Origin of the sequence: Mesonia sp. HuA40 (assembly GCF_008017835.1) — a bacterium.
Taxonomy (GTDB): domain Bacteria; phylum Bacteroidota; class Bacteroidia; order Flavobacteriales; family Flavobacteriaceae; genus Mesonia.
The window spans coordinates 115,344-156,466 of the sequence record NZ_VRLT01000024.1; the positions used below are offsets into that span (position 1 = coordinate 115,344).

At 35.9% G+C, this 41,123-nt stretch carries 35 protein-coding genes and 1 pseudogene (1 of these 36 only partly in view); 12 read left to right on the forward strand and 24 right to left on the reverse strand.

Annotated features, from left to right (window positions below; translation table 11 throughout):
• Both FT993_RS03690 and rpsU read left to right on the forward strand, forming a co-directional pair.
• Positions 1-433, forward strand: the 3' portion of a protein-coding gene (locus FT993_RS03690; RefSeq protein ID WP_147861193.1) for an RNA polymerase sigma factor RpoD/SigA. The gene continues 431 nt to the left of window position 1, outside the view; only the last 433 of its 864 coding nucleotides appear in the window; its start codon lies off the left edge, out of view; it ends in the stop codon at positions 431-433.
• Positions 434-666: 233 nt separating this feature from the next.
• Positions 667-861 (forward strand): 30S ribosomal protein S21, encoded by a 195-nt coding sequence (rpsU, locus tag FT993_RS03695; RefSeq protein WP_147861194.1) that lies wholly within the window; start codon positions 667-669, stop codon positions 859-861.
• 73 nt (positions 862-934) lie between these two features.
• On the opposite strand, the gene FT993_RS03700 is transcribed toward rpsU, so the two are convergent.
• On the reverse strand, positions 935-1,729 hold the full coding sequence (locus FT993_RS03700; RefSeq protein ID WP_147861195.1) for a DUF2797 domain-containing protein: 795 nt from the start codon (positions 1,727-1,729) through the stop codon (positions 935-937).
• Positions 1,730-1,803: 74 nt separating this feature from the next.
• Here FT993_RS03700 and FT993_RS03705 point away from each other — a divergent pair, with 74 nt between their 5' ends.
• Entirely contained in the window at positions 1,804-3,324 is a 1,521-nt protein-coding gene (locus tag FT993_RS03705) for a GH3 auxin-responsive promoter family protein (protein ID WP_147861196.1), read from the forward strand.
• Positions 3,325-3,524: 200 nt separating this feature from the next.
• On the opposite strand, the gene hemL is transcribed toward FT993_RS03705, so the two are convergent.
• Genes hemL through FT993_RS03720 form a run of 3 tightly spaced genes read right to left on the reverse strand, consistent with a single transcriptional unit; the run spans position 3,525 to position 6,600 of the window.
• On the reverse strand, positions 3,525-4,808 hold the full coding sequence (hemL, locus tag FT993_RS03710) for a glutamate-1-semialdehyde 2,1-aminomutase (protein WP_147861197.1): 1,284 nt from the start codon (positions 4,806-4,808) through the stop codon (positions 3,525-3,527).
• Between the two features lie 14 nt (positions 4,809-4,822).
• Positions 4,823-5,677, reverse strand: coding sequence for a glucosaminidase domain-containing protein (locus FT993_RS03715; protein WP_147861198.1), 855 nt, complete (start codon positions 5,675-5,677; stop codon positions 4,823-4,825).
• A complete protein-coding gene (locus FT993_RS03720) occupies positions 5,674-6,600 on the reverse strand; it encodes a 1-aminocyclopropane-1-carboxylate deaminase/D-cysteine desulfhydrase (protein ID WP_147861199.1) in 927 nt (308 codons plus the stop codon). The genes FT993_RS03715 and FT993_RS03720 overlap by 4 nt, the downstream gene beginning before the upstream one ends.
• Positions 6,601-6,819: 219 nt before the next feature.
• Here FT993_RS03720 and FT993_RS12265 point away from each other — a divergent pair, with 219 nt between their 5' ends.
• The 3 genes from FT993_RS12265 to FT993_RS03730 are packed head-to-tail and all read left to right on the forward strand — an operon-like array spanning position 6,820 to position 9,525.
• Entirely contained in the window at positions 6,820-6,978 is a 159-nt protein-coding gene (locus tag FT993_RS12265) for a DUF5522 domain-containing protein (RefSeq protein ID WP_187240747.1), read from the forward strand.
• 21 nt (positions 6,979-6,999) lie between these two features.
• Complete coding sequence (locus FT993_RS03725; protein ID WP_147861200.1) at positions 7,000-8,985, forward strand: urocanate hydratase; 1,986 nt, start codon at positions 7,000-7,002, stop codon at positions 8,983-8,985.
• A gap of 12 nt (positions 8,986-8,997) precedes the next feature.
• Positions 8,998-9,525 (forward strand): DUF4136 domain-containing protein, encoded by a 528-nt coding sequence (locus FT993_RS03730; protein ID WP_147861201.1) that lies wholly within the window; start codon positions 8,998-9,000, stop codon positions 9,523-9,525.
• A 182-nt stretch (positions 9,526-9,707) separates the two neighbouring features.
• On the opposite strand, the gene FT993_RS03735 is transcribed toward FT993_RS03730, so the two are convergent.
• From FT993_RS03735 to FT993_RS03770, 8 genes are all read right to left on the reverse strand, one after another.
• Positions 9,708-10,928, reverse strand: a complete 1,221-nt coding sequence (locus FT993_RS03735; RefSeq protein WP_147861202.1) for a hypothetical protein — start codon at positions 10,926-10,928, stop codon at positions 9,708-9,710.
• A 10-nt stretch (positions 10,929-10,938) separates the two neighbouring features.
• The gene (locus tag FT993_RS03740) at positions 10,939-11,721 is read right to left on the reverse strand and encodes an ABC transporter permease (RefSeq protein ID WP_147861203.1); all 783 of its coding nucleotides are present in this window, start codon (positions 11,719-11,721) and stop codon (positions 10,939-10,941) included.
• Entirely contained in the window at positions 11,714-12,421 is a 708-nt protein-coding gene (locus FT993_RS03745) for an ABC transporter ATP-binding protein (RefSeq protein ID WP_147861204.1), read from the reverse strand. Before FT993_RS03745 ends, FT993_RS03740 begins: the two co-directional genes overlap by 8 nt.
• Positions 12,421-13,662 (reverse strand): nitrous oxide reductase family maturation protein NosD, encoded by a 1,242-nt coding sequence (locus FT993_RS03750; RefSeq protein ID WP_147861205.1) that lies wholly within the window; start codon positions 13,660-13,662, stop codon positions 12,421-12,423. Before FT993_RS03750 ends, FT993_RS03745 begins: the two co-directional genes overlap by 1 nt.
• A gap of 19 nt (positions 13,663-13,681) precedes the next feature.
• Positions 13,682-14,110, reverse strand: a complete 429-nt coding sequence (locus FT993_RS03755; protein WP_147861206.1) for a nitrous oxide reductase accessory protein NosL — start codon at positions 14,108-14,110, stop codon at positions 13,682-13,684.
• Entirely contained in the window at positions 14,107-14,715 is a 609-nt protein-coding gene (locus FT993_RS03760) for a hypothetical protein (RefSeq protein WP_147861207.1), read from the reverse strand. The genes FT993_RS03755 and FT993_RS03760 overlap by 4 nt, the downstream gene beginning before the upstream one ends.
• 83 nt (positions 14,716-14,798) lie before the next feature.
• On the reverse strand, positions 14,799-16,721 hold the full coding sequence (gene nosZ, locus FT993_RS03765) for a Sec-dependent nitrous-oxide reductase (protein ID WP_370450883.1): 1,923 nt from the start codon (positions 16,719-16,721) through the stop codon (positions 14,799-14,801).
• Positions 16,722-16,783: 62 nt separating this feature from the next.
• Complete coding sequence (locus tag FT993_RS03770) at positions 16,784-17,290, reverse strand: c-type cytochrome (protein WP_147861209.1); 507 nt, start codon at positions 17,288-17,290, stop codon at positions 16,784-16,786.
• A 120-nt stretch (positions 17,291-17,410) separates the two neighbouring features.
• Between FT993_RS03770 and FT993_RS03775 the strand changes: the two genes are divergently transcribed.
• Both FT993_RS03775 and ric read left to right on the forward strand, forming a co-directional pair.
• Positions 17,411-17,863 (forward strand): Rrf2 family transcriptional regulator, encoded by a 453-nt coding sequence (locus FT993_RS03775; RefSeq protein ID WP_255504412.1) that lies wholly within the window; start codon positions 17,411-17,413, stop codon positions 17,861-17,863.
• A gap of 45 nt (positions 17,864-17,908) precedes the next feature.
• On the forward strand, positions 17,909-18,640 hold the full coding sequence (gene ric / locus FT993_RS03780) for an iron-sulfur cluster repair di-iron protein (RefSeq protein WP_187240746.1): 732 nt from the start codon (positions 17,909-17,911) through the stop codon (positions 18,638-18,640).
• Positions 18,641-18,707: 67 nt separating this feature from the next.
• Here the strand turns inward: ric and FT993_RS03785 are convergent, their stop codons facing one another.
• From FT993_RS03785 to FT993_RS03805, 5 genes are all read right to left on the reverse strand, one after another.
• The gene (locus tag FT993_RS03785; RefSeq protein ID WP_147861210.1) at positions 18,708-19,154 is read right to left on the reverse strand and encodes a PA2169 family four-helix-bundle protein; all 447 of its coding nucleotides are present in this window, start codon (positions 19,152-19,154) and stop codon (positions 18,708-18,710) included.
• Positions 19,155-19,333: 179 nt separating this feature from the next.
• Positions 19,334-19,789 (reverse strand): hypothetical protein, encoded by a 456-nt coding sequence (locus tag FT993_RS03790; protein ID WP_147861211.1) that lies wholly within the window; start codon positions 19,787-19,789, stop codon positions 19,334-19,336.
• Between the two features lie 67 nt (positions 19,790-19,856).
• Complete coding sequence (locus tag FT993_RS03795; protein WP_147861212.1) at positions 19,857-21,959, reverse strand: thiamine pyrophosphate-dependent enzyme; 2,103 nt, start codon at positions 21,957-21,959, stop codon at positions 19,857-19,859.
• A 50-nt stretch (positions 21,960-22,009) separates the two neighbouring features.
• Entirely contained in the window at positions 22,010-22,375 is a 366-nt protein-coding gene (locus tag FT993_RS03800; RefSeq protein ID WP_147861213.1) for a four helix bundle protein, read from the reverse strand.
• Between the two features lie 36 nt (positions 22,376-22,411).
• A complete protein-coding gene (locus FT993_RS03805; protein WP_147861214.1) occupies positions 22,412-23,716 on the reverse strand; it encodes a dihydrolipoamide acetyltransferase family protein in 1,305 nt (434 codons plus the stop codon).
• A 271-nt stretch (positions 23,717-23,987) separates the two neighbouring features.
• Between FT993_RS03805 and FT993_RS03810 the strand changes: the two genes are divergently transcribed.
• Positions 23,988-26,189 carry a S46 family peptidase gene (locus tag FT993_RS03810; RefSeq protein WP_255504413.1) on the forward strand — a complete coding sequence of 734 codons (2,202 nt, stop codon included), beginning with the start codon at positions 23,988-23,990 and terminating at the stop codon, positions 26,187-26,189.
• An 85-nt stretch (positions 26,190-26,274) separates the two neighbouring features.
• Here FT993_RS03810 and FT993_RS03815 read toward each other — a convergent pair whose 3' ends face one another.
• Entirely contained in the window at positions 26,275-27,438 is a 1,164-nt protein-coding gene (locus FT993_RS03815) for a dicarboxylate/amino acid:cation symporter (RefSeq protein WP_222708298.1), read from the reverse strand.
• An 80-nt stretch (positions 27,439-27,518) separates the two neighbouring features.
• Between FT993_RS03815 and FT993_RS03820 the strand changes: the two genes are divergently transcribed.
• Positions 27,519-28,085: a GNAT family N-acetyltransferase gene (locus FT993_RS03820; RefSeq protein ID WP_147861215.1), complete on the forward strand. Its 567-nt coding sequence runs from the start codon at positions 27,519-27,521 to the stop codon at positions 28,083-28,085.
• Here the strand turns inward: FT993_RS03820 and FT993_RS03825 are convergent.
• On the reverse strand, positions 28,082-28,681 hold the full coding sequence (locus tag FT993_RS03825; RefSeq protein WP_147861216.1) for a transferase hexapeptide repeat family protein: 600 nt from the start codon (positions 28,679-28,681) through the stop codon (positions 28,082-28,084). The two genes, FT993_RS03820 and FT993_RS03825, sit on opposite strands and share 4 nt — an antisense overlap.
• 207 nt (positions 28,682-28,888) lie before the next feature.
• Positions 28,889-29,638 carry an enoyl-CoA hydratase/isomerase family protein gene (locus FT993_RS03830; RefSeq protein ID WP_147861217.1) on the reverse strand — a complete coding sequence of 250 codons (750 nt, stop codon included), beginning with the start codon at positions 29,636-29,638 and terminating at the stop codon, positions 28,889-28,891.
• Between the two features lie 191 nt (positions 29,639-29,829).
• Between FT993_RS03830 and FT993_RS03835 the strand changes: the two genes are divergently transcribed.
• Positions 29,830-31,968 (forward strand): S46 family peptidase, encoded by a 2,139-nt coding sequence (locus FT993_RS03835; RefSeq protein WP_147861218.1) that lies wholly within the window; start codon positions 29,830-29,832, stop codon positions 31,966-31,968.
• A gap of 74 nt (positions 31,969-32,042) precedes the next feature.
• On the opposite strand, the gene FT993_RS03840 is transcribed toward FT993_RS03835, so the two are convergent.
• The 4 genes from FT993_RS03840 to FT993_RS03855 form a co-directional block, all read right to left on the reverse strand.
• The gene (locus tag FT993_RS03840) at positions 32,043-32,477 is read right to left on the reverse strand and encodes a hypothetical protein (RefSeq protein ID WP_147861219.1); all 435 of its coding nucleotides are present in this window, start codon (positions 32,475-32,477) and stop codon (positions 32,043-32,045) included.
• 180 nt (positions 32,478-32,657) lie between these two features.
• The gene (locus FT993_RS03845; RefSeq protein WP_147861220.1) at positions 32,658-33,566 is read right to left on the reverse strand and encodes a type II CAAX prenyl endopeptidase Rce1 family protein; all 909 of its coding nucleotides are present in this window, start codon (positions 33,564-33,566) and stop codon (positions 32,658-32,660) included.
• A 114-nt stretch (positions 33,567-33,680) separates the two neighbouring features.
• Positions 33,681-36,218, reverse strand: coding sequence for a phenylacetic acid degradation bifunctional protein PaaZ (paaZ, locus tag FT993_RS03850; protein WP_147861221.1), 2,538 nt, complete (start codon positions 36,216-36,218; stop codon positions 33,681-33,683).
• A gap of 126 nt (positions 36,219-36,344) precedes the next feature.
• The gene (locus FT993_RS03855; protein ID WP_147861222.1) at positions 36,345-37,550 is read right to left on the reverse strand and encodes an acetyl-CoA C-acyltransferase; all 1,206 of its coding nucleotides are present in this window, start codon (positions 37,548-37,550) and stop codon (positions 36,345-36,347) included.
• 157 nt (positions 37,551-37,707) lie between these two features.
• Here FT993_RS03855 and FT993_RS03860 point away from each other — a divergent pair.
• Positions 37,708-41,123 (forward strand): annotated as a pseudogene (locus FT993_RS03860) (hypothetical protein); the annotation flags it as partial.

The following is a 41,123-nucleotide window of genomic DNA, read 5'->3' on the forward strand; positions in this document are numbered from 1 at the left end:
GTTAGAACAAAATAACCAGCGGCCTCCTACCCCCGAAGAAATAGCAAAGGAACTGGATTTAAATATCGTAATGGTAAAACAGGCCTTAGAAAATTCTGGCAAACATCTTTCTATGGATGCACCACTAAAAGATGGTGAAACCTCTAGCCTATACGACGTGGTGAACCACGAAGAATCACCTTTTCCCGATCAAAACCTAATGCAAGATTCTTTAAGTATAGAAATTGCACGGGTATTAGAAACCTTACCGCCTAGAGAAGCTGATATTTTAAAACTTTTTTTTGGATTAAACGGTCAACGCCCTATGTCGTTAGAAGAAATAGGTGAAATTTTTGATTTAACAAGAGAACGTGTTAGGCAAATTAGAGAAAAAGCAATACGAAAATTAAAAGACTCCTCTAAAAATAAAATGCTTAAAAACTATCTGGGTTAAAATTATTTCCAGCCCTAAAAAATAATTAGAATCAAACAAATTGATTTCTTTGCAAGAACCCATTCACCGCTTTATTAGGAGTACCTAACCGCCACAAATTGCGAAAATTGCAGCAAAAATTATTCATTAATTTTACGTGTTTCTATTTTTTTATCACTTTTTATTTTTATCTTTGCAGCCTGGTAATGGAAAAAGTACCATTATATTGAATAAAAAAATTTAAACTATCTTATATGCTAATTGTAAAAGTAAAAGACGGAGAAAAAATTGAGCGCGCGTTAAAGCGTTTAAAGAGAAAATATCGTGACACTAAAACCCTTCAAATATTAAGGGATAACAAGTATTATACTAAGCCATCTATTGCTAAGCGCAAGCAACTACAAAAAGCGGCTTACATCCAGCATTTGAGAGATCAAGAAGATATATAAACAGATTTATCCGTTTTTGAATATAACTAAGCGTTCTTTTATAAAAGAACGCTTTTTCTGTTGCTTATCTCTTTTAAACTTCTAAACTTACATAAAGGCCTTCATTGCTTCGTACGTTAAAGACTGTATAGTCTTCAAATATTAAATACTGGCCTTTAATCCCTACCAGTTTACCAGAGTAGTGCTGTTTCTTTTCTAAATTTAAACTTTTAAGCTTTTTTGGATACGCCAATACAGGAAACTCAATATTTGTTTCGGTGTTAGCATTCAAAAAATACGGCAGCACTTCTTGAGGTAAATATTGTTTTAACCGATCTCTTGTATCTTCTAAATTAACATCTTCGATTTCATTTTTGAGCATGGTTCGCCAATTCGTCTTGTCGGCCACATGTTCTTTTAAAGCCACTTCGGCGATTCCTGCCAGATATCGGTTGGGCACCTCTAGAATTTCTAAAGCTTCATGTGCGCCCTGGTCAATCCAACGTGTAGGTATCTGAGTTTTTCGGGTGACCCCTACTTTTACATTTGAGGAATTTGCCAAATAAACGATATGAGGCTGTAACTGCACTTTTTTCTCGTATTCCAAATCTCGATCTTCTTCACCTAAATGCGCTTTACTAAGTTCTGGTTTCATTATCCAATCTCCTGCTTGAGGTATGGCATAAAAGCAATCATAACAAAAACCTTGTCTAAATATTTTTTTGTCTTTGCCACAATTTAAGCATTCATATTTAAGAAATTGCAGGTGAATTTCATGATTTAAAAATTCATTAAGGTGAACTAAATCAACCCCCAAATTCATATAATATTGAACCTGATCTTTAAGGTCTGTTGGCATTTTTTGTAGTACCCCTTCAAATCTTAGCATAGTATTTTAGTTTAGTATGTTCATTATTTCGTATAAAACCCTATTTTTACAACACGATACAAAAGACACGTTGCATGGCCTTTCCCATTGTAAATTCTATAGCCTCATGGTTTTTAAAAAAAAGAATTCACCAGATGGAGCTTTTTTTAAAATATCCTAATGAAGTACAACACGAGCTTTTGAACCATCTTGTACAAAAGTCTAAAAATACAGTTTTAGGAGAACAATATGGGTTTAATGAAATAAAAAACTATGAAACATTTAAAGAGCGTGTTCCTATTATTACTTATGAAGAATTTGAGCCTTTAATTGAGCGAAGTAGACAAGGTGAAAACAATCTATTTTGGCCTACTCCTATAAAATGGTTTGCAAAATCTAGTGGTACTACAAACGCAAAAAGCAAGTTTATTCCTGTGAGCTCAGAATCTTTAGAAGATTGTCATTATGCAGGAAGTAAAGATTTATTGTGTTTATATCTTAATAACAATCCCAACTCTAAACTATTTACAGGAAAAAGTCTACGCTTAGGCGGAAGTAAAGAACTGTACAAAGAAAACGGCACCTCATTTGGTGATTTATCGGCGATTTTAATAGACAATATGCCCTTTTGGGCGTCATACAGTTCAACACCTAATAATGAAATTTCTTTAATGAGTGATTTTGAAGCCAAAATGTTTGCTACAGTCAAAAGCACAATAAAAGAAAATGTAACAAGTTTAGCAGGCGTTCCCTCTTGGATGCTGGTTTTACTTAATCGTGTTTTGTCTTATAAAGATGAAACCAATTTAATTAATATTTGGCCCGATCTAGAAGTTTATTTTCACGGCGGTGTAAGTTTTGAACCCTACATGCAACAATACCAAAGCATAATACCAAGAGACCAATTCAGGTATTATGAAATTTACAATGCTTCTGAAGGTTTCTTTGCGGTACAAGATCAAAATCAATCTAAAGAGTTACTATTGATGCTAGATTATGGCATCTTTTATGAGTTTATACCTATGGAGACATATGGTACAGCAAACGAGAAAATTTTTCCGCTTGACGGGGTTGAACAAAACAAGAACTATGCAGTGGTAATTACCACCAATGCTGGTTTATGGCGCTATAAAGTAGGAGATACGGTAAGATTCACTTCCCTTTCCCCCTACCGGATAAAAGTGACCGGCCGTACAAAGCATCATATTAATGTTTTTGGTGAAGAGTTAATCATAGAAAATGCAGAGACAGCATTAAAGCGCGTTTGCCAAGAATTACATTGCGAAATTGTAGATTATACCGCTGGTCCTGTATTTATGAAAGGTAAAGATCAAGGGGCCCATGAGTGGATTATTGAATTTAATAAATTACCAGATAGTTTAGCCAATTTTAAAGCTAAATTAGACTTAGAATTACAACGTCTAAACAGCGATTATGAAGCTAAGCGGAAAAATAATGTTACACTGAATCCACTTGTTTTACACGCAGCTAAACCTAAGCTTTTTTATGTTTGGAGTAAGCAGCAAAATAAATTAGGAGGACAACATAAAATACCTAGATTATCTAACAAGCGAGATTACATTGAAGAGCTTTTACGTATAAACGATAGTTTGTAAAAACAAGAAATAGCTGTTTTGATGCCATAAGCAAAATTTGATTTTCGAATTAGCTATATAAAAGAACTTTTTTTATAAAATTTAATTTTTGAATAAAAAAATCAGCTGTAATCATTACTACAGCTGATTTTTAAACTAATTTTCTCTTCGTTTTTTCAAATTATCCTTTGGCTATAGGAGATAAGATTCATAAATTACCCTTACCAGTTGGCCGTAACGCTATCCGCGGCAGCAATAGTTTTATCTAAATCTGCATAAGTTAGGGCATCGGTTATAAACCAAGTCTCAAAAGCACTTGGAGCAATATAAACCCCTTTATCCAGCATACCGTGAAAAAACTTTTTAAAGTGCTTGTTATTAGCTTTAGCAGCGGTTTCAAAATCTACTACTGCTTCTTTTGAAAAGTGAATTGAAAGCATAGAACCATATTGATTGATTGTGAAATCAATATGGTTTTGCTCTAGCACTTTAAATAAACCATCTCGTAAATATTCTGTTTTTTCATCAAGACGTTTAAATACTTCTGGATCGTTTTTTAAGCTTTGTAACATAGCTAAACCAGCAGACATAGCTAATGGATTTCCACTCAAAGTACCAGCTTGATAAACGCTACCCAAGGGAGCTAAGTGATTCATTATTTCTTGTCTTGCTGCAAATGCACCAACAGGTAAACCACCGCCAATTACCTTACCAAAGGTAACAATATCTGCAGAGATGTTTTTTCTTTCCTGCACCCCTCCAGCCGATAATCTAAAGCCGGTCATCACCTCATCAAAAATTAATAAGATATTGTTATGGTCACACAAACTGCGTAAGCCTTCTAAAAAACCCTCTTGAGGTGGAATACACCCCATATTACCAGCAACTGGTTCTAAAATAATACAGGCAATCTCATTTTTATTAGCGTTTATTAAAGCTTCAACACTACCTAAGTTATTATAAGTGGCTAAAAGCGTATCTTTTGCTGTGCCTCGGGTTACTCCAGGACTATTAGGACTACCGAATGTTACCGCACCACTACCGGCTTGTATCAAAAAAGAATCGCTATGCCCGTGATAACAACCCGCAAATTTTATAATCTTATCTTTCTTAGTAAATCCTCGTGCAAGACGTACAGCGCTCATACACGCCTCTGTTCCACTATTTACCATTCTTATTTGATCTATACCAGGTACCATTTCTACAGCCAATTTGGCAATCTCAGTTTCGATCTCAGTTGGCGTACCAAAACTAGTTCCTTTTTTGGTACGCTCAATTACTGCGTTTACCACTGGAGGATAGGCATGACCTAAGATCATAGGGCCCCAAGAATTTATATAATCTATGAGTTCATTTCCATCTTCGTCATATAAATAAGCTCCCTTGGCTTCCTTGATAAAAATAGGATCTCCTCCAACAGCATTAAAAGCACGAACGGGAGAATTTACCCCACCAGGTATATACTTTTTAGCTTCGGCAAATAGTGCACTACTACGTTTATACATGAAATTTTATTGTTTTACAGTGATTTTACATAAAGTTTTTGACCAATACTTAAGTGATTGTCTTTTAATTTATTTAAAGCCTTCAGTTCATCTACGCTCAAATCATATCGCTTTGCGATGGTATACAAAGTGTCACCTTTTTGTACAGTATAACGTATACTGGTATGATCTGCGCGAACGACTTTTCTACGATTGCCTTTGCGGCTTCCATTACCAAGAACGTGGTCGTCATATTCGTGTAATTGGTAACGCTCTATAATACTAATAAGCTTTTGCGGATATCTAGGATCTGTAGCATAACCAGCTTTTTTTAGGCCGTGCGCCCAACCTTTATAATCATCTTTATCCAATTCAAACAAAAAAGCATAGCGCTTTCTTTCTTTCAAAAACAAACTATGGTCTCTAAAACTATATTTTGGATCTTTATATTTTCTAAAACACTCTTGTAAAGCATCATCATCGTGGTATGCTTTTTCTCCTTGCCATCCGTTGCATTTTATGCCAAAATGGTTATTACTTTTTAGCGTAAGTTCTCCTTTACCTGAAGAAGACTCTAAAATACCCTGAGCCAAAGTAATACTAGCAGGAATACCATAAAGTGCCATTTCATCTTTAGCTATTTGTGCGTAATCATAAACGTAACGCTCATTATTATCTTTAAAAACCGGTTTTTGGCTTGTAGGTTTTTTGTAGTTAGGAACCTCTTTGGTTGTCTGATTTCTGCTTACACTTTGATCTATTTCTTTTTTAGAAACTACTTTTTGAGCCGAATTTTTACGTGAGTTGTTTACACTTTTTTTTTGCGTGCCGCAAGAACCTAGAATTAAAGCCACAGCAATAAGCAGCTTAATGTGAATTGATTTTGTCATTGTAATAAGCTTAATCCTTTTTGTTTTAATTTTACGTTCATTCCATAAATACCTTGCAAACCTCCGGTATGCAGCGCTAAAATACGGGTATTTTTAGAAAAATAATTGTTTTTGATTAAATCTAAAAGTCCATACATCATTTTACCAGTATACACAGGGTCTAAAGCAAGTTGATAATCTTGCTTAAAAGTATTAATAAATGTTATAAGTTCTTCATTTACCTTAGCATAACCACCAAAATGATAATTTAGTATAAGTTGCCAATTATCTTTTTTAGCAAACCGCTGTATTTCTGCTCTTAAAAAATCTCCACGCAGAGCAGGAAAACCTAATACTTGTTGACTTTCAAGCGAGGAGTTAATTACTCCGCTTATGGTTCCGCCAGTACCCACGGCAACGGCCACATAATCAAAATGTAAATCTGTGGGTGTTAAAATTTCTTCGCATCCTTGAATAGCTAATTCATTGGTACCGCCTTCAGGAATTAAATAAAATGAACCAAATTTTTGTTGTAACTTCTCTAAATAATCATTTTCATTTTTGTTACGATAATCCTGCCGCGAAATAAAATACAGTTGCATCCCTAAGTTTACCGCCTGTCTTAGAGTACTATTACTTTCAAGGGTTTTAGGTAAATTTTCATTACCCAATTCTTCTCCGCGAATTACCCCAATACTTTTAAAACCAAGTTCATTCGCAGCCGCAGCCGTGGCCAGAATATGATTTGAAAAAGCACCCCCAAAAGTGACCAACTGCGTGTGACCTTCTTTTTGCGCCCTTTTCAAATTATACTTTAATTTTCTAAACTTATTTCCAGAAACAAGTGGGTGCAGTAGGTCCTCGCGTTTTACGTAGAGTTCAACTTTTCTTTTTTCATCTTTAAAGACAAATTGATTTTTCGATCTTTCTTGGCAGTGAAACATTTTACAAAAATATAAAATTCAATTAGCCTTTATAAAGTAAAGAGATTAAAAAAATAGCCGTTATTCTTTTTATTAAATCGTCTACAAATCCGCTTTAAGCTTCAAAAGAAGTCAATAAGCATTTTACTTAATTTTACGGATTTAGTTAATGGAACAAATTAGATTTAGGCTTTGCATTATATTTCGGTTTCAATTTAAAAAAATGTATTTTTGAGCATTATGAATATTAAGAAACGAATACCTTTAACCGAAGGGGATTACTACTTAACGCCCCAAGGGTATAAATGCTTTACAGAGCAATACCACCTCAAACGCGGGTATTGTTGCAAGAGCGGCTGTAGGCATTGCCCTTACGGATTTAATAAAAACAGAGATTAAAAAAGCAAACTCAAAATAACCATGACTTTTCAAGAAGAAATACTACAAGGAATTCCGAACGATTTACCTCCTGTAAAAACATACGACCCGAGTATTAACCATGCCCCTAAAAGGAAAGAAATTTTAAGCGAAACCGAAAAAGTTTTGGCGTTACAAAATGCTTTGCGCTATTTCGATAAGAAACATCACGCTACTTTATTACCCGAGTTCAAGCAAGAGTTGCAAGACTATGGCAGAATTTACATGTATAGGTTTAGACCTAATTATGAAATATATGCTCGTGATATAAATGAGTATCCTGGTGAGTCTACACAAGCCAAGGCCATAATGCTCATGATTCAAAATAATTTAGATCACGCTGTTGCCCAACACCCGCACGAATTAATCACTTATGGCGGTAATGGCGGGGTTTTTTCAAATTGGGCACAGTATAGATTAACCATGCAGTACTTAGCCACAATGAATGATGAGCAAACCCTAGTGATGTACAGTGGGCACCCCATGGGTTTATTCCCTTCGCACAAAGAAGCTCCTAGAGTAGTGGTGACTAACGGTATGATGATACCAAACTATTCTAAACCAGATGATTGGGAGAAATTTAATGCTTTGGGCGTGACCCAATACGGGCAAATGACTGCCGGAAGCTATATGTACATAGGCCCGCAAGGTATCGTTCACGGGACCACCATCACCGTTTTAAACGGATTTAGAAAGATTAAAAAATCGCCAAAAGGAGGTTTATTTGTAACTTCAGGATTAGGTGGTATGAGTGGAGCACAACCTAAGGCAGGAGATATTGCAGGCTGCGTTAGTGTTTGCGCAGAAGTAAACCCAAAAGCTACCAGAACAAGACACGAGCAAGGTTGGGTTAAAGAGGTAATAAGCGATTTAGATGAGCTGGTAAGGCGGGTTAAAGAAGCTTTAAAAAATAAAGAAGCGGTTTCGATAGCTTACGCTGGAAATATTGTCGAGGTATGGGAAAAATTTGATGAAGAAAATGTTCATATTGATTTGGGCAGTGACCAAACATCTTTGCATAACCCTTGGGCCGGCGGTTATTACCCCGTAGGACTAAGCTATGAGGAGTCAAATGCTATGATGGCCAATGACCCAGAGCAATTTAAAAAAGAAGTTCAACGCAGTTTAATACGGCACGCAAATGCAGTAAACAAACATACCGCCAAAGGAACTTATTTTTTTGATTATGGCAATGCTTTTTTACTTGAAGCTAGCCGCGCGGGCGCCGATATAATGGCTAAAAATGGTATTGACTTTAAATATCCTAGTTATGTACAAGATATTATGGGACCTATGTGCTTCGATTACGGATTTGGGCCTTTTAGATGGGTTTGTGCTTCGGGGCAAACAAAAGATCTCGTAAAAACAGATGCTATTGCCACTCAGGTGTTAGAAAGGTTAAAGCAGGATGCACCGGAAGAGATTCAACAGCAAATGCAAGACAACATAACTTGGATTAAAGGCGCACAAGAGAACAAATTGGTGGTAGGCTCACAAGCACGTATTTTATATGCAGATGCCGAAGGACGCATGAAAATCGCTGAGGCCTTTAATGAAGCAATAGAAAGAGGCGAAATTGGTCCTGTCATCTTAGGTAGAGATCATCACGACGTTTCTGGAACAGATTCGCCTTATCGAGAAACCTCAAATATCTATGACGGAAGTAAATTTACGGCAGACATGGCCATTCATAACGTAATAGGCGATAGCTTTAGAGGAGCCACTTGGGTAAGTATACACAACGGTGGAGGCGTAGGCTGGGGCGAAGTAATAAATGGAGGCTTCGGTATGGTTCTTGATGGTTCTAAAGAAGCTGCAAATCGCTTAAAATCAATGTTGTTCTGGGATGTAAACAATGGTATTGCCAGAAGATCTTGGGCCAGAAATGAGGGGGCTATATTTGCCATTAAAAGAGCTATGGAAAATGAGCCTAACCTTAAAGTAACTTTACCCCAAATGGTTGATGAAGATTTGCTGAATAATCTTTAAATACTATTATATATGAAAGCTTTTCTAAAAATTTTGAGTTCGTTAGTAATTCTATTTGTCTTAGGGGCTTGCTCTAGTGTGCAAGTTACTACAGATTATGATCAAAAAGTGAATTTTGACCAATATCAAAGCTTTGCTTTTTACAAACCTGGTATTGACCAAGCCAAAATTTCTGATTTAGATAAAAGGCGAATTCTAAAGGCTATAGAAAAGGAACTTACAGCCAAAGGTTTACAAAAAAAGAAAAATGCAGATTTATTGATTAGTATATTTACGAAAACTAAAGAAAATGTAAATATTTATCAAAATAACCTTGGGTATGGCTGGGGATTTTCACCCTTTTATGGCGGGCACTGGCAAAATACCGTTTCACGAGAAACCGAGGGTACATTATTTATAGATTTGGTTGATCGAGAATCAATGGAGTTGGTTTGGCAAGGAATAGGTGAAGGGTCGCTCTCGAAAGATCGGGAAACCAAGATTGAGCGTATTCAAGAAATTGTACACGAGATATTAAAAAAGTATCCGCCTGAAAAGTAAAATCAGTTTAAGTAATTAATAAACATAAAAGCTATTCTTACTTTAGAATAGCTTTTATATTTATTTAATAGTTGATACCCTTTAATCAATGGTTTTACAATTGTACTGCCTGTATTGCCAATTTGAAATACCTTGGTATATATTAATGGTAAACTAGAAAAAATCCTTTCAATATTACCGTGTTAAGAAGTTGTTTTTCTGTTTCTTTTAAATGTGCTAATGAAAACCCCTCCTATTCCAATTACAATAAAGCAACTAGCTGTAAACAACCAATAGTACAGATTTGGCAGGTTTGGCATATTAAAAATTTTTACTAAAGCCTGCCAAAAAATTAAAATTTCGGTTAATAGAAAACCAAGCAAGTAGATCTCATAATTTCTAAGGCTTAGTTTTAATAAATTGCTTTCGTGTAATAAATAAAAAATTGCTGGCGTCACTACCCCTAAAAATACCCAATGCAAAAAACCGATTGCCAAATTTTTAAAGTTAATTATATAGCTTGCTATAAGAGGAAAGGCGGCTAAAAATTGCATTAGTAGTTTTATAAAATAAAATAATAAAACTGTTTTTATTAAAATTACATTCACTTTTGATTTACCTGCAAGCAACTTTAAGGGTTGTTTTCTAAAGAAATTCATCAAGAACCACAAAGCCAAAAATTGAAAAACCCCTCCTATTATAGCTGCAACATAGATAAATATATTTGGTTTCAGAAACAAGATAGATATCAAAAAGCTTAAGCAAACTCCCCAATGAAAAAAAATTATAAAGCTTTTAAAATTAGCTTGTCGCATGTAAACTTTCTTTTGTTCTAAAACGAATAAAAATCCGCCTATGAGTGCTAGAATCATCCACGCATTATATTGAAAATGCAGGTAAAAATAAATCGCTACTCGGTACCAAGGTGAATCTGCTCCCAGTATGCTCATAATAGGACCAATGGCCCAAGGTCCGATGCTCGAAATAACCATATATAGTAGGGCTAGGTGCGTACATTTATAAGCCGGACTTGCTCGCTTTTCTTTTGGAATATATTTTAGAAAAGACCAATAAAAGCCATAACTACAAAATAAAAATAGGGTCGAAAAAATTATGGATACGGCAGCATAGCCTTGAAAGGGAAAACTAAGCATCATCCCGACTATACTCACCAATGTACTACTATAAATAAAAAAAAATACACGGTTAGGTACATGGCTTTTCAAATGATTCTTGTATATTACAAGTACCAAGGCTAGATAAATCCAACCTAAAATAGCTGTGTGAGAATGTGCATGAACAATGTGTTTAAAAACCAGCGGTAAGTCTACAAAGAATAACAAACGCAAAATCAAGCCTCCAAAAATAGCCATAAGAAACAAACCTAAGGCTATGTTTACCTGGATGCCTAACTTTATTTGCATTTATAAAACTTTAAAAATCTTTCTTTTTTGCTTTTCGGGCAATATTAAGCACGGGCAGTACCACCCAAACCATTAATGTTGATAGCGCGGCAAATAAGCCCAAATTAGTTCCAAAAAACTTTTGAAAAACCGCTCCTGTGTACCCTAATAGAGCTGCAATATCTAATTTAAGCAAAATTAAAATTCTAGAAAGATCTATTGGATTAAAAGTAGTGGCTATAAGCGTGAACTTATCTAAAGGGTAAGTTTCAAATACAATTAAAGACATTAGAAATAAACCGTCGTAAATAACAGCAAGAAAGAGCCAAAGCAATATGGCATAACTAAATCCTTTAATCTTATTCTCGTTATATAATGCAATATTAAATGCTAAGGCGGTGAATATGAAAGTTAACATCGCTCCAGTTATTAACAGCAAGCTAAAGTTCCAAATTGCACTTGATTGAAATAAACCATAGAATACAAAGGGTATACCTAAACCAAGAACTAAGCTCATTACAAGAGACAAGGCCACACCTAAGTATTGGCCCAAGAAAATTGAAGAACGTTTTACAGGTTGAGCTAAAAGTAACTCTGTGAATTCCTTAGAATTGTAGTAATACATAACTCCAAAAATTGTCCCTATTAAGGGTACCAATATTATGATTACGTTCATTAAAGTGATTACCGCTTTGGATAAATCTTGATTTAGGAATAATAGCACAAACGATAAAAGCAAATAGAACAACAAGTAAACATAACTCCATCGGCTTCTTATTAAATCGAAAAAACTGTATTTTAAAATTTTAAGCATGGTTTTTCTTTAAGAGGTGAGCAATTGCGTGTTCAAAATCGGTTTGTTGGGTTTTTTCCCTTAGTTGATGAATATTGCCTTTAAAATAAATTTTCCCTTCGAGAATAAATACAATCTCGTCTGAGATTTCTTCAACAAAACTCATGATATGCGAAGTAACCAAAATAGTTTTACCCTTTTCTTTCTCTCGCTGTATAAGTTCTTTTAAATGAAGCAACGCAATAGGATCTAAACCTGTGGTAGGTTCATCTAAAATTATTAAAGGGCTATCAAACATAAAAGTTAAAACGATATTTACCTTTTGCTTGGTACCACCTGATAGATTGCTCAATTTTTTATCTAAAAAAGGCTCTAAATGAAATAATTTAATCAAGTGATCTGCTTGGGCATTACCTCCGCGCAAATCTTGTATCATTCCTAATAACTCCTTAACACCCAAATTACCAGGGAAATTAGCTATTTGAGGTAGGTAATCAATATTTTTTCTATAAAGACCATTGGCATGGGTTTTTTTACCTTGAACATAAATCTCACCTTGGTCTGGAACCACCATACCTAATATTGATTTTATTAAAGTAGTCTTTCCTGAACCATTTGGGCCTAATACGGCAAAGATTCCTTCATCGGGAATTTCTAAATCTATCCCTTTAAGCACTTTATTTTTACCGAATTTTTTATGAATATTCTTAATCTCTACCATTACTTTTTTCTCATTAAAGGGGCTTTATCTACTAAGTTATCGGGTGTAAACACCGGTGACACTTTTTCTGAAAAGTCGATTATATCAACAAATAAGCTCCTCATCAAAATAATAGTCTCGGGTGTTCTATTAACGATATAACTAAATAATTTAACTGGTCTATACGGTACATCACCAAAACCGTCTTCATCTAAATCATAGCCCGTATAAGAACTCCAATAATTATTTAAAAATAAATTATTGTTTAATTTACTATTGTAGCTAACATCAAAAGAATTGTACAAAAAATTGTTTTCCAAAAATTTATTTTCATAGCAAGCACCACGCACCTTTACTGCCCAACCGTTATTTTTAAAAGTATTTTTTAAGTAGTTTACCCGATTTGACCCCTCTATATTTATTCCTGTTGTATTTTCTTCAAAAATATTCTCAACAATTTCGGCGTCATTAATTTCTTTAAGCAGCAAACCGTAAGAAGCCGTTCCCCAGTTGTACCTAAATTGGTTCGCCCTCATCTCAATCCGCTTAGAAAACATAACTGCAACCCCAGCACCATTATTTTCAAAAACATTTTGTGCATAAGCATCGTCGTTACTAAACATAAAATGAAGACCATAACGCAAATTGTCTTTACTTATATTATCTTCTATGATGCAATGGTCTGCAAATTCAAGATAAATACCATCACGTACCTTTTGAATTAAGTTTTCTTTAACTGTGATGCGTTTAGAGTACCATAACTGTATGCCATTACCAGAATTATGTTCTGAGACAGCATCGCCTAAAATTTTATTATTACGCACAATACCATCACTGGCCTTCTCTAAATAAATACCAAAAAATATTTTTTCGAGTATTAAATCTTCAAGGATGAAATTTTTTGCTTTGCTTACGCGGATAGCAGCATAGTCTTCTGTATAACTAGCACCTACGTTAATTAATTTAATTCCGGATATTCGAACGCTATCGGCAAATACATTTATAATATCGGCCTTTTTGAGACCATCAATCACTGGGTAATCATAACCTTTGAGATAAAGAGGCTTATCTATTATAATTTTATTCTCGCGATAAGTACCCTTTTTAATGTGAATAGTATCACCGCTTCTCGCTTCTGCTACAGCCTTCTTAATGCTAGAATAAGAGCAATTTTCGCAAACCTCAATTTGAGCATAAAGCGAAGTTGCTCCTGTAAAGAAAAATACTATAAATAAAATAGATTTAAAATAACCTTGTAGCATAGCTTGAGATTCAATTAATTTAATTTTGCTGCTGGTCTAGAATTTCATCCCAAGTATAGATTGCACCTCCTTTTTCTTGTTGAACCTTTTGGGCTTGTTCTCGATTAGGAAAAGCAGTAATAAATTCGCCCATCGGGCTAGGAATATTTTCAGAAATTAAATAAACCGCAGTCTGGGCAGAGATCAACTCTGAGGGTACCAAATAGTGATTAGTGAAAAATTGTTCTGGTTTTTCTTTACTCATCTCGTGTTTAAAATCTATTAAACACTCTAAGGCATCAAACTTATATACCTTGCCTTTATCTGTAACTATTTCTGCTCCGTGAATTTGATCGACAATCGTCATTTTACAAAAATCACAACTATCTTCTCCATAAGCGATTGGTTGCTTTTCTTTACTACAACTCACCAAAGTTATAAAACTGAATATGGCGACTAATTTTTTCATTTCTTTGAGGTTTTTATTCCTATTAAATAGGCTATAAAGGTTAGTAGCATACCAATGGTTAATAAAATTCCGCCAAGAGCTGGATAAGAAACCGCAGTGAAGTTAAGTATATCACGACTACCTAGCAGGGGAGGTTTATAGCTAAACGGGTTTCCATCTGCATCTACCACTTTAATAATTGCTTTGGGATCCAGGTTTGTACCGTAATCTACCAACCAAGCATTAAAGTCGTACATGCCTAAGATACCTAAAATCGTCATCACCAAAAGCCAACCTAAGAACCATTTGTGAGATACTTTAGAGAATAAGCCTAAAAATCCGATTATTACCCCTAGAGCAGCCATGCCTCCTACTACCAAAGGAAAAGTTCTAAATTCCCACATATCTGCTGGAGAAGGTAACTTTTGCATGCCAATATAGTGATTTAGACCGTCAATATTTTGCAAATCATATTCAGTAAATCCCTGAAGACCATCAAGATGTATATACATTCCTAAACCGTCTGGATATTGGGGAGCTTCCAACTCTATCGTCCATAACGGATAAATAAATAAGCTAAACAGTAAAGCTGAGCCTATTATCATTATAACACTTGCACTTTTCATAATCACTTTTGTTAAATAAAGAAGGCAGAGACCATCGAGACTTGATAATCTCTGCCTTCAAAAAATCAATTAAACAACAATTATTATTCTACATCTTCACCTAAAGACCACTCTAACTCAATGTCAGAATCTTTTGGAGAAACACGTATATATCCTTGCATTTCTTGATGAAGAGCAGAACAGAAATCAGTACAATAGAACGGCCATACACCTACTTGTTTAGGCTCCCAAACCGAAGTTTTAGTCTGGCCTGGCATAATTAACAACTCAGAGTTGTTTTGCCCTATAATCGCAAATCCGTGTGGTACATCAAAATCTTGCTCTAAGTTAGTGATGTGGAAATAAACTTTATCGCCTACTTTAATTCCTTCGATATTATCTGGCGAGAAGTGGCTACGTATAGTTGTCATATATACGTGTACTACATTACCCTCACGAACTACTTTAGTTTCGGCTTCGCTTTTTGCTGCAAACGGGTGTGTATTCTCACTTAACTTATAAAATTTCTTTGAATTAGGCGCTACTTTATCTGCTTTAATTGCCGCAGCGTAGTGTGGCTCACCGTGAGTTGGGAAATCTAAAATCAATTCCATTTTCTCTCCAGAAATATCATATAACTGCGCAGAGTGCTCTAATTCTGGTCCAGTTGGTAAATAGCGGTCTTTAGTAATTTTGTTCATCGCAAACATATATTTACCGTCTGGCTCTCTTGAGTTACCTCCTGCAATGGTTAAGTGTCCTACAGAATAATAAGTAGGTTTTCTATCAATTACTTCCCAAGTACCTAGTTTCCATTTCACAACCTCAGAAGAGATAAAGAAAGTAGTATAGGCATTTCCTTTGTCATCAAATTCGGTATGAAGAGGACCTAATCCTGCTTGCTCTACTTGTCCTGCCAATACATCTTCAAAACTTAAAATAGGAATACCGTAAGCTTCACCTTCAAACTTTTCATTTTTAATTGCTTCTTGCATTTTCTCAAATGAGTGAACAGTTAAATTGGCCGATAATTTACCATTACCTACAATGTACTTACCATCTGGTGATACATCACAACCGTGGGGTGATTTAGGTGTAGGTAGTAAATAAACCGCTCCAGGAACTTCTGTAGGATCAATTACACGCACCTCTTTTTTCATAGTTGAAGTAGCGGTATGAGAATTATGATCATACACGTTATGCGCATAATTCGAAGGCATCATTTTTCCTCCACCATTGTTAATGTACTCTTCAATTTTTTTCCAGTTAACAGCTGCGATAAAATCTTTATCATTTTGCGAAGCATTTACCTCTAATAAAGTGCTGGCTTCTTCTGTATTATAGGTTGTAAAGAAGAACCAACCGTGAGAATCGCCTCGACCTGGGTGAGAAAGATCGTAATTAAATCCTGGCATTAGCAATTGGAATTTGATATCCATATGCCCGGTTTCTTTATCAACTTCTATAAAAGATAAGGCTCCTTTAAATTTACCTTTATATTCTTTTATACTAATGTCCTCCTGAGGTACGGGTACAGAAAATCTTGTTCCTGCCACCACATATTCGGTGTTTTCGGTTACAAAAGAAGAACTGTGGTTCCCTGCACTATTTGGCACCTCAATAATTTCTACTGTTTCAAAAGTTTCTAAATCAATTCTCGCGATTCTAGGCGTGTTGTTTTCATTTATAAAAACCCAACGTCCGTCTGTTACCCCTTCAGTTTGTGAAATATCTGGGTGGTGCGAATCTCCCCAAGGGATAAAACCATGCGAGGTATTTAACATTGGCTTTGTCTCTTCTGAGTAGCCATAACCTGAAGTTGGAAACTGGCTGAATACCGGTATTTCTTTAAACATTCTACCAGATGGCAAACCATATACGGTTAAATTTCCAGTATATCCTCCAGATATAAATGCATAATACTCGTCCTGTTCGCCAGGTGCTACGTAAACTTTTTCTGCTGCGCTACTTCTCAAAGCACCTCCAGCACTACTTTCCTTGTTGGCTTTGTCACCACAACTCATCATCGCTGCGGTAGCTAAGAGCCCAATACCTAAGTTTAGAATTTTCATGTTTATTTATTTTTGGTTTATAGTGTTCTAAAGTACTCCATGACTTGTCTCGCTTCTTCCTCGGTTAAGCCTTGATTGGCCATTGGCGACCCATTAAACTCAATCAATAAATCTTTAGCTAAAGGATCTTCTCTTACCATTCGCTCCGGCACTAAAATCATGTTCATCACCCATTCTGGAGATCTACGCTCTAAAATTCCTTTAGGCGCGGGCCCTATAAAACGCTTATCAACTTTATGGCAAGCTGTACACATTTTCTCATATACTTCTTTCCCTTTGGCTGCCATAGCTTGATCTATATCTGCAGGTAAATCAATACTGGAGATAGGACCTACCCCCTTGTTATCTAAATCTACACGTTTAGAAGCTGGAACCTTATCGGCCTTTTTCTCCTTTTTTGCTGGTTCAGCTTGATTCAAAGTAATTTTTTCCTTTTTCTCCTCTTTCTTATTGTCTCCTCCACAGCTTACTAGTATTCCTGCAAAAGCTAACATAAGAACGCTTAATTTTAAATAGTTTTTCATTGTTACTGATTTTTCGGTTATTAAATCAAAACAAAGATAAGAGAGTATAGATTTTTAAAATATGACTAATATCATTAAAAAAGACTTTCTTGTCCTGATTGTATACGCTACCTTTGTGATATGATTAATAAAAGTGGTATTTTTTCTAAATCTTGTTCGCACGCCTTAAAGGCAGCAACATTTGTAGGTAAAAAAGGACTAGAAAATAAAGCAGTTAAACTCAAAGAAATAGCAGAGGAAATTAATAGTCCTCTAGCCTTTACAGCCAAAATTTTACAGAAATTAGTAAAAGCAAACATTATTGAAAGTAACAGAGGAGCAAAAGGTGGTTTTTTTATTACCAAAGTGAATCTTAAAAAAGTAGTTTTAAAAGATATTGTTTTTGCTATTGACGGAGAAGGTTCTTATAGTGGTTGTGCTTTAGGATTTGAAAAATGTAGTGCATCAAAACCCTGCGCTCTGCATTTTCAAATTTTACCTATCCGAGAAAAATTAAAAGAAACCTTAGTAAGCACAACCTTAAAAGATTTAGCTCGAGCAGTTGATGAAAACAACACTTTTTTAAAAGAATAAAAAATTTATATTTAAATCGGACATTCTTATCTTAATTGATGCGTTATGGAGAATATATTGAATAAACAAATTGGAGAGCTAGTAGCTCAAGACTACAGAACTGCAGCTATTTTTAATGCTCACGGAATTGATTTTTGCTGTCGCGGAAACCGCATAGTGAATGATGTTTGCGATCAGAAAAAAATTAACAAACAACAGCTTGAAAATCAATTACAACAAGTTTTCACCGAAAAAACAACAGGCGAACCAGATTTTAGATCTTGGCCTCTAGACCTATTAGCCGATTATATCGAGAAAACACATCACCGCTATGTAAGTGAAAAAAGTCCTGTTTTGCAGCAGTTCTTGACCAAGTTATGTAAGGTGCATGGTGATAGGCACCCTGAGTTATTTACTATTCACGAGGCTTTTAATGACTTGGCCAAAGAATTAGCATCGCATATGAAAAAAGAAGAATTAATTCTCTTCCCGTTTATCAGAAAAATGATCAACCATAAAATAACGCATCAACCGCTTGAAAAACCCCATTTTGGCAGTGTTGAAAACCCTATTAATATGATGGAGCATGAGCATACCGAAGCCGGCGAATTATTGCAGGTTATAGAGAAAAACACGAATGGCTACACCCCACCAGCCGATGCTTGTAATACTTACCGCGTGACTTTTGCAATGCTAAAAGAATTTGAAGAGGATTTACACAAACATATACACCTCGAAAATAATATCTTGTTTCCTAAAGCAATCGCTTTAGAAAAAGAGCAAGATGTTGCTGTTTAATTTTACTTTTTTTCAACAGAAACGCTCGGGTGTGCACCCGAGCGTTTCTAGTTTATTTTAATATCTATTATGAAATAACTTCCCAATTCGAAGCACTTTGTTTGGCTTGCTCAATTTTCTGCCTTTGATTTCTCAATATATCTTTTGTAGTTCCTGGTAAGGTAGACTCCGCTAAAATTTCATCATAATCTTCTAGAGCAGCTTCTTCTCCTCGTTGTACTTCTTTCATAACGGTTTCATTCTCATTTCCTGAAAAAGCAGTTTTTACATCCATCCACGTTCGGTGTAAAGAGCCCTTTACACTTCCACCTTTGTCTGGCTCTTGATCAAAAGCTCTAATTTCTTGCTTAATCTCGTGACCAAAATTATAGCGTTGTTGCGCTTGTTCTTGTAAAAACGACTTCATCTTTGCATCTTTAACGTTATCTGCCGCTTCTTTATAACCTTTTTCGGCATCATAGGTTTTTTCTAGTAGTTGGTTTAATTTGTCTGCGACTTCTTTTCTAAATTCCATAGTTTTAAGTTTTTTAATTTCCTCTAATTTACTACACCAAAGCCATTTAAAGCGCTGTATTAACACAGGCTTATTATTCCATTAACTAAGATTAACGTTGGCCTTATAGCCCTTAAAATATTTTTAAGATTTCATCAGCTCAAACGAAGTATCTTACCAGATTATATTTTTCAATCTTTCTATAAAAGTTTAGTTTTAATAATACTATCCTGTAATGCTTTTAGATTTTTAGTATTTATAATAAGTAAATGCTTGCTCCGCTTAAATTTTATACCCAAACCTAACCCTGGCTTAATACAAAAAAATGTATTCCCCTGGTAATCCCATTTCCAGCCAATACCATACCACCAAGGTATTTTCCTAACACAAAATCCATTTACATCAACTCCTGTCAAATCAATCTTTTTACGAATTATTCCTAGGCCAAAAACGATTAAAATAGCATTTTGCTCAACACGGATGAGCATTCTATAAAACAAGGCAAGCATTAAACTGATGAGTCCTAACGCAATAAAGAGTCCCAAAGGATTTTCTCCTCTTGCACTAATACCAATTGCTCCCAAAAGACTTAGCAGCCATAAAATAAAGAGTAATAAATTTAAAAATTTAGGATATTGCTTTTCCTCGTAAACCATCGCAAAAAAATAAAAAGCCAGCTTGAAACCTTTCAGGCTGGCTTTTATTTTAAAATTACCAATTAGGTTAATAATTTAATAAAGATTGAATTTTAGATTTCACTTTCTCTGTAGAAGGAATCATAGTTTCTTCTAAAGTTGAGTTTAACGGGATCGCAGGCATATTTTCTGAACCTATCGTCATTACTGGAGCATCTAAAGATTTGAAACACTCTTCCTGAATTTTTCCCGATAAAGCTCTTGCAAAAGTATTATCGGATGGCTCTTCGGTTACCACTAAACATTTACCGCATTTCTTTACGGATTTCATTATCGTCTCCTCATCAAGCGGATGCAAGGTTCTTAAGTCTACCACTTCAATTTGATCTTGTAGACCTAATTCCGCGGAAGCGTTCGCGGCCCAATGCACGCCCATCCCATAAGTAATAATACTCAAGGTCTCTTTGTCTTCTTGCTTCCAGATTTCTTGTAAAACCCAAGCTTTTCCAAATGGCAACACATAGTCTTCACTCGGCTCTATAGAGGTTGCCCCCTTTGTTCCCGGCACTTTGCTCCAGTACAATCCTTTGTGTTCAAAAATTACTACCGGATTTGGGTCGTAATAAGCGGCTTTCATCAATCCTTTTAAATCGGCTCCGTTACTAGGATAAGCTATTTTTACACCTCTAATATTACTTACCACACTTTCTACCGAAGAAGAGTGATAAGGACCACCGCTACCGTATGCGCCAATAGGCACGCGCAACACCATAGATACTGGCCATTTCCCGTTCGATAAAAAGCAACTTCGACTTACTTCTGTAAACAGTTGGTTTAATCCTGGCCAGATATAATCGGCAAATTGTACCTCAACAATTGGTTTCAAGCCAACCGCAGACATACCTACGGTAGACCCTATTATAAAAGCCTCTTGTATTGGGGTGTTGAACACGCGGTTATCTCCAAACTTTTGCGCTAAGGTGGCAGCCTCTCTAAAAACACCACCTAATCTACCTCCAACATCTTGCCCGTATAACAAGCATTCTTTATGCTTCTTCATCAGCTCTTCAATAGCAAAAAGAGCACAATCAACCATCACCACCTTATCTGCGCCTTCTGGTGAACGTTCTCCTTTTTCTTGGGTAATTGGGGTTGGTGCAAAATCATGCGTAAACAAATCTTCTGGCTTAGGATCTTCTGCTTGTAGCGCTTCTTGGTAATGTTCTTTTACTTTTACACGTGCCAGAGCTTCTATGGCTTCGATTTCGTCTTCTGTAAAGTTATTTGCTGCTAAGTATTTTTTCATTTTCGGATACGGGTCGCGTGTTCTGGCTTCTTCCAAATCGTCGCGATAAAACTCCATACGCACCCCCGAAGTATGGTGATTTAGCAAAGGTACTTTGGCATGAATCAACATTGGCCTTCTTTCTTTACGGATGGTTTTTAGTGCATTTTGAACCGTGGTATAACTTTCTTCAAAATTGGTACCGTCAATCGAGATGGCTTCTAAACCTTTAAACCCTTTGGCATATTCAGCGGCGTTTTGGGCGCGGGTTTCGGCTTCGTTGGCCGAAATGTCCCAACCATTATCTTGAACCAAATACAAAATAGGTAGTTTTTTGAGAACGGCCATTTGAAAGGCTTCCGCGATTTCACCTTCGGTTACCGATGCATCTCCCAACGAGCAAACTACGACCGGTTTTTCTCCGTTTACCAAAGCTTCTTCTTGCCCCATTTCTTTATAGAAAGCATACCTTTCATCTTCGGTAAACAAATCGCCACCTTCACGATAATGCATCCCTAGAGCTACACCAGTTGCAGGAATGGCTTGCATTCCTGTAGCTGAACTTTGATGCGGGATCTTAGGTTTATCGGCATCTTTTAAACTGGGATGCGAATAATAAGTGCGGCCGCCAGAAAACGGATCATCCTTTTTGGCTAATACTTGAAGCATTAGATCTTTAGGCTGCATACCTATAGATAGCAAAATAGAGTCGTCTCTGTAATAGGGGAACACATAATCTTGCGGCAGCAATTGCATACCTAAAGCTATTTGTATAATTTCATGACCACGAGAGGTAGCATGTACATATTTTGAAACGGTTTTAAAATTCTCTTCATATAACGCTGTAAGTGCTTTCGCGGTAGACAGGTTGGAGAAGGCTTTTTTTAGTATATCTTTTTTAATCATTTTTTATTTTTTTAGAATCACGAAACAAGACGCTTTGAACCACGACTATTTCAGTTAATAGAATCAAGACTGTCAATAAAATTCGAGATTTTACTTTGTAATTTTTGTACTTTACTCTCTAAATTCAAATAACTTTCTTCTGAAAGAAAATTTTGACGATAACAAACTGCCAATTGGGTTTCCCATTCAAAGGCAAAACCTAAGCTATCTTCCAAATATTTTATAAAGTGCTTATCAGTTCGTTTACTGGAACCCTCAGAGATATTGGAAGCAATAGATACAGAACAACGATTCATTTGCGTTCTCTGTCCATATCTCTCATAATCTGGTAAAGTGGCCGTAAAGAGATAGTTCTCATCTATTAACTCCATCGCTTCTTTCCATATTTGTAATTTTTTAAAATTATGTCTTCGCATCCAATTTTATTTAGTCCTGTTTCAAAATGTCCTGCATCAAATCGTGCGTTTTTCATTAAAATCTTCAAAATAATCGGCTACCCGTCTTAAAAAACTTCCGCCAAGGAAACCATCTACTACACGGTGATCAAAAGAAAGCGATAAGTACATCATACTTCTAACCTCTATTTTATCTTCTTCTTCATATTCTATCACCTCTGCTCTTTTCTTGATGATTCCTGTTGCCAAAATAGCCACTTCGGGCTGATTGATAATTGGAGTACCCATTAAACTACCAAAGGTACCTACATTAGAGATTGTAAAAGTGCTACCGCTGGTTTCCTCGTGCTTTAATTTGTTATTTCTAGCTTTCTCGGCTAATGCATTTACTTCGGAAGCAATAGTAGGTAAATCTTTTTTATCGGCATTTTTAACTACAGGAACAATAAGGTTCCCACTAGGTAAAGCCGTTGCCATTCCTATATTGATTTCCTCTTTTTTAATGATGTTTTTACCGTCTACACTAACATTTATCATCGGGAAATCTTTCACCGCTTTAGCCACAGCCTCAACAAACAATGGAGTAAAGGTAAGTCTTTGCCCATATTTTTCTTGAAAAGCATTTTTGTTGGCATTGCGCCAATTTACCATCTGGGTTAAATCGGCTTCAACATAGGCCGTAACATGAGGCGAGGTATGCTTAGAATACACCATATGATCGGCAATCATTTGTCGCATGCGGTCCATTGCTATTATTTCGCCTTTTCCTTTATCAAGTTTCAAATCAGGCACCTTAAAGCCACCGACTTCAGGTACAGGCTGGGCAAACTGCGCAGGTCTTCCCTCTTCTATATATTTAAAAACGTCACTTTTGCGTAACCTGCCCTCATTACCTGTTGCCGGAATACGGGCCAACTCTTCATAGCTAATGTGATAATCTATAGCTATATTTTGAATCAGCGGTGAGATGTAAGTGTTCTGATTTTTATTTAGCGTATAACTTTGCGAAGTTGAAGTTGAGCTTGCCGACGGTTTTTTCTTAGGCGCTTTTGGTTTTGCTGGTTTGGGCGATTCTTTTTTCGCTTCCGCGGAAGCTTTTTTCGCCAATACCGCTTGATCTTTTGACACCTCAATATTTGCAATTACCTCACCCACTTTTACTACTTCATCAACTTGTGCTAAAATTTTTGTGATTACACCCGATGCAGGTGCTGGAACTTCAGAGTCTACTTTATCTGTGGCTACCTCTAAGATTATTTGATCTTGCTCAATAGTATCTCCTTCTTTAACCAACCAATTGATAATGGTACCTTCAGAAATACTTTCGCCCATTTTGGGCAGTTTAAAATCTATACTTGACATAAATGGTCTGTGTATGTTTATTTACATGGCTAACAAAAATAACATTTTAGCCTAGCAATACCAGCCAGAAAAGTAGTTTAATCAAGATTTTATACCAATTTAAATAATTCAAACCTCATAATTGGTAGAAATTAAACGAACCAAAGAGCATTACGCCTATAAAAAATGGCACTTTAAGCATTTTTGGCGTGAGAATAAATAAAGTATTTTTAGTATTTTGCAACCCAACAAATCGTGTATATATTATACCATAAATTATAATACCATTACCATGAAGAAACTTATTAGATTATTTATCTTTTTAATCGCTTTTCCTGTGTTTTCTCAACAGGGCGGAATGTGGATTCCGTCTTTATTAAAAGGAATGAATGAAAGCGAAATGCAGAACTTAGGAATGAAAATGAGCGCTGAAGACATTTACAGTGTTAACAATAGTAGTTTAAAAGATGCTGTACCTCACTTTAACGGCGGTTGTACCTCTGAAGTTATTTCGCCTAAAGGCTTATTACTCACCAATCACCACTGCGGCTACGGGCAGATTCAGTCCCATTCAAGTGTAGAAAACGATTATTTAGCCAATGGATTTTGGGCAAAGAATTTTAAAGAGGAGCTGCCTAACCCTGGAATGACCGTTACCTTTATCGTTGAAATTTCTGATGTAACCAACCAAGTACTAGATGGCACCCAAGAGGCTTCAAATGAGGAAGAAAGACAACAAATAATTGAAAAGAACAAACAAGACGTTGTAAATAATTCACCCAAAGAGGCTTGGCAAACTAACCGTGTAAGCACATTTTATGACGGTAATCAATTTATGCTTTTTAGGGTAGAAACCTTTAAAGACATCCGTTTAGTGGGTGCACCTCCTTCTTCAATAGGTAAATTTGGATCAGATACAGACAACTGGATGTGGCCTAGACATACTGGCGATTTTGCTCTTTTTAGGATTTACGCTAATAAAGACAATAAGCCTGCAGAATACAGTGAAGACAACATCCCTTACACACCGAAACATTTTTTACCGGTTAGCTTAGACGGTGTTGAAGAAAACGATTTTACTATGGTTTTTGGCTATCCTGGTACCACCGATGAATATTTACCAGCTGTAGCGGTAGAACAATTGATAGAGACCATCAATCCGGCTCGAATTGGAATTCGCGAGGTAGCGCTTAAAGAGCAGGATGCGTTTATGCGAAAAGACCAAGAAATAAAAATTAAATATGCTTCTAAATATGCTCGTATTGCCAATTATTATAAAAAATGGATTGGTGAGAGCCAAGGCTTAACAAAAACCGATGCGGTTGGTATTAAAAGAAATCTTGAAGACCAATTTACGCAGACTTTAGCAGAAAAAGGGCTAGAAGATGAATACGGACATATATTAAATGACTTTGAAAAAGCTTACGCCGATTTTAGAAACTATGATTTAGCTTACAGCCTATTTTCTGAAGCTTTTATAAGAAACGTAGAACTTTTGCGTACAGGCTTTCAACTTTATCAGCTTGAGCAGGTTTATAATTTTAGAGGAGAACAATCTTTTAACGATAGAAAAAATAACTTTTTTAAAGATACTCAATCGGCATACAAAGATTATAGTCAAAAGGTAGATGAAAAAGTTTTCGAAAAGGTGCTTGCCTTTTATGCCGAAGAAATGCCTAAAGAATTTTTACCCGATGTATACGAAAATATTGACTTAAATAAATTAACTCAGCAAATTTATTCTCAATCGGCTTTAACCGAATATGATAAACTAGCTGCACTTTTAGAAGGAGATGCAGAAGAAGTTTTGAAAAGACTGCAAGCAGACCCTGGTTATGATTTTGTGAAAAATAATGCCATTGCATTTTATAGTGAAGTATTGCCAGCTTACCGTAATATGCGTTTAGAAATAGATGCCCTACAAGCAGAGTACATGAAAGCCATTGTAGAGACCAGTCCTAAAGGAGCTAGAATTTTTCCTAATGCAAATGGTACGCTTCGTGTAACTTACGGTCAAGTGAAAGGTTACAGTCCTAAAGATGCAGTTTATTATGAACCTGTTACGCATTTAGAGGGAGTAATGGAAAAATATGTTGAGGATGATTATGAATTTGATGTACCCCAAAAATTAATCGATTTGTATGAAGCCAAAGACTATGGGCAATATGCCGAAAACGGTAAATTACCCGTAAATTTTATAGGCACCAACCACACTACTGGTGGAAATTCAGGTAGCCCCGTAATCGATGCCTATGGTAATTTGATTGGTTTAAATTTTGATCGTGTTTGGGAAGGTACAATGAGTGACATTTACTATGACCCCGCTATTTCTAGAAATATAATGGTTGATGCGCGTTATATTTTATTTATAATTGACAAGTATGCCAATGCTAAGCATCTTATAGATGAGATGCAATTGGTACACCCTAAGAAAAACCAATCACCAAAACGTAAAAAAGCTAAAAAGAAAAGAAAGTCAAAAAGACGTTCTTAATTTCTGTTTAGACAAAAAATGACCTAACAAAAATAACCCCCGAAAAATTTTCGGGGGTTATTTTTGTTTTAAGCTTAAATCAAATTTAAGATTTCTTCAGTATTTTATCAACTACCATAGCTATAGCGCCGTCTCCCGTAATGTTTGCTGCGGTACCAAAGCTATCCATAGCTATATATAGCGCAATCATAAGCGCTTGGGCCTCTGCATCAAAGCCAAGCATGGTTTGCAAAATACCTATTGCTGCCATAATTGCCCCACCAGGCACGCCTGGTGCCGCCACCATTGCAATTCCCAACATCATTATAAAACCTGCAAACATCCCAAAATTAAAACCTAAGCCTTGCATAAGCATTAATGCAATGGCGCAAGCAACAATTTTCATGGTACTCCCCGCCAAATGAATAGTTGCCCCTAAGGGAATTACGAAATTGGCAATCTTAGCCGACACTCCGTTTTTCTCTGTTTGCTTCAAAGTTATGGGAATAGTTGCTGCAGAAGATTGTGTTCCTAAAGCGGTAAAGTAAGCCGGCATCATATTTAACAGTGCCTTTATAGGGTTCTTTTGGGTGAATAAACCAGCGATTACATATTGCACCAGCATAAGCAAAATGTGTAATACAAATATCACCCCTATTATTTTCACAAAAACGTCTAAAACTGAAGCAACCTGCCCCTTGTAAGCTATAGCTGAAAAAATACTTAAAATAAATAATGGCAGTAGAGGAACAATGACTTTCTCAATAAGCATCATAATAATTTTCTGAAAATCTACAGTAATCCGCTTTAAGCTTGAATTTTCCAGTGGTGCCAATCCTAAACCTATTAGAAAGGCTAAGACCAAAGCTGTCATCACATCAAGAACTGGCGGAATTCCTATGCTAAAATATGGAATGAGCTCTACGGCATTTTCTTTAAGCGTATTTAAATTCTGTGGTTCGATAATGGTTGGAAAAACATTTGAAACTACAAAATAGGTAGAAAAACCTGAAAATAAGGTAGAACCATAGGCCAAAGCGGCTGTTGTTAAAAGTAATTTTCCGGCTCCCTTACCCAAATCCGCAATAGCGGGCATGATTAACCCTAAAATAATTAAGGGAATAGCAAAACCCAAAAACTCACTAAACAGTTGTTTAAAGGTTTCAAGACCTCGATTGACCCATTCGGGTAAAAACAAACCAATTAATAAACCTAAAATAATAGCTATTACAACTTTAAAAAGTAGACTATTGAGTATTCTTTTTATCATGGTTAACAATTTACAAACAATTTGAAGTACGCAAATATATTACCTTAGCGACTTTTAACACCCCGTCTAGAATTATAATTATGTCTCTAACAATAAAAAAGGCCACACCAAATCTTTATTCAGCTTCTTCTGGCTTGATTTTACAAGCCATGGATGAACTTATTTATTATTATTTAGGGAAAGAAGATAATGGAGAGGCTAAAAAATTTTTAAGTCGAGAATTTCAAAAAGAAGATAGCTTGTACAGCTACCGCAACACATTTTTGGCATTTTTAGGTGATAAAGTGGTTGGTGCTTTAATCGCATATGATGGTGCAAAACACAAAGACTGGCAAAAAAAATTAGTCAACACCCTCGCAATAGATTACAATTTTAACAACACGCTAACCCCTGAAACTCAAGCCGGACATTTTTATTTAGATGCCATTAGTGTAGACCCTGATTACCGCGGTCAAAAAATTGGAAGTAAACTTATTAAATATGCCGAATCTTATGCTCGAGATTATTCTTTTAAACATCTTGGACTTTTGGTTGATTTAGCAAACCCAAAGGCAAAAAGATTGTATGAGCGTCTTGGTTTTGAATTAGACCATTTATTACAATTAGGCGAGCACGAGTATTACTATTTAAAAAAGGATTTGCGCTAATTTCTTTTTTTCATTTCTTGAAGGGTTTCGTAGAAATTTTCTTGAATCGGCCTGTTTTCAGGAACTTCTCTTAAAGGCTCAACGATCTCTAAACTTTCATGACAATCTGCAGGCAGCCTCTGATACAATTTTGTGCCAGCAGTTTTCCAGGCAATCATATCATCAGAAACCGTTTTGAGTATTTTAGCAGGATTTCCTACTATTAAGCTACGTTTTGGTATTTTGGTTTCAGCTTTGACAAATGCCATTGCGCCAACAATACATTCATCTCCAATTTCTGCATCATCCATGATAACGGAATTCATTCCGATAAGGCAATTCTCACCCAAATTAGCTCCGTGGATAATGGCTCCGTGGCCCACATGGGCTCCTTTTTTTAATCGAATACTTTTACCGGGAAACATATGCACGGTACAATTTTCTTGTACATTTACGCCGTCTTCTAAAATAATTTCGCCCCAGTCGCCCCGAATGGCGGCACCCGGACCTATATAGCAATTTTTACCAATAATCACATTACCTGTTACCGCAGCTTGCGGGTGCACAAAACTGCTTTCATCTACTACCGGAGTAAATCCTTTAAATTTGTATATCATATTTAGTTGTTATTAGACTAAGTCCTTACTTTCACCTATCTTTTATTTTTTATATTTAACATATTGTCTGTATTTCTACAGAGTTACTTCCGTAAAGGTTAAATAAATCTTTTGCAAAAAGCCTTCTCTTACCGCTATATGGCAGCGAAGGCTTTCATAAAAGTTAGGTGCTTTCGCGGTGCTAAACTTTAAAACTGGTGAAAGCTATTATTTGTACTTCTCTAATTTTTGTTTTGTAAAATCTGATAAGACTAAACGACCGCTAATTTTTGCCCGTTCATTTAATAATTGATCCCAATCTTCTGTACCTCTCCAGAACATTTGTTTCATTTCTTTCACCGCTTCTGGATTATAATTACATAGGTTTTTAGCAAACGCCATAACCGCCTCATCTAATTCTTGGGTAGAATCAAACACTTGGGTAAATAATCCTTTCTGCTTGGCCCATCCGGGGGAATAAAAAGAGTTCGCATCAATGGCTATTTGAGACATGCCACTTAATCCCAATTTTCGTTCTACTGCCGGACCTACCACAAATGGCCCTATACCTATATTCAACTCGCTTAATTTTATCGCTGCATATTTAGTTGCCATGCAATAATCCATAGCTGCTGCCAGTCCAACACCACCGCCTACAGTTTTTCCTTGTACACGACCAATGATAAATTTAGGGCATTTACGCATAGCATTAATTACATTTGCAAAACCCATAAAGAATTTCTCCCCCTCGTTTTCATCGGCGATGCTAATTAATTCTGTAAAACTCGCTCCAGCACAAAAGGTACGGTCGCCGCCAGATTTAATTACAATAACTAAAACTTCGTCATTTTTCCCAGCTTGGGTTATACTACTTGCTAATTGAGATAAGATATCTCCAGGTAAACTATTATGTGCCGGATGAAAAAACTCAATAGTGGCAACTTGGTCTTGTATATTAGTCTTTACGTATGCTTCCATTTTTAAATTTTTATATTGTTTCAAAAATAAGCATTTCAAAATTCTTGACTAAATACAAATCAGAAAATGAAAAAAAAGTTCGAGAATTAAACTTTTTAATGTACCAATAGTCATACTAAGCATAAACCAGTATCTTTACCAACTTGTAAAAATAAGTTTACTAATTTTTAATTTTAATATACATTGATTTCATGAAAAAACTGATTTTATGTTTACTGCTTACCACTTTCATTCTACCTATGCGGGCTAATGAAGGGATGTGGTTTTTAATGCATATTGAGCGTTTAAACTACGTTGATATGCAAAAAATGGGACTACAATTAACCCCAGAAGAGATTTATAGCATCAACAACAATAGCTTAAAAGATGCCATTGTACAGTTTGGAGGCGGTTGTACTGCCGAAATTATTTCTGATCAAGGTTTAGTGCTTACCAATCACCACTGTGGTTACGGTAATATTGCCGAGCTTTCAACAGAAGAAAATGATTACCTCAACAACGGGTTTTGGGCTAAAACCTTTAAAGAGGAGTTAAAGCCTGCCAATCTTTCGGTAAGATTCTTTGTAAGAATGGATGACGTGACCGAGCGTATGCTAGGGCAGGTTAATGAAAATATGAGTGAAGATGAGCGCGAGGCAGCTCTTAATAAAGAAATGGCTAAAATTCAGCAAGAAAATAACGAAGGTGGTAAATACACCGTGTCGGTTAAATCTTTTTATAGTGGTAATGAATATTACTATTTTGTTTACCAAGATTACAATGATGTAAGATTAGTAGGTACTCCTCCTAAAAGCATTGGTAAATTTGGAGGCGACACCGATAACTGGGAATGGCCAAGACATACTGGCGATTTTGCTTTATTTCGCGTATACGCCGACCAAGACGGAAACCCTGCCGAGTATTCTGAGGATAACGTGCCATTAAAACCTAAATATCACTTACCTACTAGCCTAAAAGGATTTGAGGAAAATGACTTTGCTATGATTTTGGGTTACCCCGGAAGAACAAATCGTTGGAAACCGGCTGCAGGAATTGAACAAAATGTAGAGTATGCTTATCCTGCTTGGGTAGAAGCTTCAAAAACATCTATGGATGTTATGAAGAAATACATGGATAAAAAACAACAGGTAAATTTAGATTATGCCTCTGCCTATGCCGGTATTGCCAATTATTGGAAAAACAGGCAAGGAATGATCGATGCTTTAAAAAAGCACAAAACCGCCAAAAGTAAACGTAAAGCCGAGAAAAAGTTCCAGAAATGGGCCAATAAGCAAGCTACAAATAAGTATAAGGATGTGATGCCTACTATTAACGCTTACTATGAGCGTACTAATAAAGCTAGCGAACACGATAATTATTTGATGCTATTGTTAAGAACAAGAATAGCTACTTTACCTTATCGACTAGGTAGAACTATGGAATACTTTAGCTCACAAAACGAAGCGAAGCAAGCCGAATTAAAACCGAGATTAGAAGCCGAAATCGAAAATTTATATGATGGTCTTTACTTACCATTAGAAAAAGATGTTTTAGCAACTCAATTGCACCTTTACAGCCAGAAAGCTAGTGATATTGCACCAATGGCAAAAGATTTAGACGCTAAGCATAGTAGTATAGCCGATTGGAAAGCCTATGTAGATGGAATTACTAATGAGAGTATTTTTAGATCTCAAGAAGCTTTTACAGCTTTTATGAATAACCCTGATGCAGATATGTTGGCTCAAGATGAATTGTATCAATTATCAACTGCCCTATTGAACCGCTACCGCGCAAAAAGCGATGAAGAGAAGGCTTGGGAAGATAAGTACCAGAAGGCTTATCGCTTAATGATCCAAGGTATGCGTAAGCAAAACCCAGATAAAAAATACTATCCAGATGCCAATAGTACTCTGCGTTTAACTTATGGTAAGGTAATCGCTTTACCTAAAGACAAAACCAACGATGCTAAGAAAAACTACTACACCACCTTACAAGGTACCGTGGCTAAGTATCAGCCTGGTGACGAAGAATTTGATATGCCCAAAAAACTTATCGAGTTATATGAGAAAAAAGACTTTGGACAGTATGCTGATAAAGATGGATACCTTCCCGTTAATTTCCTAACCGATAATGACATTACTGGTGGAAACTCTGGTTCTCCCGTACTAAATGGTAATGGTGAATTAATTGGTCTTGCATTTGACGGTAATATCGAAGCTATGGCCGGTGATGTAATTTTTGATGATAAATTACAACGTACTATAAGTGTAGATATTCGCTATGTACTATTTTTAATAGACAAATATGCAGGAGCAACTCATTTGATAGATGAATTAACTTTAGTTAAGTAATTTAATCTTTCAATCACAAAAATAAAAAAGCCGCTATGTAAAAATAGCGGCTTTTTTCGTGCTTAATTTTTGGTTTACCATAAACCAAATTGTTCAAAATGATGATTAATATGCTTACGCTCTAGTAGTTCCCATTCAAACTTTGATGGTTCTCCAAAAACAGCATTTTTGGTGGTTGCATTTGGGTTTTCTCTAAAGAATTGCAAATAAGCCTTCCTAGCCTCAAGCAACTGCTTTTTAGCTGTATCTAAATTTTCATGCTTCAAGTCGGCTAATTTATCTTTTGGCAACAACGGGAAACCATAGTTTTTAGGCATTGGCTGATAATTCCATAGCGTTTCTCGCACTTTTTCAATATACTCTAATGGTGTTACAATTTCAAAATCTTGTATTTGTCCTGCAGCGATACGGTAACTCATTTCTAAATGCTCCAGCATATGCTGGGGAGTCATCATACCCCAAGCAGCGGGAGTATCTTCTTTTAATTTTGCCAAGATATCCCTAGGCAAACTGTTATGCGCTGGGTGAAAAACGCTATTGTAGTAGCTATTTAATCTTGTATACTTTGTTTTACGTAGGGTTGTGTCATATCTATTTTATATGTAAGAAATGATTAATAAATTATAATCAATAATATCAATACTTATAACAATAACAATCTTTACTTAACTACAAAGAACTAACTAATACTATTTTTCAATCAATAAAGAGTCTTGAATTAAAAATTTTAAAATCTGATTATTATTTAAGCCTTCTTTAAAACGAATATTAAAATCATACCTACCACTATTAGCTTTATATAAATTTAAGATAGAATCTGAATTGATAAATTTTATCTTGAGTAAACTTTCAACTTTCGCTGATTTAAGATACCAGGTACTATCATTCTTGAAATCATATTTTTCATCCTGAAAATTTGGAGCCTCATTATATTCAACATTGATATATTCATTTTCATAGTATAACAACTCTGTTTCTTCTACACTATTTAGAGGATTATCAAAATATAATGCTATGACCATCAAAAAAGTATTCCAAAATATGTGTAAAAATATAGCATAAATTAATTTGTAATTCACGACTAACCATAGAGCCAAAAGGTGTCCTCCAAATCTAGAAGCTAAAGAAATTGGGGTAAAAACATTTAAATCATAAAAGTTAACGTGTATAACAGAAAAAAGTAATGCATTTGTTATAATCATATGGATTGTATAACTATTGTTTTTTCTAGCATTATTAAGATAGGTGAAAATATAAAATAATAATAGTAAAGCTAAACTATAAACACTTCTATTGAAATACATTGTAAATCCAAATAAGCCTAGATAACTTATCCATTTATAGGTTTTATTCTTTAAAAATGCTCCATCAAATATTATTTCTTCATAAATGGGCGCAATTAGTGCCGTCCAAAAAAGTGACACTATAAACTTTTCTTTTGATCCAAAGAAAAAAGAATCATCTGTTTCTGAATTAATATATTGTTCTATTGAATCTGAAAAAAAAAAGAACAAAACAATCAATAAAAAAAATGGAACTAGTTTTAAAACTAGCCCCATGTAAAAAATAATATTAAACTTGTTTTTATTTAGCAACATAATATTAAAAATTTTTCTTCATATCATAATTATTAATTACCAATTAGAGTATATAGTTAGCTAAACACAGGGACAAATAAAAAAAACTATTATAAAAATCCTAATTGTTAAATTTCAAAATAATTTAAACTGTTCAAAATGGTGGTTTAGGTGTTTACGCTCTAACAACTCCCACTCGTATTTAGTAAGTTCACCAAACACAGCATTTTTATTAGTGGCTTTAGGGTTTTTCTTAAAAAAATCGATATACGCTTTCCTAGCCTCTTTCATTTTTTCTTTCGCTTCCGTTAAACTAGCGTGTTTTAAAGTGGGGAGTTCTCCTTCCTTGTATAACGGGAAGTTATAATTTTTAGGCATTTTTTTGTAATTCCACAACGTAGCACGAGTATCGTCTAAGTACTTTTCTGGTGTAGCGATTTCAAAATCTTGAATTTCTCCAGAGGCAATACGGTAACTAGTTTCTAAATGCTCTACCATGTGTTGCGGTCTCATTTCTCCCCACACAGGTTGAGTATCTTCATTTAGTTTCGCTAAAGCGGAATCAATAACTTCCTCGGTAATCTCCGTAAAGGTAGTTTGCTTCTTTTGCACCATAGTTAAAATAGTCGCGATACAAACTAAGGCTTCCTTTTCTTCGGCTTCCGTTTCTGGGATTTTACCATCGGTTACGTTGGTATCAAAAACCTCTACAAACCACTTTACAATTCCGCTGGGCAGTTCTTTACCTTTTTGATCTCGATCTACTTTTTCTTTACACGTTAACCTCACATGAATAGTATCATTATGATAAAGCGGACGTAAGAATCTTATTTCTTCTAAACCATAATTTGCTGCTACTGGTCCTTTATTAGGATACACAAATAATCCCGCTGCTGCGGAAATAATAAAATAACCGTGTGCCGTTCTCTGTTCAAAAATACTGCCGTCTAAAGAAGTTATATCGGTATGGGCATAAAAATGATCCCAAGTAAGATTACCAAAATTAACGATATCGGTATCGGTAAGGGTTCTATTATGTGTCTTTAAAGACATCCCTGGCTTGATATCTTCCCAATGGTATGCAAACGGATGCTTCTCGGCCTCTTTGTACTTTGCCTTTGGTTGATAAATTCCTGTAATCTCTGTTAAAGTAGTTGGCGAACCTTGAATGGCACAACGCTGCATATAATGCTTAATACCGCGCTTACCACCCATTTCTTCACCACCTCCAGCTCTACCGGGTCCACCATGAACTAGCATAGGCAAGGGCGAACCGTGCCCCGTGCTTTGTTTTGCACTTTCACGGTTAATAACCAATATTCTCCCATGATGGGTCGCCGCTTTTACTGTATAGTCACGCGCTACTTGGTCATCATTAGTCGCGATAGAACTTACCAATGAACCCTTACCCATTTTTGAAAGCGTAATGGCTTCGTCTAAATTCTTGTACGGCATAATAGTGCTAACCGGGCCAAAGGCTTCTGTATCGTGCACGGCTAAGTTTTGCAATGGTTTATCTTCTCTTAAAAGAATAGGCGACATAAAAGCTCCTCTTTTAGCATCGGCACCTATAGTTTCAATATGCTCTAAATCTCCATAAACCAATGAAGCTGTCTGACTTAAATCTTGAACGCGTTCGCGCACCTCTTGCACTTGATCTTTACTCACTAAAGCTCCCATACGAACTTCTTTAAGTCTTGGGTCTCCTATGGTTACTTTACTCAGCGCTTTACCCAAGGCAATTTGAACATCTTCAACCAGTTTCTCTGGCACAATAACGCGGCGTATAGCCGTACACTTTTGTCCGCATTTCACCGTCATTTCATTACGCACCTCCTTGATAAACAAATCAAATTCAGGTGTTCCTGGCACTGAATCTTCTCCTAAAATAGAAGCATTTAAAGAATCTGCTTCCATATTAAAAGGAACTGATTCTTGCAATAAACGCTTATGAGATTTTAGCATTCTACCGGTATCGGCAGAACCTGTAAAAGTAACCACATCTTGCGATTCTACGGTATCTAAAATAGATCGGGCAGAACCCGATATAAGCTGCAGCGAACCTTCTGGTAAAATACCTGACTGAATAATTTCGCGCACCACAGCCTCGGTTAAAAATGCGGTATTAGTTGCCGGTTTTACCACAGCAGGCATACCGGCCATCCAGTTTACGGCGCATTTTTCTAACATTCCCCAAACAGGAAAATTAAATGCATTAATATGAACCGCTACCCCCTCTTTAGGCACTAAAATATGATGCGCCATAAAACGGCCACCTCTTGATAAATCTATAGGATTTCCTTCGACATCGAATGCTTGGTTCGGAAAAACTTTTCGCAAAGAAGCATTGGCAAATAAATTACCAAATCCACCTTCTATATCTATCCAACTATCTATTTTAGTTGCTCCGGTTTTATAACTGATTTCATAAAATTGTTTTTTCTTTTTTGTAAGATGTAGGGCTAGCTTCTTTAGCATATTTCCTCGCTCTTGAAAAGTCATTCTACGCAAAGTATCACCTTGTTTTCTTCCGTATTGTAAAACCTTTTCAAAATCAAAACCGCTGGTATCACTAAGCGCAATGGTTTCACCCGAAACGGCATCAACCATTGGCACTCCTTCACCAGAACCGGCCACCCATTTCCCTTCTATATAACTTTCTAATTTTTGCATATCAATCTTTTTTCTCTCCTTTACGGATTGCAATCCGAAAAGATATTAAATATATTATACTATTATAAAGCCTTATTTTTTAAGTTTTTTATTAATTAAATTTAGGCCTTTGATCCGCGTTTAACGCTAACTTACATTTTCGATAACCGCTGCGTATCCCTGTCCTACACCTACACACATAGTTACTAAGGCATATTTTTTACCGGTTAATTGAAGCTCTAAAGCTGCCGAATAGGCCAATCTGGCTCCCGTAACCCCAAGTGGATGCCCCAAAGCTATAGCACCTCCATTTGGATTAATTCTTGGGTCGTTATCTTTTAACCCCCAAGCACGTATGCAAGCTAGTGCTTGAGCGGCAAAAGCTTCATTTAATTCAATCACATCAATATCATCCATGGTGAGGCCTGCTTTCTCAAGTGCTTTATTTGAAGCCTGAACCGGACCAATACCCATGATTCTAGGTTCTACTCCGACAACTGCCGAACTTAAAATTTTAGCCATTGGCTTTAAACTATATTGCTCTACGGCTTTGCTCGATGCAATGATAGTTGCTGCAGCACCGTCATTAAGACCAGATGAGTTACCTGCGGTAACGCTTCCTTCTTTTCGAAAGGCAGGTCTAAGCTTAGCTAAAATTTCTTTTGTGGTGGTAGGTTTTACAAACTCATCTTGATTAAATAAAATAGGTTCTTTTTTACGACGCGGAATCTCTACCGTAACGATTTCTTTAGCTAAACGTCCGTTTTTTTGAGCTTCGGTAGCCTTCATTTGGCTCCAATAGGCAAACGCATCTTGATCTTCACGTGCAATTTTGTACTTATCAACTAAGTTTTCGGCGGTAAGCCCCATCCCATCTGTGCCGTACATTTCATGTAATTTCGGATTTACAAACCGCCAGCCGAAACTAGTGTCATACATTTTAGCATCATTTCCAAAAGCACTAGAAGGTTTGGCTATAGCATAGGGACCCCGAGTCATATGCTCTACGCCACCGGCTATAAAAATATCTCCATCATTGGTATGAATGGCTCGATGGGCATGAATAATTGCTGACAAACCACTACTACATAAACGATTTACTGTTTCACCTGGAACGCTATAAGGTAATTCTGCCAATAAGGCGCACATTCTCGCTACGTTTCTATTATCTTCTCCTGCTTGATTAGCACAACCTAAAATAACATCGGCGTAAGCTTCTTTTGGGATATTTGGATTGCGACGAACCACCTCTTTAATGACTAAAGCACCTAAATCGTCTGTACGTACAGGCGAAAGTGCTCCTTTATAATTTCCTATAGGGGTTCTTATTCCATCTATTATATAACTGCTCATAGGTTTATTTTTAATTAAAGTTCTAAAAATAAATAAAACTTAGGAATACCATAACTTTTGCCCTTAGTTTCTTTTTTAGATAAAATAAATAACTAGAATAGACCAGCCAAGTAAGAAAATTAAGGTAAATTTGTTTTTAATTGCATATACTTTATAAGTGAAAGAACTTAGCCATATTTCTTCTAAAATTACTTTGCTTTTATTATTCTGGGGAAGTTTAATACTACACGCTCAAACGGTAGCTATACCCGATGTAAATTTTGAACAATTTTTAATTGCACAAGGTATTGACACTAATGGACAAAATGGCAATATATTAACCAGTGATGCACAAGCTATAACCACTCTAGATATTACTGTTAGTACCGTAACCGACTTGACAGGTATAAATGCTTTCTCTAATTTAACACAATTAGATGTTGGGGACAACGCTATCTCTAATATAAATCTCACAGCATTAATGCAGCTAGAGCAATTAACCATAGATGGAAATAGCGCATTAACTTCTATAGATTTATCTCAAAACACTCTATTAGAAAGTTTAGTACTTAAATCTCCTAATTTTGGCTCAGCTATGCCTTTAACTGCCCTAGATTTAAGTTCTAATAATAATTTGTTAGATGTAGAAATGTATCGAGTTGGTAATTTGAGTAATCTTGTTTTGCCATCCAATCCTATATTGCTCACCAATTTTAAAATAATAAATCATGACAACACTGCTCTAAATTTTGCAAATTTTGACAGTTTAGAAAACTTACATATTCAAGGTGGGGCCAACGGGTTAAATATTACTCTACCCAATATTCAAACCAATTTAAAAGAAATTTACATAAGCAGCATAGGAATAAATAATGTAGATGTTTCGGCTTACAGCAATTTAGAGAAGTTAAGCTTATTCAATGTTTACCTACAAACGCTTAGCTTACCAAGTACAAATACCTTTACCCAATTAACAATTTGGCATCATAATTTTATCGCACCTCTTGATTTAAGCAGTGTGCCTAATTTAATAGATTTAGATATAAGATTTAACCAAAGCGCGCCCTTAATTATCAATCTTGTAGGTAACCCAAATCTTGAGAATGTTTGGCTTACTCATAATGACCTAAATGCCATAGATTTTACCCATAATACATTATTGAAAAACTTACGCATTTATGATAACAATTTGAGTGTATTAGATGTTACGCAAAATAACCTGCTCGAACGTTTAGATGCCAACAACAATCAAATTCCTGCTATAGATTTAAGTCAGAATCAAGTGTTACACTATTTAAACTTAAGTAATAATCTATTACCAACAATAGACTTAACCTCTAATATAGAATTAACCAGTATTAACCTAAGCCACAATTTATTTACCACAACTGGTACAGATTTAACTCAAAATATTGATTTAAGCAGCTTAAATTTTTCACATAACCAAATTTCTAGTTTAGATATCACACAGAATTCCGAGTTGAGATATTTAGTACTTTCACATAATTTATTTACATCAAATAGCATTTTGTATGATTTTGAAAACATACGTGCAAGTAACGGTGATATTCTTGGAGGTAAATTAGATGTAAGTTTTAACCAAATCAGTGGCAGCATCCCTGATTTTGCTTCGTTAATACATACTGGTGCTGGTGGTCAAAATGATTATACCCGTTATTTTGAACTTAATTTCAATAACAATAATTTTGAATTTGGAGATTTTGAAAATCAACACGCTGCTTATCTGAACTTTACCACGTTAACTAGTCCCCCTCCTTTCAACACTGTGGTTATGCGTGAATATCATTATGCCCCTCAGGCAAAAGTGAATACTATTCTAAATCCCAACATTAATGCTGGTGATGATATTACCTTAAGCACAATTGTTAGTGGCGCACAAAACCATTATCAGTGGTTTAAGGATGGAAATCCAATTCTTGGCGCTCCAGACTCACCCTATTATACCATTTATGATGCCACCGGATGTGATGCAGGCGTATATCATTGTGAAGTCACTAGCGATTTGGTTCCATTTGAAAACGCAAATCCACCAGGCACCAATAACCGAAATTTACTTTTGATAAGAAATGATATTACTTTAAGTGTGAATACTTCCGAAAGTTGTGTTAGCCTTTCTTATCCGCTTGACGGAGCGATTAACGTGCCGGTTAACGGAAATATTATTTGGAATGATAATCCCAGCGCTTGTGGATATTTTCTTACTGCAGGAACAACTTCTGGAGGTAGTAATATTTATAATAATATTGACGTAGGGGACGTCAATAGTTATCCCTGGCCTACCAATTTACCAGCAAATACAACTATCTACATTACTTTAACTCCTTATTTTGAAAGCGGGAATATTTTAAATTGTACAGAAGAGAGTTTTACCACTAATACAGATATTGTTCTCCCCAATTGTACTAACTTAAAGCAGCCTTTAAATGCTGCAACTAATGTATCGATTAATAGCTCTATAATTTGGGATCCAGCATTAAACGCGTCGGGTTATTTACTCAGTTTAGGTACAAACCCTGGAGGAACTTCTATTCTCAATAATCAAGATGTGGGGAATGTAACTAGTTTTACACCCACAAATCCGCTTCCTAGCAATACCACAATTTACGTGAGTATAACACCCTACAATTCGGCAGGAAATGCTAGTGCTTGCACAGAAGAAAGTTTTACTACAGAAACCATTGTTGTAGTTCCTAGTTGTACTAGCTTATCGAATCCGCTCAATGCTGCCACCAATGTTTCGGTGAATACTGCAATCGATTGGAATGCGATTACTGAGGCCGATGGTTATTTACTCAGTCTAGGTACAAACCCTGGTGGAACTTCTATTCTCAATAATCAAGATGTGGGGAATGTAACTAGTTTTTCTCCTGCAAATCCGCTACCGAGCAATACCACAATTTACGTGAGTATAACACCCTACAATTCGGCAGGAAATGCTAGTGCTTGCGCAGAAGAAAGTTTTACTACAGAAACCATTGTTGTAGTTCCTAATTGTACTAGCTTATCGAATCCGCTTAATACAGCCACCAATGTTTCGGTGAATACTGCAATCGATTGGAATGCGATTACTGAGGCCGATGGTTATTTACTCAGTCTAGGTACAAACCCTGGTGGAACTTCTATTCTCAATAATCAAGATGTGGGGAATGTAACTAGTTTTACACCCACAAATCCGCTACCAAGCAATACCACAATTTACGTGAGTATAACACCCTACAATTCGGCAGGAAATGCTAGTGCTTGCACAGAAGAAAGTTTTACTACAGAAACCATTGTTGTAGTTCCTAATTGTACTAGCTTATCGAATCCGCTCAATGCTGCCACCAATGTTTCGGTGAATACTGCAATCGATTGGAATGCGATTACTGAGGCCGATGGTTATTTACTCAGTTTAGGTACAAACCCTGGAGGAACTTCTATTCTCAATAATCAAGATGTAGGGAATGTAACTAGTTTTACACCTGCAAATCCGCTTCCTAGCAATACCACAATTTACGTGAGTATAACACCCTACAATTCGGCAGGAAATGCTAGTGCTTGCGCAGAAGAAAGTTTTACTACAGAAACCATTGT

Excerpts from the sequence above, each read along its gene's own strand:
- FT993_RS03750 (WP_147861205.1), bottom strand. The coding sequence starts at position 13,662 with ATGCTACAAGGTTATTTTAAATCTATTTTATTTATAGTATTTTTCTTT.
- FT993_RS03845 (WP_147861220.1), bottom strand. The coding sequence starts at position 33,566 with ATGTTGCTAAATAAAAACAAGTTTAATATTATTTTTTACATGGGGCTA.
- FT993_RS03700 (WP_147861195.1), bottom strand. The coding sequence starts at position 1,729 with ATGCTAAGATTTGAAGGGGTACTACAAAAAATGCCAACAGACCTTAAA.
- FT993_RS03805 (WP_147861214.1), bottom strand. The coding sequence starts at position 23,716 with ATGTCAAGTATAGATTTTAAACTGCCCAAAATGGGCGAAAGTATTTCT.
- FT993_RS03825 (WP_147861216.1), bottom strand. The coding sequence starts at position 28,681 with ATGATATACAAATTTAAAGGATTTACTCCGGTAGTAGATGAAAGCAGT.
- FT993_RS03820 (WP_147861215.1), top strand. The coding sequence starts at position 27,519 with ATGTCTCTAACAATAAAAAAGGCCACACCAAATCTTTATTCAGCTTCT.
- FT993_RS03800 (WP_147861213.1), bottom strand. The coding sequence starts at position 22,375 with ATGCGAAGACATAATTTTAAAAAATTACAAATATGGAAAGAAGCGATG.
- ric (WP_187240746.1), top strand. The coding sequence starts at position 17,909 with ATGGAGAATATATTGAATAAACAAATTGGAGAGCTAGTAGCTCAAGAC.
- hemL (WP_147861197.1), bottom strand. The coding sequence starts at position 4,808 with ATGTATAAACGTAGTAGTGCACTATTTGCCGAAGCTAAAAAGTATATA.
- FT993_RS03720 (WP_147861199.1), bottom strand. The coding sequence starts at position 6,600 with ATGTTTCACTGCCAAGAAAGATCGAAAAATCAATTTGTCTTTAAAGAT.
- FT993_RS03730 (WP_147861201.1), top strand. The coding sequence starts at position 8,998 with ATGAAAGCTTTTCTAAAAATTTTGAGTTCGTTAGTAATTCTATTTGTC.
- FT993_RS03835 (WP_147861218.1), top strand. The coding sequence starts at position 29,830 with ATGAAAAAACTGATTTTATGTTTACTGCTTACCACTTTCATTCTACCT.
- FT993_RS03770 (WP_147861209.1), bottom strand. The coding sequence starts at position 17,290 with ATGAAAAACTATTTAAAATTAAGCGTTCTTATGTTAGCTTTTGCAGGA.
- FT993_RS03745 (WP_147861204.1), bottom strand. The coding sequence starts at position 12,421 with ATGGTAGAGATTAAGAATATTCATAAAAAATTCGGTAAAAATAAAGTG.
- FT993_RS03815 (WP_222708298.1), bottom strand. The coding sequence starts at position 27,438 with ATGATAAAAAGAATACTCAATAGTCTACTTTTTAAAGTTGTAATAGCT.
- FT993_RS03740 (WP_147861203.1), bottom strand. The coding sequence starts at position 11,721 with ATGCTTAAAATTTTAAAATACAGTTTTTTCGATTTAATAAGAAGCCGA.
- FT993_RS03795 (WP_147861212.1), bottom strand. The coding sequence starts at position 21,959 with ATGATTAAAAAAGATATACTAAAAAAAGCCTTCTCCAACCTGTCTACC.
- FT993_RS03785 (WP_147861210.1), bottom strand. The coding sequence starts at position 19,154 with ATGGAATTTAGAAAAGAAGTCGCAGACAAATTAAACCAACTACTAGAA.
- FT993_RS03725 (WP_147861200.1), top strand. The coding sequence starts at position 7,000 with ATGACTTTTCAAGAAGAAATACTACAAGGAATTCCGAACGATTTACCT.
- FT993_RS03755 (WP_147861206.1), bottom strand. The coding sequence starts at position 14,110 with ATGAAAAAATTAGTCGCCATATTCAGTTTTATAACTTTGGTGAGTTGT.
- FT993_RS03775 (WP_255504412.1), top strand. The coding sequence starts at position 17,411 with ATGATTAATAAAAGTGGTATTTTTTCTAAATCTTGTTCGCACGCCTTA.
- FT993_RS03705 (WP_147861196.1), top strand. The coding sequence starts at position 1,804 with ATGGCCTTTCCCATTGTAAATTCTATAGCCTCATGGTTTTTAAAAAAA.
- FT993_RS03810 (WP_255504413.1), top strand. The coding sequence starts at position 23,988 with ATGAAGAAACTTATTAGATTATTTATCTTTTTAATCGCTTTTCCTGTG.
- FT993_RS12265 (WP_187240747.1), top strand. The coding sequence starts at position 6,820 with ATGAATATTAAGAAACGAATACCTTTAACCGAAGGGGATTACTACTTA.
- FT993_RS03715 (WP_147861198.1), bottom strand. The coding sequence starts at position 5,677 with ATGACAAAATCAATTCACATTAAGCTGCTTATTGCTGTGGCTTTAATT.
- rpsU (WP_147861194.1), top strand. The coding sequence starts at position 667 with ATGCTAATTGTAAAAGTAAAAGACGGAGAAAAAATTGAGCGCGCGTTA.
- paaZ (WP_147861221.1), bottom strand. The coding sequence starts at position 36,218 with ATGCAAAAATTAGAAAGTTATATAGAAGGGAAATGGGTGGCCGGTTCT.
- nosZ (WP_370450883.1), bottom strand. The coding sequence starts at position 16,721 with ATGATGAGTTGTGGTGACAAAGCCAACAAGGAAAGTAGTGCTGGAGGT.
- FT993_RS03735 (WP_147861202.1), bottom strand. The coding sequence starts at position 10,928 with ATGCAAATAAAGTTAGGCATCCAGGTAAACATAGCCTTAGGTTTGTTT.
- FT993_RS03790 (WP_147861211.1), bottom strand. The coding sequence starts at position 19,789 with ATGGTTTACGAGGAAAAGCAATATCCTAAATTTTTAAATTTATTACTC.
- FT993_RS03855 (WP_147861222.1), bottom strand. The coding sequence starts at position 37,550 with ATGAGCAGTTATATAATAGATGGAATAAGAACCCCTATAGGAAATTAT.
- FT993_RS03760 (WP_147861207.1), bottom strand. The coding sequence starts at position 14,715 with ATGAAAAGTGCAAGTGTTATAATGATAATAGGCTCAGCTTTACTGTTT.
- FT993_RS03830 (WP_147861217.1), bottom strand. The coding sequence starts at position 29,638 with ATGGAAGCATACGTAAAGACTAATATACAAGACCAAGTTGCCACTATT.